The organism is Pseudomonas sp. CFII64, assembly GCF_000416235.1.
GTDB lineage: Bacteria > Pseudomonadota > Gammaproteobacteria > Pseudomonadales > Pseudomonadaceae > Aquipseudomonas.
Window position 1 is genome coordinate 459,948 of sequence record NZ_ATLO01000049.1, and the last position, 57,671, is coordinate 517,618.

The following is a 57,671-nucleotide window of genomic DNA, read 5'->3' on the forward strand; positions in this document are numbered from 1 at the left end:
TATCCGGGCGTGCTCAAAGACGAGCGGATGACGGCGTACATCTGTGATTACCTGCGCATCATGTCCTCGGGCAACATGGCTCCCCACGAGCTGGAAGGCCTGTTCGACATGGAACTGCAAAGCATCAAGGAAGAACTCGGGCATCCCTCCCACGCCATTACCGGCATCGCGGACGGCATGCCCGGTTTCGGTATCGTCGCGGCGGTACTCGGTATCGTGGTGACCATGGCCTCCCTGGGCGACGGCGACAAGGCTGCCATCGGTAACCACGTCGGCGCGGCACTGGTCGGTACGTTCTTCGGTATTCTCGCGGCCTACGGCTTTTTCGGCCCGCTGGCCACGTCCCTGGCCCACGATGCCAAGGAAGAGCTGAATGTCTATGAAGCCATCAAGGCATCGCTGGTGGCTTCGGCGTCCGGCATGCCGCCATCGCTGGCCGTAGAATTTGGCCGCAAGGTTTTGTATCCCGCGCATCGGCCCAGCTTCAGTGAGCTGGAGCAAGCGGTTCGCGGTCGCTAAGCCATGGAAAATAATCAGCCGATAATCATCAAGCGCGTCAAGCGCTATGAAGGCGGACACCACGGCGGGGCATGGAAAATCGCCTTCGCCGACTTTGCTACGGCGATGATGGCGTTCTTCCTGGTGCTGTGGCTGATGTCGTCGGCCACGCCCGAGCAGTTGCTGGCCATTGCCGGCTACTTCAAGGACCCGGTGGGGTTTTCCGACAGCGGCTCGCCCTACGTGATCGACCTCGGCGGTTCGCCGGAAATGTCCCCGGACCAGACCCTGAACCCCGAGATCAAGTCCACGCCGACCCCGGACAACGTACCTATCGAATCCGACTCGGCAGAAGCCAAGGCCGAAGCGGTCGAGCAGGAACGTCTGGAAATGCTTCTGCAAGAATTGCAGAACAAGGTCAACGAGAACCCGGAACTGCAGAAATTCAAGGATCAGATCCACTTCGAGATTACCCAGGACGGCCTGCGGATTCAGATCACCGATGCTGACAATCGGCCGATGTTCGATCTGGGCAGCGCGCGCCTCAAGCCGTATTTCGAAGACATCCTGCTGGCGATGGCCGACACCATCAAAGCGGTGCCGAACAAGATCAGCATCAGCGGTCACACCGACGCCAAGCCTTTCGTGGGTAACGGCGATTACGGCAACTGGGAGTTGTCGGCCAACCGGGCCAACGCGGCGCGTCGAGCGCTGATCGCGGGCACCTATCCGGAAAGCCAGGTCGCCCGTGTCGTGGGGTATGCATCGTCTGCGCTGTATGACCGCACGCAGCCGTTCAACCCGGTGAACCGCCGGATCGACATCGTGGTAATGACCAAAAAGGCACAGCAACGTATCGAAGGCACTCACGGCGTGGGCGATGGCAATACCCCTCCAAAACCGGCCACGCCCGCAACACCGCCCGGCGCGTCGAATACGAAGCCGCCTGATCCGCAGGCCTACGCCCAGCCTCATGAGCTTCGGCAAAAGCTGAATATCTTCGAGGATGGCACGCTGAAGATGGACGAGACGAAGAACTAGCAAACAAAAAGCCCGGATTCAAACGAATCCGGGCTTTTTTTTCTTCACGCCGTAGGAGGGGAATTGTCCCGAAGACGCTGGTGCAAGCGCTGAGGATATTCCGGCTCAGACCCGACGCCTTCCCGGACAAGTCCGGTCCTACCTGATTTTTTGCACGCCCCGTAGGAGGGGACTTGTCCCCGAATACGCCGGTGCAAGCGCTGAAGATATTCCTTGGCGCTCCCGACGTTTTCCCGAACAAGTCCGGTTCTACCGAGCAACACAGAATCAGGTAGGAGGGAATTTATCCCCGAATAGGCATTATGGTCGCAGGATAATTATCTGCTGCACCGACGCCATCGGGGACAAGTCCCCTCCTACAATGGTCGCGCCTACCCAATCAATAACTGTTTTCCGGCAAGCTGGCGATGATCGAGCGATAGCTGTTCATGCGTTGCTGCTGCACGCGGCCTTCTTCCAGGGCGATGATCAATGCACAGCCCGGCTCGCGGTCGTGTTTGCAATCGCGGAAACGGCAGTGGCCGATCAAATCCTGGAACTCGATAAAGCCTGCTTCGACATCGGCGCGGCTCACGTGGCCGAGGCCAAATTCACGAATCCCCGGGGAGTCGATCAGTTCGCCGCCACCCGGGAAGTGGAACAACCGCGCGGTGGTGGTGGTGTGCGTGCCCTGGCCGGACCACTCGGACAGCGGGCCGACGCGGGTGTCGACCTCCGGCAGCAGGCTGTTGACCAGCGAAGACTTGCCGACACCGGACTGGCCGACAAACACGCTGATGTGCCCATCGAGCTGGGCTTGCAGCTGTTGCATGCCGTCGCCCTGATGCGCTGACACTTCCAGCACCGGATAACCCAGCGTGCGATAAACCGCCAATAACGCATTCAGCGCGGGCGCGTTCTGCTCGTCGATCAGGTCGAATTTGTTCAGCAGCAACAGCGGACGAATCCCGGCGTGCTCGGCGGCGACCAGATAACGGTCGATCAGGTTGGCATGCGGTTCAGGCGCTGGCGCAAACACAATCACGATCAGATCGACGTTGGCGGCAACCGGCTTGAGTTGCCCACGGCTGTCCGGGCGGCACAGTTCGGTGGTGCGCGGCAGCTGGGCGACGATAACGCCGATGCCCTGATTGCCGGCGCGCCAGACGACGCGGTCACCGGTTACCAGTGCAGGCAGGTTGGCGCGCAAGTGGCAACGGAACACTTGTCCGCTCAGATCGCCTTCCTGCGCCTCGACCTCGACCTGAATACCAAAGTGCGCGATCACCAGGCCGGTCTGCTCGGGGCCAAGATCGCCGCCCTCAAGGGTTTCCAGCGTCAGTGACTCACGTTTGGCGACGCGGGCAGCGCGCTCGCCCTGGATCTTTTCGATGCGCCAGTTCTGACGACGATTGAGTTGGCGTTTGGCCATGGGTGTTCCGAGTAGATAAAGCAGCTGATTAGATAAAACGCGATGGAGTCTAGCATGCCGGGGTGAGCTAAACTGCGCGCCTACGCTGAGGAGCCGACATATGCAAAACAAGCAGAACCTGATCTGGATCGATCTGGAAATGACCGGTCTGGACCCAGACACTGACGTCATCATTGAAATGGCCACCATCATCACCGACAGCCAGCTCAATACCTTGGCTGAAGGCCCGGTCATTGCCATCCATCAGAGCGACGAGACGCTGGCCAGAATGGACGAGTGGAACACCCGTCAACACGGCGGCTCGGGCCTGACCCAGCGGGTTCGCGAAAGCACCATCAGCATGGCCGACGCCGAAGCCGAGACGCTTGAGTTCATCAAACTGTGGGTGCCGGAGCGCAGCTCGCCGATCTGCGGCAACAGTATTTGCCAGGATCGCCGCTTCCTTTATCGCCACATGTCAGCGCTGGAAAACTACTTCCACTACCGCAACCTTGACGTTTCGACCCTCAAGGAGCTGGCGGCGCGCTGGTCGCCTGAGCTGAAATTCAAGAAAGGCAGCACGCATCTGGCCCTGGACGACATTCGCGAATCCATTGCCGAGTTGCGCTTCTATCGCGAGCACTTCATCAAGGCGTAACGTTTCCGCCGCTCTGTGGGACCGGCTTCAGCCGGGAAGAGGGCTTCCAGTCGATGCCTCTTCCTGGCCCATGCTGCTTTGGTACACTGCGCGGCTTCGTCGCAGGGACCGCCGCCATGTTGCTGATGCTCTATTTGATTGCCATTACTGCTGAGGCCATGACCGGTGCTCTTTCGGCGGGTCGACGCGGCATGGACTGGTTCGGTGTGGTGCTGATCGCTTGCGTGACGGCCCTGGGCGGTGGTTCGGTGCGCGACGTGCTGCTCGGGCACTACCCGCTGACCTGGGTGAAAAACCCGGAATACCTGATCCTGACCAGCGTCGCGGCCTTGCTGACGATTTTCATCGCGCCGCTGATGCGTCATTTACGCTCGCTGTTTCTGGTGCTTGATGCGCTGGGCTTGGTGGCCTTCACCCTGATCGGTTGCATGACCGCACTGGAAACCGGCAACGGCATGCTGGTCGCCTCGGTGTGCGGGGTGATTACCGGCGTGTTCGGCGGCATCTTGCGCGACATCTTCTGCAACGACATCCCGCTGGTGTTCCGTCGCGAGCTATACGCCAGCGTGTCTTTCCTGGCCGCGTGGTGCTTCCTGCTGTGCCTGCACTTTCAGTTGCCGTCCGATCAGAGCGTGCTGATTACCCTGTTTGGCGGCTTGCTGCTGCGGCTGCTGGCGATTCGCTTCAACTGGAACATGCCGAAGTTTGTCTACAAGGATGAGCATTAATGAGTGGGACCGGCTTTAGCCGGGATGGGGTCCTTACACTCGCCCCATTTCTATCGCAAGGACCTCCGTCTTCCCGGCTAAAGCCGGTCCCACCAGGTGTGGTGCCTTCTGATCAGCGCTGCTCATGCTGCCTCAACGCCCACTCCACATGCTCGCGCACCAGTTCCGATGGATAGTCCCGGCGGGCTTCGAGTGCCTGCAATACCGGGATCGTCGACGGCGCGTTGCCCAGCCCGACCGCCAGATTGCGCAGCCAGCGTTCATAACCTGCGCGTCGCAACGGCGAGCCTTCGGTGTTGCTGAGAAATTTCTCTTCATCCCACATGAACAACTCGGCCAGCCCGGCATTATCCAGGTTGTGGCGGGGCTGAAAGTCACTCTGGTCTGTAGGCCGAGCGAAGCGATTCCACGGGCAGACGATCTGGCAGTCATCGCAGCCGAACACCCGATTGCCGATCAGCGGCCGCAGTTCTTCCGGGATCGCCGTCTTCAATTCAATGGTCAGGTAGGAAATGCAGCGTCGGGCGTCCAGCACGTACGGCCCGACGAAAGCCGCAGTGGGGCAAATATCCAGGCACGCCGTGCAGCGCCCGCAATGTTCGCTGGCGTGAGGCGGGTCAACCGGCAGCGGCAGGTCGACGAACAGTTCGCTGAGGAAGAAAAAGCTGCCGGCCTTGCGATTCAGCACCAAAGTATTCTTGCCGATCCAGCCCAGGCCCGCCTGCTCGGCGATGGCTTTCTCCAGGACCGGGGCGCTATCAACGAACGCGCGATAGCCAAACGGACCGATGTCTTTCTGAATGCGCTCGGCCAGTTGTTGCACGCGCTTGCGGATCAGCTTGTGATAATCGCGCCCCAACGCATAGCGCGACACGTAGGCCTTTTCCGGTTCTGCCAGGCGCTGGGTCATCTCGGTATCGCCGGGCAGATAATCCATACGTAGCGAAACCACGCGCAGCGTTCCGGGCACCAACTCGTCCGGGTGCGAACGTTTGCTGCCATGCGCTGCCATATAGTCCATCTCGCCGTGATAACCCTTGTTGAGCCAGCGCTGCAGATGTTGCTCGTGCTCGGCCAGGTCCAGCCCGGCAATGCCGACTTGCTGAAAACCCAGCTCGCGGCCCCACGCCTTGATCGATTGGGCAAGGGTGGTCAGATCGGCAGTATTGAGTGGATCTACAGTAATAGCAGGCATGCGCAGAGAGAAACCGGGCGGAGGTGCGTATAATTCTGCCAGACATCGGAGCCCAGAGACGCATGGTCGACACTAAACCGCAATTACCCGACGCGCTGTATGACGCCGCACAGGTCCGCGACCTCGATGCACGGCTGATTGCCGCCGGTACGCCTGGCATGGAATTGATGCAGCGCGCCGCCCACGCCACCTGGCGCGCGGTGCGTCGGCACTGGCCGGATGCGGGCACATTGACTGTGCTGGCCGGGCGCGGCAACAACGCCGGGGATGGTTATCTGGTTGCGTCATTGGCGCTCAAGGCTGGGTGGCAGGTTCAGGTGTTGGCGGTTGGCGATGCTGATGCGCTGGCTGGCGATGCGGCCGCAGCCCATGCTGAAGCCATTTCGAATGGTGTGAAGGTCGCACCATGGGCCGGGCAGCCGCTGACCGGCATCGTGCTGGATGCGCTGCTCGGCACCGGATTGAGCGGCGATGTGCGTCAGCCGTATCTCGAAGCCATTGAAGCGATCAATGCCTGCAACGCGCCGGTTGCCGCCGTGGACATTCCGTCCGGACTCAGCGCCGATAGCGGACGAATGCTCGGCGTTGCGGTGCGCGCCGACCTGACGGTGACCTTTATTGGCCTGAAACTGGGGCTTTTTACCGGCGATGCGGCGGATCTGGTCGGCGAGCTGGTTTTCGATGACTTGCAGGCTGATCCGGCTATCGTCTCGCAAACGGCCAACAGCGCCGTACGCCTGAACAGCTCAAACCTGCCGCATCTCGCGCCACGTCCGCGCACGGCTCATAAAGGCCAATACGGCCGGGTGCTGGTGATCGGTGGCGATCACGGGTTTGGCGGCGCGGCGCTGTTGTCGGCAGAAAGCGCCCTGCGCAGTGGCGCGGGCATGGTCACGCTGGCAACCCGTGCCGAGCATGTTCCCGCTGCCCTGGCGCGATTCATCGAGGTCATGAGTGCGGGCATCTGTTCCGCCAATCAATTGCGTGCCTTGATCGAGCCGGCCAGCGTGCTGGTGATCGGTCCTGGCCTGGGCAAGGCCAGTTGGGGGCGCAGTCTGCTGTCGGCGGCGGCCAGCGCGGATCTGCCGCAAGTCTGGGATGCCGACGCTCTTAATCAATTGGCCGAAGGTCTGGCGAGCCTGCCAAAAGACAGCGTGATCACCCCGCATCCCGGCGAAGCGGCGCGTTTACTCGGCATCAGCACTCGGGACGTTCAGGCGGATCGCCCGGCGGCAGCCCGGGCCCTGGCGAAAAAATTTGATGCTGTGTGTGTCCTCAAAGGCACCGGCAGCCTGATTGCAGATGTCGATGGCGCTCTGGCTTTGTGTGATCGTGGCCATCCGGCCATGGCCACTGGCGGGCTGGGCGACGTGCTGGCCGGCCTGATCGGCGCGCTGATGGCGCAAAAGATGAAACCGTTCGATGCGGCGTGCCTCGGCGTATGGCTGCACGCCAGTGCTGGCGAACAGGTCGGCAAGATCGGCCGTGGGCTGGCGGCCAGCGATGTCATTCCAGCCATTCGTCTGTTATTGGAGGAGCAACAACCGTGTCTGCACTAACGCTCAATGTCGCCGGCGAAGAGGCTATGACCGATCTCGGAACGCGCATTGCCAAGGTCACGCAAGGCGTCGGCCTGATCTTTCTCGAAGGTGATCTGGGCGCCGGCAAAACCACGCTTTCGCGAGGCATTATCCGGGGTTTGGGCCATGTGGGCGCGGTCAAGAGTCCGACCTTCACCTTGGTTGAACCCTACGAGATCGGCTCGATTCGCGCTTTCCATTTCGACCTCTACCGACTGGTCGATCCAGAGGAACTGGAGTACCTGGGGATCCGCGATTACTTCGAAGATGACGCCCTTTGTCTGATCGAGTGGCCCCAGCGTGGTGCAGGCTTTTTGCCAAAGCCTGACCTGACCATTACCATTGGCTCGCATGCGGAAGGTCGATCCCTGACTTTGAGCCCTGGTGGCTCGCGTGGCGAGACCTGGTGTGCCGCTTTGGCTTTGGAATTCAAATAGATATGGGGTTAGGTATGCGCATGCGCGCGCTGGTTACTGTAGTGGGTCTGCTATTGACGGCCTTGTCTGTCAATGCGCTGGCCGAATCACAAGTACGAAGTGTCCGCTTATGGCGTGCACCGGATAACACGCGACTGGTTTTCGATCTTTCCGGGCCCGTTCAACACAGCGTTTTTACCCTGACTTCCCCTGATCGTCTGGTAATCGACATCAATGGAGCGACCCTCGGTGGCCCGCTCAACGTACCCATGGCCAATACGCCGATCACCAGCATGCGCTCGGCGCAACGCACGCCCACCGATTTGCGGGTGGTCATCGACCTCAAGAAAGCGGTAACCCCGAAAAGCTTCACCCTGGCGCCCAACCAGCAATACGGCAACCGTCTGGTGGTCGACCTGTTTGACGAAGCGTCGGATGCCAACCCGACGCCGATCGTGGCCGAAACAGCCGCCAATACCGCTCCGGCAGTGCCGATCAGCCCGGCAAAACCGGCGATCAAGCTGACGCCGGTGCCGAACGGCAAGCGCGACATTGTCGTGGTGATCGATGCCGGTCACGGTGGCGAAGATCCCGGCGCTTCGGGTGGGGCCGGACAGAAAGAGAAAAACGTGGTGCTGTCCATCGCCAGGGAATTGCAACGCCAGATCAACGCCGAAAAAGGCTATCGAGCTGAGTTGACCCGGACCGGCGACTACTTCATTCCGCTGCGCAAGCGTACCGAGATCGCTCGGGCCAAGGGCGCAGACCTGTTCGTGTCGATTCACGCTGACGCCGCGCCTTCCTCGGCGGCATTCGGCGCGTCGGTGTTTGCCTTGTCCGAACGAGGTGCAACTTCCGAAACCGCGCGCTGGCTGGCCGACAGTGAAAACCGTTCCGACTTGATCGGCGGCGCTGGCGCAGTGAGCCTGGACGACAAGGACCGCATGCTGGCGGGCGTATTGCTCGACCTGTCGATGACCGCTTCGTTGTCATCGAGTCTCAACGTCGGACAGAAAGTGCTGACTAACATTGGCCGCGTCACCTCGCTGCACAAGTCGCGGGTCGAGCAAGCGGGCTTCATGGTGCTCAAGTCGCCGGACATCCCGTCGATTCTGGTGGAAACCGGCTTCATCTCGAACACCGCCGAAGCGGCCAAGCTTTCAGGCTCGCCGCATCAACAGGCGCTGGCGCGGTCGATCAGCTCCGGGGTCCGGCAGTTCTTCCAGCAGAATCCGCCACAAGGCACTTACATTGCCTGGTTGCGCGATAACGGCAAGCTGGCCCAGGGCCCGCGCAATCACGTGGTTCAGGCAGGTGAAACCATGGCCATGCTGGCCGCGCGCTACGACATGAGCACCGGCGTGCTGCGCAATGCCAATGGGTTGAGTTCCGATGAGTTGCGAATCGGCCAGAATCTGAAAATCCCCAATTCAGAGGTCGCCACGCAGCCATGACCGACTTACTCGTCGACAGCATTGAAGCGGACGTCAGCGCCGATACCGCCAGCGTTTCGCTCAGTGCTGCGCGCATCGAACTGCTCAGCCCGCGACTGGCCAACCAGATCGCTGCGGGCGAAGTGGTCGAACGACCGGCCTCAGTCATCAAGGAGTTGCTGGAAAACAGCCTCGACTCTGGCGCCAAACGCATTGATGTCGACGTCGAGCAGGCCGGGATCAAGCTGCTGCGGGTGCGCGACGATGGCAGCGGCATTTCTTCCGACGACTTGCCATTGGCCCTGGCCCGACACGCGACCAGCAAGATTCGTGATCTGGAGGACCTTGAGCGGGTCATGAGCCTGGGCTTTCGCGGCGAGGCGCTGGCGTCGATCAGCTCGGTCGCCCGCTTGACCCTGACCTCGCGCACCCGCGATGCCGATCAAGCCTGGCAGGTGGAAACCGAAGGCCGTGACATGGCTTCGCGGGTTCAACCGGCGGCGCATCCGGTGGGCACCTCGGTGGAAGTGCGCGATCTGTTTTTCAATACCCCGGCGCGGCGCAAGTTTCTCAAGGCCGAAAAAACCGAATTCGATCACTTGCAGGAAGTCATCAAGCGCATGGCGCTGGCCCGTTTCGACGTGGCTTTCCACCTGCGCCACAATGGCAAGACGATTCTCAGCCTGCACGAAGCCCACGATGACAACGCCCGGGCCAGACGTGTTGCAGCAATCTGCGGCCCAGGTTTTCTGGAGCAGGCGCTGCCTATCGAGATCGAGCGCAATGGTCTGCATTTGTGGGGTTGGGTCGGTTTGCCGACGTTCTCGCGCAGTCAGGCGGATCTGCAATATTTCTACGTGAATGGCCGTGCGGTGCGCGACAAACTGGTCGCCCACGCGGTGCGTCAGGCCTATCGCGATGTGCTGTTCAATGGCCGTCATCCGACTTTCGTGCTGTTTTTCGAGGTGGACCCGGCGGTCGTCGACGTCAACGTGCACCCGACCAAGCATGAAGTGCGCTTCCGCGACGGGCGCATGGTTCACGATTTCCTGTATGGCACCTTGCATCGCGCCTTGGGTGATGTGCGGCCGGAAGATCAACTGACCGGCTCCGCTCCAGTTACCGCCATCGAGCGGCCAACCGGTCCGGACGCTGGCGAATTCGGGCCGCAGGGCGAAATGCGCCTGGCCAATAACCTGCTGGAGCAGCCCCAGGGAGAGCCGTATGCGCGGCCAGCCGGTTCCGGGGCGGGCGCGGGTTATCAATATCAGTACACGCCACGCCCCGGCGCAACCTTGCCCGCCGCCGAAGCGCAAAGCGCCTACCGCGAGTTTTTCGCGCCGCTGCCGGGCGCTGCATCAGTCTCATTGCCGGAAACCCAAGGCGATATCCCGCCGTTGGGCTACGCGCTGGCGCAGCTCAAGGGCATTTATATCCTTGCCGAGAACGCGCTTGGTCTGGTGCTCGTGGACATGCATGCCGCCCATGAGCGAATCATGTACGAGCGCCTGAAAATCGCCATGGCCAGCGAAGGCTTGAGCGGCCAGCCATTGCTGGTGCCGGAATCCATCGCTGTCAGCCAGCGCGAAGCGGATTGTGCCGAAGAACATATCGAGACTTTCCAGCGCCTGGGCTTTGAATTGCAGCGCCTGGGCCCGGAAACCCTGGCGATCCGGCAAATCCCGGCGTTGCTCAAGCAGGCCGAAGCCAATCGGCTGGTCAGCGACGTGTTGGCGGATTTGATGGAATACGGCACCAGCGATCGGGTTCAGGCGCACATGAACGAGCTGCTGGGCACCATGGCCTGTCATGGCGCGATTCGCGCCAATCGGCGTCTGGCGATCCCGGAAATGAACGGCTTGCTGCGTGATATGGAAAACACCGAGCGCAGCGGTCAATGCAACCACGGTCGGCCGACCTGGACCCAAATGGGTCTGGACGATCTGGACAAACTCTTTTTGCGCGGTCGTTGAATGAGCGCTTTACCTCCCGCCATCTTTCTCATGGGCCCCACCGCCGCGGGCAAGACCGATCTGGCTATCGAACTCAGCAAAGTCTTGCCTTGTGAGCTGATCAGCGTCGATTCGGCGCTGGTCTATCGCGGCATGGACATCGGCACGGCCAAGCCATCAAAAGCACAATTGGCCGAGTTTCCCCATCGTCTGGTCGATATTCTGGACCCGGCGCAAAGCTATTCGGCAGCGGATTTTCGCACCGACGCATTGGCGGCCATGGCGGAAATCACCGCGCGGGGCAATATTCCGCTGCTGGTGGGTGGCACGATGTTGTATTTCAAGGCTCTGATGGACGGGCTGGCGGATATGCCGGCCGCCGATGCCGAAGTCCGTGCGCAACTTGAAGCCCGGGCGGCGGTCCATGGTTGGCAGGCATTGCATGATGATCTGGCGGCCGTAGACCCGGTGTCGGCGGCACGAATTCATCCCAATGATCCGCAGCGCTTGATACGCGCGCTGGAAGTTTATCGGGTCAGCGGTTTGAGCATGACCGCCCACCGCGAGCAACAAACTGCGCAAAGTACCGACGCAGCGGCTTCGGGACGTCGGCAATTGCCCTATACTGTCGCGAACCTGGCTATTGCTCCGGCAGATCGCAAGGTGTTGCATGACCGTATTGCGTTACGTTTTTCACAAATGCTGGACCAGGGATTTCTGGATGAGGTGCTGGCATTGCGTTCACGAGGCGACCTGCATTCGGGGTTGCCATCGATCAGAGCCGTTGGTTATCGCCAGGTCTGGGATCATCTGGATGGAAAGCTGACACGATCTGAAATGCAGGAGCGGGGGATTATTGCCACGCGTCAACTGGCCAAACGGCAGTTCACCTGGTTACGCAGTTGGGAAGATTTACACTGGTTGGACAGCCTGGCTTGCGACAATCTGCCACGTGCCTTGAAATACCTGGGCTCGGTCTCCATATTGAGCTGAGTCCTTGCAATAGCCGTCTATCCTTGGGGGGTGGCGGTAAAGCCCATTGAATTCGAATTATTATTGATCCTTAAAGGAGTGCGGCACATGTCAAAAGGGCATTCGCTACAAGACCCTTACCTGAACACTTTACGTAAAGAAAAGGTTGGGGTTTCGATCTATCTGGTAAACGGTATCAAGCTGCAAGGCACGATCGAGTCTTTCGACCAGTTCGTAATTTTGCTGAAAAACACTGTCAGCCAAATGGTTTACAAGCACGCCATCTCTACCGTTGTGCCGGTTCGTCCAATTCGTCTGCCTAGCGCCGCCGAATCCGAGTCGGGTGACGTTGAGCCAGGTAACGCCTGATAGGAGTCTGCATTGTTCTTTGAGCGCCACAGTGGTGGTGAGCGGGCAATCCTCGTTCACTTGGATGGTCAGGACCCTGAGGCGCGCGAAGATCCGCAGGAGTTTCAGGAGTTGGCCATATCGGCTGGCGCCGATACCGTCGCGTTCGTTAACGTGCCGCGTCATCGGCCATCGGCCAAATATCTGATTGGCAGCGGCAAGGTCGAAGAACTTCGCGACCAGGTCAAAGCCGAAAAAATAGATATCGTCATCTTCAATCACATCCTCACGCCCAGTCAGGAGCGCAACCTCGAGAAAGTCTTCGAGTGTCGCGTGCTTGATCGCACGGGGTTGATCCTGGATATCTTTGCGCAGCGCGCGCGCACTCATGAAGGCAAGTTGCAGGTCGAGCTGGCACAGCTCGAGCACATGAGTACGCGACTGGTTCGCGGCTGGACTCACCTTGAGCGACAGGGCGGCGGCATTGGCATGCGCGGTCCGGGTGAAACCCAGCTGGAAACCGACCGCCGTCTGCTGCGGGTGCGTCTGCGGCAAATCAAGAGTCGTCTGGAAAAGGTCCGCAGCCAGCGTGAGCAGGCTCGTCGCGGGCGCAAGCGCGCCGACATACCTTCGGTTTCACTGGTGGGCTATACCAACGCCGGCAAATCGACGCTGTTCAATGCGGTCACCGATTCCGACGTATTCGCCGCCGACCAACTGTTCGCCACGCTCGATCCGACCCTGCGCCGTCTGCAACTGGACGACCTGGGGCCCATTGTGCTGGCCGATACCGTGGGCTTCATTCGCCACTTGCCACACAAGCTGGTCGAAGCGTTTCGCGCCACCCTCGAAGAATCAAGCAACTCCGATCTGCTGCTGCACGTCATTGATTCCCATGAGCCTGAGCGCATGGCGCAGATTGAACAGGTGATGGCGGTGCTGGGAGAGATCGGGGCCGAGGGCTTGCCGATCCTTGAGGTGTATAACAAACTCGATCTGCTCGAAGGGGTTGAACCCCAGATACAGCGCGATGCCGATGGCAAACCGCAACGTGTCTGGTTGTCGGCCCGTGACGGTCGTGGGCTCGACCTGCTAAAACAGGCCGTAGCCGAACTGCTGGGTGACGATTTGTTTGTCGGCACCTTGCGCTTGCCTCAGCGTTTTGCTCGACTGCGCGCTCAATTCTTCGAATTGGGTGCAGTACAAAGCGAAGAGCATGACGATGAAGGCGGCAGCTTGTTAGCCGTACGTTTGCCGCGAGTTGAATTCAATCGCCTGGTGAGTCGCGAAGGACTGCAGCCGCTGGAATTCATCGAGCAACACACTTTGCAATAAAAGCGTGGGAAAGCCGTTGTACGGGTTTCCCGGGCATTCTGTAGCATTGGTCGGCGCGCCGTGGGCGCGTCTTTGCTTTATCAGATGGAGAGCGCTATGGCTTGGAATGAGCCGGGTGGCAACTCGAATAATCAGGATCCTTGGGGTGGTAAGCGCAAGAATGGCGACCGCAAGGGGCCACCGGATCTCGACGAGGCCTTCCGTAAGCTGCAGGAAAGCCTGAATGGGTTGTTCGGTGGTAAGAAACGTACTGGCGGTGACGGCGGTGGCGGTGGTTCACGCAAGGGTGGTGGCTTAGGCCTGCTCGGCATCGGCCTGGTCGTGCTCGTCGCGATCTGGCTCTACAGCGCAATCTACGTCGTGGATGAACAGGAACAGGCTGTCGTGCTGCGCTTCGGCCAGTACCACGAAACCGTTGGGTCGGGTTTGAACATTTACTTCCCGCCTTTCGATCGCAAGTACATGGAAAACGTGACTCGCGAACGTGCCTACACCAAGCAAGGCCAGATGCTGACCGAAGACGAGAACATCGTCGAAGTGCCGCTGACGGTGCAGTACAAGATCTCCAATCTGCGTGATTTCGTATTGAACGTCGACCAGCCTGAAGTCAGCCTGCAACACGCCACAGAAAGTGCCTTGCGTCATGTCGTGGGTTCCACGGCGATGGATCAGGTGCTCACTGAAGGCCGTGAGCTGATGGCCAGTGAAATCAAGGAACGCCTGCAGCGCTTCCTCGACACGTACCGCACCGGCATCACGGTCACCCAGGTGAACGTGCAAAGTGCTGCTGCGCCGCGTGAAGTTCAGGAAGCCTTTGATGACGTGATCCGCGCCCGTGAAGACGAGCAACGTGCACGTAACCAGGCTGAAACCTACGCCAACGGTGTAATCCCGGAAGCGCGTGGTCAGGCCCAGCGTATTCTTGAAGACGCCAACGGTTACCGCGACGAAGTGGTTTCGCGCGCCAAGGGTGAGGCTGATCGCTTCACCAAGCTGGTCGCCGAGTACCGCAAGGCACCGGAAGTTACCCGCGAGCGTCTGTATCTGGACACCATGCAGGAACTGTTCAGCAATACCAGCAAGGTTCTCGTAACCGGCGACAAGGGGCAGAACAATCTGCTTTACCTGCCGCTGGACAAGATGATCGAGAGTGGTCGTAACGGCACTGCCCCGACTACCGGTGCAGCCGCAGCAGCAACTGACGTCGGCACCCGTGCCGCCGAGTTGCAGCAGCGCGATGTGCGTACAAGGGAGAGTCGCTGATGAGCAATAAATCGCTGATCGCCCTGATTGTTTGTGTAGTGCTGGCGGTGGTTGCCTGGAACAGTCTTTACATCGTGTCCCAGACCGAACGGGCAGTCATGCTCCAGTTCGGGCGGGTGGTTGAGGCTGATGTCCAGCCGGGCCTGCATGTGAAGATTCCTTACGTTAACCAGGTGCGCAAGTTCGACGGTCGCCTGCTGACGCTGGATGCTCCAACGCAACGCTTCCTGACCCTGGAAAAGAAAGCGGTCATGGTTGATGCCTACGCCAAATGGCGGGTCAAGGACGCGGAGCGCTTCTACACGGCGACTTCCGGCCTGAAGCAGATCGCTGATGAGCGTCTGTCCCGTCGTCTGGAATCCGGTCTGCGTGACCAGTTCGGCAAGCGTACCCTGCACGAAGCTGTGTCGGGTGAGCGTGATGCACTGATGGCTGACATCACTGCATCGCTGAACGCGATGGCAACCAAGGAGCTGGGCATCGAAGTCATCGACGTCCGGGTCAAGGCCATCGACTTGCCCAAGGAAGTGAACCGCAGCGTGTTCGAGCGTATGAGCACCGAGCGTGAGCGGGAAGCCCGCGAGCATCGCGCCAAGGGTAACGAGCTGGCAGAAGGCATTCGTGCCGACGCCGATCGTCAACGTCGCGTGTTGCTGGCTGAAGCCTATCGTGAGTCTGAAGAGGCTCGTGGTGATGGTGACGCCCAGGCTTCCTCGATCTACTCCAAGGCTTACGGCCAGGATCAGGAGTTCTACGCGTTCTACCGTAGCCTGCGCGCCTACCGTGAAAGCTTCGCGAGCAAAAGTGACGTGATGGTTCTGGATCCAAATAGCGATTTCTTCCGCTATCTGCAAAAATCCAAGCCGTGATTCACACGTGACTCGAAAGCTCCGCCGGGCGGCAAAACCGTCTGGCGGGGTGATCACTCGGTAAAACCTGTGTATGATGCGGCAGCCGGGAAATTCCCGGCTTTTTTGCGTCTGCACGATTGATTGGTCGCAGCTTGCAGGTTCCAGAGGAGCCGGGATGCGACAAGATTTTTCGAGGACAGTGGTCCGCAAGGCCATTCTCGGGCGCTCGTCGTGCCCGCAAGAATGACTGCAGGACTTGACCACTGTCTGCTTTACTCAAGGCTCGCCCCACGGCTTGCCGCCCGGATCATAGGGGAATGGCGTAATGGCAACGGTTGACCGCTGGCTGCTACCAGATGGCATCGAAGAAGTACTGCCACCGGAAGCGGCGCGTATAGAAGTAGCGCGCCGCCAGGTGTTGGATCTGTTCCAGAGCTGGGGCTATGAATTCGTAGTCACCCCTCATATCGAATACCTCGAATCCCTGCTCACTGGCGCAGGCTCGGACCTGGATCTGCGCACCTTCAAGGTGATCGATCCGCAGTCGGGTCGGCAGATGGGTTTTCGTGCCGACATCACGCCGCAAGTGGCGCGCATCGATGCGCACACCCTGCGTCGTGAAGGTCCAAGCCGTTTGTGCTACGCCGGCAGCGTGCTGCATGCGCAACCGCGTGCCCTGTCATCGTCGCGCAGCCCGATCCAGTTGGGTGCGGAGCTGTATGGCGATGCGAGCCCGAGCAGCGACGTCGAAGTGATCAGCCTGATGCTGGCCATGTTGCAGCTGGCCGATGTGCCGGATGTGCATATGGACCTGGGCCATGTCGGTATCTATCGTGGTCTGGCGCGTGCCGCCGGTTTGTCCGGCGAAGTCGAGCAGCAGTTGTTCGACGCGCTGCAGCGCAAGGCCATCGACGAAGTGATTGTCCTGACCGAAAACCTGCCAAGCGATCTGGCGACCATGCTGCGTGCGCTGGTCGACTTGTGCGGTGGTCGTGAAGTGTTGGCAGCGGCACGTGATCGGCTGGCCAATGCGCCTGCGCCGGTGCTCGCCGCCCTTGATGATCTGTTGACGATTGCCGAGCGCCTCGCTGCCCGCTTCCCTGAGCTACCGTTGTATTTCGATCTGGGCGAATTGCGTGGCTATCACTACCACACCGGTGTGGTGTTCGCGGTGTTCGTTCCGGGCGTCGGTCAATCGATCGCCCAGGGCGGTCGCTACGATGATATCGGTGCCGATTTCGGCCGGGCTCGTCCCGCGACCGGCTTCTCCACGGATCTGAAAACCCTGGTGACACTGGGTCGCGCAGAAATCCAGTTGCCGACCGGCGGTATCTGGATGCCGGACAGCACTGATGCAGCGCTCTGGCAGCAAGTCTGCCAGCTGCGCAGCGAAGGTCAGCGTGTGGTTCAGGGTTTGCCTGGGCAGCAGGTAAGTGCAGCGCGTGAGGCCGATTGTGATCGGCAATTGATTCAGCATGGCGAGCATTGGCAGGTAGTGCCGCTGGCCTCTTGAGTTTCCCTGCCGGCCGCCGCCGGCACCAAGTTTGCGTGAATGAGGACAAGTGTTATGGGTAAGAATGTCGTAGTCCTGGGCACCCAATGGGGTGATGAGGGCAAAGGCAAGATCGTTGATCTGCTGACCGAACATGCTACCGCCGTAGTGCGTTACCAAGGTGGCCACAACGCCGGTCACACCCTGGTGATCGATGGCGAAAAAACCGTATTGCACCTGATTCCGTCCGGTGTCTTGCGCGAAGGCGTGCAGTGCCTGATCGGTAACGGTGTGGTGGTTGCGCCTGATGCTCTCATGCGCGAAATCATCAAGCTGGAAGAGAAAGGCATTCCGGTGCGTGAGCGCCTGCGCATCAGCCCGTCCTGCCCGCTGATTCTGTCGTATCACGTGGCGCTGGATCAGGCCCGTGAAAAAGCCCGTGGCGAGCTGAAGATCGGTACGACCGGTCGCGGTATCGGCCCGGCCTACGAAGACAAGGTTGCACGTCGCGGTCTGCGCATCGGTGACCTGTTCCATCGTGAGCGCTTCGCAGCCAAGCTGGGCGAGCTGCTCGACTATCACAACTTCGTGCTGGTCAATTACTACAAAGAGCCGGCAATCGACTTCCAGAAGACTCTTGATGAGTGCATGGAATACGCCGAGCTGCTCAAGCCATTGATGCTGGACGTGACTGCTGCGCTGCACGACATGCGTCGCGCTGGCAAAGACATCATGTTCGAAGGCGCTCAGGGCTCGTTGCTGGATATCGACCACGGTACTTACCCGTACGTCACCAGCTCCAACACCACGGCTGGCGGCATCGCCACCGGTTCGGGTTTTGGCCCGATGTACCTGGATTACATCCTCGGTATCACCAAGGCCTACACCACGCGCGTCGGTTCGGGTCCGTTCCCGACTGAGCTGTTCGACGACATCGGTGCGTTCCTGGCCAAGCGTGGTCATGAATTTGGCGCAACCACCGGCCGTGCTCGCCGTTGCGGCTGGTTCGATGCGGTCATCCTGCGTCGCGCCATCGAAATCAACAGCATCTCCGGTATCTGCCTGACCAAGCTCGACGTGCTCGACGGTCTCGAAACCATCAATATCTGCATCGGTTACGAGAACGAAAACGGAGCAGTGATCGATGCTCCGACCGACTCCGACAGCTACATCGGCCTCAAGCCCGTGTACGAGCAAGTGCCGGGCTGGTCGGAATCGACGCTGGGTGCCAAGACCCTTGAAGAGCTGCCTGCCAACGCGCGCGCTTACATCAAGCGTCTGGAAGAGCTGGTTGGCGCGCCAATCGACATTATTTCGACGGGCCCCGATCGCAACGAAACCATCGTTCTGCGTCACCCGTTCGCCTGATAAGTCGTTGAAACATAACAAAGGGCCGCTTATGCGGCCCTTTGTCATTTTGGCTGTGACACAAGTCACAAAGACGGCACGCTGATTGCTGTAGAAAACCCTCAGAAGCGGTGCCATCATTTTAATGGCGCCGGTGGTGGAGGGATTCCCCCGTGTCAGCTGTCCTCTCGTTATTGCGCAGTCGCTTGCTCCGGCCTGTATTCATTGCCCTTGGTATCGCCCTTTTGGTGCAGGTGCTGGTTGCCGTTGCTCTTACCCGGAGCACGGTCACCGCCCTTGAGGCTGATCTGGATAAGCGCCTGGGTGTAGATTCGCAACACTTGTCCGCCGAACTGGAGCAGGCAAGTCGTGAAGTAACTTCCAGCCTGGATACATTGGCCACCAATACCCGCCAGCGCCTGAGCGTCGGCCTTGCCGCACGTCTGAAAGATGAGCAGGCGCAATTACGCGGCACGCTGGAAAAGGATCTTCAGGATTCGGCAACGGATATGGCTGAGCTGTTAGCGGCGGTTGCTCCTCGGGCAATGTGGGATAACGATACGCCCACGCTGTCGGAATTTGCCCGTCGTGCCCAGCGCAACCCCAACGTTCTGTTTGTCGTGTATGACGATGCGACGGGCGAGCACCTCACGCGCTATCTGAATCGCGAAAACCCGCTGATCAAAGCCTTGCTGGCCAAAGGCGAAGGCGAGCGGGCCATGGATAAAGTGCTGAGCGCGGCGAAGAACGATGCGTCGGTGTACTACGTCGAAGCCTCCATCAGCCCCAATGGCGTGGAAATCGGCAAGGTGCGCATGGGCGTGTCCACCGCTACGGTTGAAGAGAATCTCGTCGCGCTGGACAAGCGTTTCGCAACTTTGATTACCAGCGGCGAGCAGTTGGTGTCTGACAGCCTGGGTAGCGCCGCCAAGGAAAGCTCGGCGGCGCTGCGCACTCGTCTGGGTTCGGCGCAAGTCGCGGCCTCGGCCATGAGTGCCAATACCACTTCGGCGGTTCAAGAGGCGGCGGAGACCCTGCGCTGGCGGATCGGCATGGGCCTGGCGTTGGTCGGCCTTGGCGTATTGCTGCTGCTGGCCGTGGTGCTCGGTCGTCGGGTCGTCAGCAAACTGCTGCTGCTGATTGCGGCGCTGGATGATCTGGCGGCGGGCGAGGGCGATCTCACCAAGCGCGTCAAACTCGACAGCAACGACGAAATCGGCGACATGGCGGCGGCGGTCAACCGCTTCGTTGCCAAATTGCAGCCGATTGTGCGCGAGGCGGGCGATGTGGCGCAGCGCACGGGCGTGGAAATCAACGCCATGAGCCTGCGCAATGCTGGCGCTGATGCGGCGGCTGAGTTGCAGCGCGACGAAGTGGCGGCAAGTTTGAAGGCCCTCGCGCAAATGGCCGACGAAGCGCAATCGGAAAGTCATGCGATGCAGGCCGCGCTGAAGCAGGTGGTGGATATTCGCCAGGCCACCGACGAAAACACCCGCACGTCCAATCAGGTCGGCGGTTTGATTGAAGCGCTGGCGGGGCAAGTGGACACCGGCGCGAAAGTCATTGAGCGCCTGGCCCAGCAGAGTCAACAGATCGAAGTGGTGCTGACGGTGATCCACGGTATCGCCGAACAAACCAATCTACTGGCATTGAACGCAGCCATCGAAGCGGCTCGTGCGGGTGAGACCGGGCGAGGTTTTGCGGTGGTTGCCGATGAAGTGCGGGCATTGGCCAGCAAGACGCAAAGCTCGACCGGTGACATTCAAGAGCACATCGTTGCCTTGCAACGCGGAGCCAAGGAAGCGGTCGCGGCGATTGGTGTGGCGGGGCGTCAGGCCAAGGAAGGGCTCGCCGTCTTGCGTGACAGCGCGAAGTCGCAACAGATCGTGCAGGAGTCGGTGGAGCAGGTGCATGCGGCGATAGGTCTGGCCACTCAGGCAGCGGCGCATCAGGCCGAAGGCGCACAAGCGGTGCACGGGCGTGTGGAAGTGATTCACGCCCAGGCCCAGCGCGCGGCTCAGGTCGTGGTGGAAACCACGGCGAGCGGCAAGGTGCTCGACAAGCTGGCAGCGCAGTTGAAGGCGAGCCTGGGGCAGTTCCGGGCTTAAGTGCCATGACTCCCGTAGGACCGGCTTTAGCCGGGAGGACGCTCTCCCGGCTAAAGCCGGTCCTACGGAGAAGCGAACCCCAGAAAGCACAAAACCGAGCACTGGGCTCGGTTTTGTTTGAATTGGTGCCCAGAAGAAGACTCGAACTTCCACGACCTTGCGGTCACCAGCACCTGAAGCTGGCGTGTCTACCAATTTCACCATCTGGGCAGTATGTGGAGAAGCGAACCCCAGAAAGCACAAAACCGAGCACTGGGCTCGGTTTTGTTTGAATTGGTGCCCAGAAGAAGACTCGAACTTCCACGACCTTGCGGTCACCAGCACCTGAAGCTGGCGTGTCTACCAATTTCACCATCTGGGCAGTATCAACAACAATGTTCGCCGTTGATGGGGCGCACTATACGGAGGGTGTTTTAATCTGTAAACCCCTGTTTTGGTTTTAATAAATGCTTTTCGCGCTTCTGGAAACAAAACAGGGAGCCAGAACGTTAAAATGCAAAAACCCGCTTTCGCGGGTTTTTGTGAGGCTCAGACGATTGCTGTAATCTCTGACTCTGAATTGGTGCCCAGAAGAAGACTCGAACTTCCACGACCTTGCGGTCACCAGCACCTGAAGCTGGCGTGTCTACCAATTTCACCATCTGGGCAGTACCGAATACGTCACCGTATCGATGGCGCGCACTATACGGAGCAGGGTTTTAACTGTAAAGCCCCTGTTGTCGAAAATCCCTTAAAAAATCTGCAGGTGGCGTTTTTTACCCTCTGACAGTAGCTTTCTAGCGCTGTCTGAGTCTGAAATTTCCCGTTTCAATACGCGTATGCCAAACTAACCGCATATAGACAAGGTGAAAACTCTCTAATGGCCGATTGGCAGTCCCTCGATCCCGAGGCCGCTCGTGAAGCGGAAAAATATGAAAACCCTATTCCCAGCCGTGAGCTGATTCTCAAGCATCTCTCCGACCGCGGTTCGCCCGCGAGTCGCGAGCAGCTGGTAGAAGAATTCGGTCTCACCACTGAAGATCAGTTCGAAGCCCTGCGCCGCCGCTTGCGCGCCATGGAGCGCGATGCGCAATTGATCTACACCCGCCGTGGCACGTATGCGCCAGTGGACAAGCTGGATCTGATCCTGGGTCGCATCAGTGGTCACCGTGATGGCTTTGGCTTCCTGATCCCTGATGATGGCACTGATGACCTGTTCATGAGCCCGGCGCAAATGCGCCTGGTATTCGATGGCGACCGTGCCCTTGCGCGGGTATCGGGTCTGGATCGTCGCGGCCGCCGCGAAGGTGTGATCGTCGAAGTCATTTCCCGTGCTCATGAAACCGTGGTGGGTCGCTATTTCGAAGAAAGCGGCATCGGCTTCGTGATTCCGGACAACCCGAAGATCCAGCAGGAAGTGCTGGTCACGCCGGGGCGCAACAACAACGCCCAGATCGGTCAGTTCGTCGAAGTGAAGATCACTCACTGGCCGACGCCGCGCTTCCAGCCGCAAGGTGACATTGTTGAAGTGGTGGGCAATTACATGGCGCCCGGCATGGAAATCGATGTCGCGCTGCGCACCTACGATATTCCCCATGTCTGGCCTGAAGCTGTCCTCAAGGAAGCGGCCAAGCTCAAGCCGGAAGTCGAAGAAAAAGACAAAGAGAATCGCGTCGACCTGCGCCATCTGCCGTTCGTCACCATTGACGGCGAAGATGCGCGCGACTTCGACGATGCGGTCTTCTGCGAAGCCAAACCGGGCAAGCTGCGCTTGTTCTCCGGTGGCTGGAAGCTGTACGTGGCCATCGCCGATGTGTCGAGCTACGTGAAGATCGGTTCGGCGCTGGATGCAGAATCGCAAGTGCGCGGCAACTCGGTGTATTTCCCCGAGCGCGTCGTGCCGATGCTGCCTGAGCAATTGTCTAACGGCCTGTGCTCGCTGAATCCGCATGTTGATCGTCTGGCCATGGTCTGCGAAATGACCATCTCCAAGACGGGCGAGATGACTGACTACGTGTTCTACGAAGCGGTCATTCACTCCCACGCGCGCCTGACCTACAACAAAGTCAGTTCGATGCTGGAGCAGCCGAAAACCACCGAAGCGCGTCAGCTGCGTGGCGAATACCCTGATGTGTTGCCGCACCTCAAGCAGCTGTATGCGCTGTACAAGGTATTGCTGGCGGCGCGCCATGTCCGGGGTGCGATTGATTTCGAAACCCAGGAAACCCGGATCATCTTCGGCACCGAGCGCAAGATCGCCGAGATTCGTCCGACGACCCGCAACGATGCTCACAAACTGATTGAAGAGTGCATGCTGGCCGCCAACGTGGCCACCGCCGAGTTCCTCAAGAAGCACGAGATTCCTGCGCTGTATCGCGTCCACGATGGTCCGCCGCCGGAGCGTCTGGAAAAACTTCGCGCCTTCCTGGGTGAATTGGGTCTGTCGCTGCACAAAGGCAAGGACGGCCCTTCGCCGAAGGATTATCAGGCGTTGCTGGAAACCGTTCGCGGGCGTCCGGACTATCACCTGATCCAGACCGTCATGCTGCGTTCCCTGAGCCAGGCGGTTTACAGCTCGGACAACCACGGGCACTTCGGTCTGAATTACGAGGCGTACACGCACTTCACCTCGCCGATCCGTCGTTATCCCGATTTGCTCACGCACCGCGCAATCCGCAGCGTGATCCGCTCCAAGCAAGACACGCCACACGTGCGTCGTGCCGGTGCGATGACTATTCCGAAGGCGCGTATCTATCCGTACGACGAAGCCGCGCTGGAACAGTTGGGCGAACAATGCTCGATGAGCGAGCGTCGTGCCGACGAAGCGACCCGCGACGTCGTGAACTGGCTCAAGTGCGAGTTCATGAAGGATCGCGTCGGTGAATCGTTCCCAGGCGTGATCACTGCGGTGACAGGCTTCGGTCTGTTTGTCGAACTGACCGATATCTACGTTGAAGGTCTGGTGCACGTTACGGCGCTGCCGGGCGATTACTATCACTTCGACCCTGTGCATCACCGCCTGGCGGGCGAGCGCACCGGTCGTAGCTTCCGTCTGGGCGATACCGTTGAAGTGCGGGTCATGCGCGTCGATCTTGACGAGCGCAAGATCGACTTCGAAATGGCCGAGAAAACGATTGCTGCGCCGATTGGCCGCAAGCGTCGCGGTGGTCATGAAACCACGCCAGCGCCTGTTGAAAAGCAGTCCGCCGCTCCGTCCAAAGCGCCGAGCAAGCGTCCTGCCAAGGCAAAAGCCAAGGCTGAGCCCGAAGCTTATCGCCCGAGCGATGCTGCCGCGAAAAACGCCGAAGTGCGCAAAAGTCGTGAATTGAAGCAAGCCTTGTTGGCGGAAGCGAAAGGCGGTAGCAAGGCACCGTCGGGAAAGTCGAGTAACTCGGGCTCTGCCTCGAGTGGCTCTGCTCCAGGTGGTTCCGGCAAGCCCGCAAAATCCGGTAAACACCGTAAAGGCCCGCCAAAAGCGGGTTCTGCTCCCGCTGCGAAAAGCGGCGGAGTGCGTAAACCTAAGGCCAAGTCATGAGTCAGCTGGAAAAAATCTACGGCGTGCATGCCGTAGAAGCGTTGTTGCGTCATCACCCCAAGCGAGTCAAGCAAGTCTGGCTGGCAGAAGGTCGCAACGATCCTCGTGTTCAGGTTCTGCTGGAGCTGGCGAATCAGAATCGGGTGTCGGTCGGTCAGGCCGAGCGGCGCGAAATGGACGTCTGGGTCGAAGGCGTGCATCAGGGCGTTGTCGCTGAAGTCAGTCCGAGCCAGGTCTGGGGCGAAGCGATGCTCGACGAGCTGCTGGACCGCACCGAAGGCGCACCGCTGATTCTGGTACTGGATGGCGTGACTGATCCGCACAACCTTGGCGCTTGCCTGCGTACTGCCGATGCGGCCGGTGCGCTGGCGGTTCTGGTGCCAAAGGACAAGTCGGCAACCTTGACGCCGGTCGTGCGAAAAGTCGCCTGCGGCGCGGCGGAAGTGATTCCTCTGGTCGCCGTCACCAACCTGGCCCGCACCCTGGAAAAACTCCAGCAGCGCGGGCTCTGGGTTGTCGGTACGGCGGGGGAGGCTGAGCAGGAGTTGTATCAGCAGGATCTCACCGGTCCGACCATCCTGATCATGGGTGCCGAAGGCAAAGGCATGCGCCGCCTGACCCGCGAACACTGCGATTATCTGGTACGTCTGCCGATGGCGGGCAGCGTCAGCAGCCTGAACGTTTCGGTGGCGACCGGCGTTTGCCTGTTCGAAGCGATGCGTCAGCGCAGCGTCAAAAAAGCAGCCGCTTCGCAGAAGTGACGAGCGTCAAGCTGCAAGCTAAACACGATCAGCTTGTAGCTTAAAGCTTGCAGCTTACAGCCGGCTTCCCTACAATTGCGCCCCTTGCTGTCACGGCAGGCGCTCATGTGCCTGACCCTGGGCGAGACTAACAGTGTCATTCACTCCTTGTCTGACCGCTTTTGAGGCGGCAGGCTACAACCCGTAAGGAGCATTCATGCGTCATTACGAAATCATCTTTTTGGTCCACCCGGATCAAAGCGAGCAAGTCGGCGGCATGGTTGAGCGTTATACCAAGCTGATCGAAGAAGACGGCGGCAAAATCCACCGTCTGGAAGATTGGGGCCGTCGTCAACTGGCCTATGCAATCAACAATGTTCACAAGGCTCACTACGTGATGCTGAACGTTGAATGCACCGGTAAGGCCTTGGCTGAACTGGAAGACAACTTCCGTTACAACGATGCCGTGATCCGTAACCTGGTCATCCGTCGCGACGAAGCCGTAACTGGTCAGTCCGAGATGCTCAAGGCCGAAGAAAACCGCAGCGAGCGCCGTGAGCGTCGTGACCGTCCTGAGCACTCCGACAGCGCCGATGGCGATGACGGTGACAACAGCGACGCCAGCGATAACGCTGACGAGTAATCCACGGACCTTTTGAGGAGCCAATTACATGGCACGTTTCTTCCGTCGTCGTAAATTCTGCCGCTTCACCGCTGAAGACGTGAAGGAGATCGATTACAAAGATCTCAACACGCTGAAAGCATACGTATCCGAGACCGGCAAAATCGTTCCAAGCCGTATCACTGGTACAAAAGCACGTTATCAGCGTCAGCTGGCCACCGCTATCAAGCGTGCCCGCTTCCTGGCCCTGCTGGCCTACACCGACAGCCACGGCCGCTGAGACCGGGCAGTCGACATAAGTAGTAAGGGATAGACGCATGCGCGCCATGGCTGAATTCATCATGCGCGGCCGCGTGCAGGCCACTCTCGTAGTGGTCGGTTGTGCGGCATTGCCGTTGTTGTTCTGGTTGAGTGCTGCTGCAGGTTGCCTTGTGCTCCTGCGGCGCGGGTTCAGAGACGCGTTTGGCGTCCTGGGCTGGGCTCTGCTGCCGGCCTTGGTCTGGTGGTATCTCGGTGAACCTCGCACCTTCATGGTGTTGGCAGGTTCGCTGGGGTTGGCGATGGTTCTTCGCGCCAGCGAGTCCTGGGTTCGCACGCTGCTGGCCAGCGTGGCACTGGGTCTGTTGTATGCAGTGATTCTGGGCGCGGTTTTCCGCGAACCCATCGAGGCGATGTCGCAGGAGTTGCAGAAACACCTGCCGGCGATGCTCTCGGGTCTCTACGATCAGATGTCCGTAGAAGAGCGAGCGCGCCTGGGATCATTGATTGCACCGGTCCTGAACGGCCTGATAGCGGCCTTGTTGCAAATCGTCAGTGTGCTGAGCCTGATTCTTGGGCGCTACTGGCAAGCGTTGTTGTACAACCCTGGAGGTTTCGGGCGCGAGTTTCGCGCTGTGAGACTCCCGCTGGTATCAGCGTTGATGCTGCTGGTGTGCATGCTTGTAGGACCGAATTTCGGTTCGCAGGCGGCGATGTTGACACCGTTGTGCAGCGTACCGCTGGTATTCGCCGGGCTGGCCCTGATGCACGGGTTGGTGGCTGAAAAGCGACTGGCCAAATTCTGGCTGGTGGGGATGTACATAACGCTGCTGGTGTTCATGCAGCTGATCTATCCGTTGCTGGTGTTGTTAGCCATTGTCGACAGCCTGATTGATTTTCGCGGACGCCTGGCGTCGAAAGACGCCGGTAATGGCCCTGCGAACGGTGAAGGTTAAAAGTTAAGAGGATTTTCACATGCAACTGATCCTTCTGGAAAAAGTCGCCAACCTGGGCAACCTGGGCGACAAAGTGAATGTTAAGGCCGGTTACGGTCGTAACTATCTGCTGCCATACGGTAAAGCTACCGCCGCGACCGCTGCCAACATTGCAGCGTTCGAAGAGCGTCGTGCCGAGCTGGAAAAACTGGCTGCAGACAAAAAAGCTTCTGCCGAAACTCGCGCTGCCCAACTGGCTGAGCTGGAAGTGACTATCACTGCCACCGCCGGTGACGAAGGCAAGCTGTTCGGTTCGATCGGCACCCACGACATCGCTGATGCACTGACCGCCTCTGGCGTTGAAGTTGCAAAAAGCGAAGTTCGTCTGCCGAACGGCACTATCCGCAACGTTGGCGAATTCGACGTAGCCGTGCACCTGCACAGCGACGTAGAAGCAACCGTACGCGTTGTTGTGGTAGCTGCTTAAGCAGTACGTGATCATCTGGCGACTTGCTCGCTAGAGGATTAACATCGGGCACGACCTGTTTTCAGGTCGTGCCCTTTGTCTTTCTGTACCCTGGTTTTTTCACAACCCCTGATTCTGAGTGGTCATGAACGATATCTCCGCACCTGAGCAATACGATCTGCAAACCGCCGCCCTGAAGGTGCCGCCGCATTCCATCGAAGCCGAACAGGCTGTGCTCGGTGGCTTGATGCTGGACAACAACGCCTGGGAACGCGTGCTCGATCAAGTATCGGATGGCGATTTCTACCGACATGACCACCGTTTGATCTTCCGGGCCATCGCGCGCCTGGCCGATCAGAACATGCCCATCGACGTGGTTACCCTCGCCGAACAGCTGGACAAGGAAGGTCAGACTTCCCAGGTCGGCGGGCTGGGTTACCTCAGTGAACTGGCGAAAAATATCCCGTCGGTCGCCAACATCAAGGCGTATGCCCAGATCGTTCGCGAGCGGGCGACCTTGCGCCAGCTGATCAGCATCAGCACTGAAATCGCCGACAGCGCCTTCAACCCTGAAGGCCGTAATGCCGCCGAGATCCTCGACGAAGCCGAGCGGCAGATCTTCCAGATCGCCGAAGCACGGCCGAAGACGGGCGGTCCGGTCAGCGTTACCGACCTGTTGACCAAGGCCATCGACCGCATCGATACCCTGTTTAACACCGATAACGCCATCACTGGCCTGTCCACCGGTTACACCGACCTGGACGGCATGACCAGTGGCCTGCAGCCGTCCGACCTGGTGATCGTCGCCGGTCGACCGTCGATGGGTAAGACCACCTTCGCCATGAACCTGGTGGAAAACGCGGTGCTGCGCAGCGACAAGGCGGTGCTGGTTTACTCGCTGGAGATGCCAGGTGAATCGCTGATCATGCGTATGCTTTCGTCGCTCGGCCGCATTGACCAGACCAAGGTCCGCGCCGGTCGTCTGGAAGACGATGATTGGCCGCGCCTGACGTCGGCGGTCAACCTGCTCAATGATCGCAAATTGTTCATCGACGATACGGCAGGCATCAGCCCTTCGGAAATGCGCGCGCGGACTCGCCGACTGGTGCGTGAGCACGGCGACATTGCGTTGATCATGATCGACTACCTGCAATTGATGCAGATCCCGGGTTCCGGCGGCGATAACCGCACCAACGAGATTTCCGAGATTTCCCGCTCGTTGAAAGCCCTGGCCAAGGAATTCAACTGCCCGGTGGTTGCGCTCTCGCAGCTCAACCGTTCCCTGGAGCAACGCCCGAACAAACGCCCGATCAACTCCGACTTGCGCGAATCCGGAGCGATCGAGCAGGATGCGGACGTCATCATGTTCGTGTACCGGGACGAGGTCTATCACCCGGAAACCGAGCACAAAGGCATTGCCGAAATCATCATCGGCAAGCAGCGTAACGGTCCGATCGGCACCACGCGCCTCGCGTTCATCGGCAAATACACACGCTTCGAAAACCTCGCGCCGGGCAGCTATAACTTCGACGACGAGTAGTGGGAGCATTCGGAGGTAACGACGGCCGCGAAAGCGTTGTATCAGACACATCGCAATCGCAGGCCTCGTAACCTCGTCAAGCTCCCACGGGGGCAATTTGCCGCGTGCACCCAAATCCGACCACCACCGTCGGACTTGATCAAAATTTGTGCTATATTCCGCGACCGCGATTTTTACCAACGCGAATCGCCTTCCTGCACACCAAAACCGGTCATCGACATGCAAGCAGCCAAGCCGTTATTTGACTATCCCAAGTACTGGGCCGAATGTTTCGGGCCTGCGCCTTTCCTGCCGATGAGCCGGGAAGAAATGGATCAACTTGGCTGGGATTCCTGCGACATCATCATCGTCACCGGTGATGCGTACGTGGATCACCCGTCTTTTGGCATGGCGATCATTGGCCGGCTGCTGGAGTCGCAAGGCTTCCGCGTCGGGATCATCGCCCAGCCGAACTGGCAGTCCAAAGACGACTTCATGAAGCTCGGCGAGCCGAATCTGTTCTTCGGCGTCGCTGCGGGCAACATGGACTCGATGATCAACCGTTACACTGCGGACAAGAAAATCCGTTCCGACGACGCTTATACGCCGGGCGGCATGGCCGGCAAGCGTCCGGACCGCGCGAGCCTGGTCTACAGCCAGCGCTGCAAGGAAGCCTACAAGCATGTGCCGATCGTGCTCGGCGGCATCGAGGCTTCGCTGCGCCGCATCGCGCATTACGATTACTGGCAGGACAAGGTTCGCAACTCGATCCTGATCGACGCCTGCGCCGACATCCTGCTTTACGGCAACGCCGAGCGGGCCATTGTCGAAGTCGCCCAGCGCTTGTCCTACGGGCACAAGATCGAAGACATCACCGATGTGCGCGGCACCGCGTTCATTCGTCGTGACACACCCAAAGACTGGTACGAAGTGGACTCCACGCGTATTGATCGTCCGGGCAAGGTCGACAAGATCATCAACCCGTACGTCAACACCCAGGACACCCAGGCCTGCGCCATCGAGCAGGAAAAGGGTCCGGTTGAAGATCCGAACGAAGCCAAGGTCGTACAGATCCTGGCCAGCCCGCGCATGACCCGCGACAAGACCGTCATTCGTTTGCCGTCCATGGAAAAAGTCCGGGCCGACTCGGTGCTCTATGCCCACGCCAACCGGGTGTTGCACCTTGAAACCAATCCGGGCAACGCTCGCGCACTGGTGCAAAAGCATGGCGAAGTCGACGTGTGGTTCAACCCGCCACCGATTCCGATGACCACTGAAGAAATGGATTACGTGTTCGGCATGCCTTACGCACGTGTCCCGCATCCTGTTTACGGCAAGGAAAAGATTCCGGCCTACGACATGATTCGCTTCTCGGTGAACATCATGCGCGGCTGCTTCGGCGGCTGTACCTTCTGCTCGATCACCGAGCACGAAGGCCGCATCATTCAGAACCGTTCCGAAGAGTCGATCATTCGCGAAATCGAAGAAATTCGCGACAAGGTTCCAGGTTTTACCGGCGTTATTTCCGATCTGGGTGGACCGACCGCGAACATGTATCGCATCGCCTGCAAGAGTCCGGAAATCGAATCCGCGTGCCGCAAGCCGTCCTGCGTGTTCCCTGGCATCTGCCCGAACCTGAACACCGATCACTCGGCGCTGATCCAGCTGTACCGCAGCGCCCGTGCGTTGCCGGGTGTGAAGAAAATCCTGATCGCTTCCGGCCTGCGCTACGACCTCGCGGTCGAGTCGCCGGAATACGTCAAGGAACTGGTGACCCACCACGTCGGTGGCTACCTGAAGATCGCCCCGGAACACACCGAGGAAGGTCCGCTCAACCAGATGATGAAGCCGGGCATTGGCAGCTATGACAAGTTCAAGCGCATGTTCGAGAAGTACACCAAGGAAGCGGGCAAGGAGCAGTACCTGATTCCTTACTTCATCGCGGCCCACCCGGGCACCACCGATGAAGACATGATGAACCTCGCCTTGTGGCTCAAGGGCAACGGTTTCCGCGCCGATCAGGTGCAGGCGTTCTATCCGTCGCCAATGGCGACCGCGACCGCCATGTATCACTCGGGCAAGAACCCGCTGCGCAAAGTGACCTACAAGAGCGACGCAGTGACCATCGTCAAGAGCGAGGATCAGCGTCGCTTGCACAAGGCGTTCCTGCGCTATCACGACCCGAAAGGCTGGCCGACACTGCGCGAAGCATTGATCCGCATGGGCCGTGCCGACCTGATCGGTTCGGGTAAGGATCAGCTGATTCCAGCCCATCAGCCGGCCACTGACGGCTATCAGAGCGCACGTCGCAAGAACTCGACGCCAGCGGGTAGCCATAAAGTCGCCAGCGCTAAAGCGCCGAAAACCACGCTGATCCAGACCCAGCACACCGGCCTGCCGCCGCGCGCCAGTGACGGCAGCAAGCCGTGGGACAAGCGCGAAGAAGCCAAGGCCGCGGCGATGGTCCGTAACAAGCAGGCAGCCAAGGATCGCGTTGACGCGGCCAAGGGCAAAGGCCCGAAACCGCCGAAGCGCAAGCCAGCCGTTCCGCGCTGATACTGTTTGCCTGAAACGCATAACGCCAACCTCCGGGTTGGCGTTGTGCATTTCAGCGTTCTGATTTTTATGTCCTGACGACGATGGGTCAGTAACCACGGACAAAGAAACAGGACATTTCATACACGACGTCTGCACTCTTCCAGCATCCAGCAAGGCGATGAATCCCTACGCTCGTTTTCTTCATTGAAAGCGCGAGTGCTGCCAGCAGCCCAAGTCAGGGAGAGTCGCCGTGGTCATCATCAACAGCCATAACAATCCAGTGAGAACTCAGCCGGTTGCCACCAGTGCGGGGATTAATCCTCAGGCCCCGGCATCCGCGAATGCTGAAAAACAACCGGCCAGTCAAACCCCTTCCGACAGCTCTGTTTCACTGCTGGCCCGCCAGCTCGGTGCGTCGGCGACGCAGGCGCAGATAAGGGATGCAGCGCTCGACCCACAATCCCTTGGCCAGAAAGCGTCGCAGGTTTTAACCGAGCTATCGGGTCGCGTCGGCGGCCCAGACAGTGGCGCGTTTGAGGGGATGCCTCGGGATCAACTGGCGCTGATTACCTATGCCGAGCACGGGGAGTTCACTGTTGAAGAGCGCGTGTCAGCCTGGCAGGAAACCGCCAGACAGGAACAGCTCTGGCGCCAGAGTGCGGCGACGCGGGCGTTGGACGAGTACAGCTCGACGGGCAAAATGACCGGACTCCTCGGCGAGGCGCTTGCTCACTTCAAGTCGCTCCCGGTTATCGAGCAGGCTCAGTATCCGACCGGTTATGCGGATGATCTCTTGAGCAAAATCGACCTTGATTCAAGCGATGCGCCAATCACGCAACTTCGCGCGGCCAGCCCGATGGAGATTGTCCGAGGACTGCTTCCTGAAACGGGGTTTTCCAGGTTGTCCAACACGCATGAGCCAGCGGCCGATGCCCGTGGCCGCCAGATAATGCTGGATCGCTTGTACGGCGGGCGTGAGTCGCCAGTCATGGACGGCGCGGAAGGTATGTTGTTCAAGAATGTCGGTCGTAGCAGCCTGGAGTACCTCACGAAACAGGATAGGCAACTGCTTTCTGATATATATGCCTATGTTCGGGATAAAAACGTTGATATGACTTACGTTGATACCCTCGCTGGGGATCTTGGCGACTACAGGCAGTGTGATAATGGCCGTATTGTGGGGACGTTCAATAGTGGCCATCAATATAACAGTCAAGGTTGGCAATTGAGCGTCGATTTTACTGAAAAGGACTCTGCCACCGCATCCCGAATGCTGCAAGGCTCAGCAATAGCCAGTACTCGACTCGACCAAGGGTTCATGAGATACATGCTGGATCCGGGGCACGCACTGGGTAGTTGGGTAGATTTCGATTTTCTGGAGCATGTCGTGACAAGGTTTTCCGCTGAGGCCCATACGGCTACTTCTCTGGACAATCAGTTTTCTACTTATGTATGGAAAAATAATAATTACGTAATGACAACGTCGAGTACGGTAAGAATTCAACGACCCGACCCGGATTTCATCACTGAAAATGGAGTGAGGCGCCTCACCGAAAAGGGGCGAGCCCTTGGTTATACGTTGGAAGAATTTACCGGAGCGGCGGTTCGCCCACACCTTGAACTAGTGCGAGCCAAAAGCGGAGTGGAGATACTACGACAATGGTTCGGCAATGAGCGCAATCCCGGATTATCGGGCCGGCTTGTCAGCCTGTGGGAGCGGCTTGGAAAAATGTAGGGCGGGCATTCATTCTTTGTCGGTAAGGGCTCAAGAGTTTTTATCAGGCATACATATGTATGTCGTACCGCTCAAACGCTTGATTAAGCTGCGGGTCATCAACCACAAAAATAAGGAATGACCCATGAAAAAAACACTAGCAATCACTATTGCTCTTCTATCCGCTAATAGCTTTGCTGCCGATAACATCATTACTAAGTCCGCAGCGCCGACTCGAATTGTAGTTGCCAAAGCAGGTACTGGTTTGGGGCAGTTTCCATTAATGAGTTTTGACTTTCCAGGCTCACATCGTTTTGCTCCGAAGAAGCTCAAGGGCGTCAGTTGGAGGACGACCTATTATCCTGACAATCTGAATGAAACAGTTCAGCTTTGCTACACCAAACCTGCTGGGTCTGGTTATGATGATTGTCGTAAGATTTCACCGAACTCTTCGGGTGATATGGACGATTTCAATCAATATAGTTTTGACAGAGATGCGAGATTCACGTTTCGACATATGGTCAAAGGCGGAAAAAACCAGGGTGCTCCCGCAGGTAAAGACTCAATTGTCATTCACTACAGTTATTAACAGGCGGCGTAAGCTGTATGAGATTTTCGCTCCCACCGGATCCGTACAGACTGTGTGAAAACTACTGCGCTCGGCAATACTGCGTTAAAAACAGGCGAAAAATGCTCATTTAGAACACCTAGACTCCGCTTTTCCGCCTGTTTTTGCCTTGTCTTGCCTTCGCTCGTGACGTTTTCACACAGTCTGCGTAGGACCGGATTTATCCGGGAGTGCGCCTGGACAGACGTCAGATCTGCGGCGCCTGGCAAATTTCTCGCGAATGAATTCGCGCCTACGGGTCGCTTCCGGTCTGCCACACTTGAAAAATTCACTCCGCCCGCTCTTTTTCTGTGCAACGCTTGCACCGCAGGGCAGGGGGAGCGCTTTAATGGTGCTTTGGTCTGCCGTTGTCTCGCGCAACCGCCGTATTTGCCCGGATGGCATAAGTCTTGCGCGGTTGCATTACCGTCCAGGCTCGCAGGAGGCACGCCGTGTCGATTCATATTGCCTTGCACCACGTCACGCATTACCGCTACGACCGAGCGGTGGAACTGGGGCCGCAGATTGTTCGCCTGCGTCCGGCCGCTCACAGTCGCACCCGGGTTTTGTCCTATTCCCTGAAAGTCTTGCCTGAAAACCACTTCATCAACTGGCAGCAAGACCCTCAAGGCAACTATCTGGCGCGTCTGGTGTTCCCGGAGAAGACCCGCGAGTTGCGGGTCGAGGTTGATCTGGTCGCCGAAATGGCGGTGTTCAATCCGTTCGACTTTTTCCTGGAGCCTTACGCCGAGAAGATCCCGTTCTTCTACGCCAGCGACGAGCAGCGCGAACTCGCGCCCTATCTGGAAACGCTGCCGCTGACGCCGAGGTTTGCCGCGTATCTGGCGAGTATCGACCGCACGCCGTTGCCCGCCATCGACTTTCTGGTGGGCCTGAACCAGCGCCTGAGCCAGGACATCGATTACCTGATTCGCATGGAACCCGGCGTGCAAACTCCGGAGTTCACCCTTGAAAACGCGTCCGGCTCCTGCCGCGACTCGGCGTGGTTGCTGGTGCAATTGCTGCGTCATCTGGGCATGGCGGCGCGTTTTGTCTCGGGTTACCTGATCCAGCTCAAGGCCGACGTCGAAGCCCTCGACGGGCCGTCCGGCACCGATGTGGATTTCACCGACCTGCACGCCTGGTGCGAGGTGTATTTGCCCGGCGCCGGTTGGGTCGGGCTCGATGCCACGTCCGGGCTGTTTGCCGGTGAAGGCCATATTCCGTTGGCCTGCAGCCCGGAGCCTTCGTCCGCTGCGCCGATCAGCGGCCTGGTCGAACCGTGCGAAACCGAATTCATGCACGAAATGTCCGTGGAGCGCATCTGGGAAGCGCCGCGCGTCACCAAGCCCTATAGCGAAGAGCAATGGCTGGCGATTCAAGCCCTCGGGCGGCAGATCGACAGCGATCTGGTCCGCGATGACGTGCGCCTGACCATGGGCGGCGAGCCGACGTTCGTGTCCATCGATGACCGCGACGGTGATGAATGGAACACCGCAGCGTTGGGTCCGAAAAAGCGTGAACTGTCCGCCGAGCTGTTCCAGCGCATGCGCAAACATTACGCGCCGCTGGGCATCGTGCATTTTGGTCAGGGCAAATGGTATCCGGGCGAGCAATTGCCGCGCTGGTCGCTGAACTGCTTCTGGCGCAAGGACGGTCAGCCGGTCTGGCACAACAACGCCTTGATCGCCGATGAAAATCAGGATTACGGCGCGACCGGCGAGCTGGCTGGCCGGTTTCTCGCCAGCGTCGCCGAACGCCTGAAGCTGCCGGCACGCTTCGTGTTCCCGGCCTACGAAGACAATTTCTATTACCTGTGGCGTGAAGGCGCGCTGCCGGTCAACGTCAGTGCCGAGGATTCGCGGCTCGGCGATGAGCTGGAGCGTGCGCGCCTGCGCAAAGTCTTCGCTCAGGGCCTGGACAAAATCATTGGCCAGGTGCTGCCGTTGGCGCGCAATGCTGCCGGGGATCGCTGGCAGAGCGGTCGCTGGTACCTGCGCGACAACCATTGTCGGCTGGTGCCGGGTGATTCCGCGCTGGGTTATCGGTTGCCGCTGGCGTCCCAACCTTGGGTCAAGGCGGCGGAATATCCGTTTATCCATCCCACTGACCACAACCAGGATTTTCTTGAGTTGCCGGGCAGCGCGCAGATTCAGTCGCAACTGAGCGGCTTGATCGAGCAGCCGGACGCTAACGCCGAACGCATGCCGAAGATTGACGAGTCTGCCGATTGGCTGACCCGCACCGCGCTGTGCGCCGAAGCGCGGGACGGACGGCTGTACGTGTTCATGCCGCCGCTTGAGGCGCTTGAGGATTATCTGGAGCTGGTCGCTGCGGTCGAAGCGAGCGCCGAGGAACTGCGTTGCCCGGTTTTACTTGAAGGCTACGAGCCGCCGAGCGATCCGCGTCTGGCCAATTTCCGGATTACACCAGATCCGGGCGTCATCGAAGTCAACGTGCAGCCGTCCGCCACTTGGGATGAGCTGGTCGAGCGCACCGAGTTTCTCTACGAGCAAGCGCGTCTGACGCGCCTGACCACCGAGAAATTCATGATCGACGGACGTCACACCGGCACCGGTGGCGGCAACCACTTCGTCATGGGCGGCGCCACACCAGCCGACTCGCCATTCCTGCGGCGCCCGGATGTGCTGCGCAGCCTGCTCAGCTACTGGCATAACCACCCTTCGCTGTCTTACCTGTTTTCCGGGTTGTTCATTGGCCCGACGTCTCAGGCGCCACGGGTCGACGAAGCGCGCAACGATTCGCTGTACGAGATGGAAATCGCATTCGCGCAGATGCCGAAACCGGGCGAAGAAGTCGCGCCGTGGCTGGTGGATCGCCTGCTGCGTAACCTGCTGATCGACGTTACTGGCAACACGCACCGCGCCGAATTCTGCGTCGACAAACTGTATTCCCCCGATGGCGCAACCGGCCGCCTGGGATTGCTGGAACTGCGCGCCTTCGAAATGCCGCCCCATGCGCGCATGAGCCTGGCTCAGCAATTGCTGTTGCGCGCCCTGGTTGCGCGGTTCTGGCGTGAGCCTTATGCACCGGCCAAGCTGGCGCGCTGGGGCACGCAGCTGCATGACCGCTTCATGCTGCCGCACTTTATCGAGCAGGATTTTGCCGACGTCATTGTCGAGCTCAACAGTGCGGGTTATCCGCTGCGCGCTGAATGGTTCGCCGCGCATCTGGAGTTCCGTTTCCCGAAAGTCGGTGATTACGCGGTGAGCGGCATCGAGCTGGAGCTGCGTCAGGCGCTGGAGCCTTGGCATGTGCTGGGTGAAGAAGGTGCGGCGGGTGGCGCGGTGCGTTATGTGGATTCGTCCCTTGAGCGCTTGCAGGTGAAAATCAATGGCCTGCCACCACAGCGTTACCTGCTGACCTGCAATGGCATTCCGGTGCCGTTGCAGCCAACCGGTCGCGTCGGTGAGTTCGTCGCCGGCGTGCGTTATCGCGCCTGGCAACCGGCCAATTGCCTGCAACCGACCATTCCAGTCCACGCGCCGCTGGTTTTTGACCTGGTTGATACATGGATGCAGCGCTCACTGGGCGGCTGCGAGTATCATGTCGCGCATCCTGGTGGTCGCAACTACGAAACTTTGCCGGTCAACGCCAACGAAGCGGAAAGCCGGCGCCTGGCGCGATTCTTCAGGATCGGCCACACCCCCGGCAAACTGGAAGTGCCGCTGCTGACCATCAATGACGAGTTGCCCATGACGCTGGATATGCGTCTGCACTAAAAAGTGTTAATGCCCGCGCGGTAACCTGCCGATGACTTGGTCGTCGGCATGTTGCGTGCCTGCACTAATCTGAATTCTTTAGTCTCTGCCGAGCCTTCCATGCCTGATTTGCTTGACCGCTACCCGCTTTCTGCGGGTACTTATCATGAAATGCTTGAGCCCGACGGGGCTGTTCGCCCGCATTGGCAGCGTTTATATGAGCATCTGCAACGCAGCACTCCGGCGCAACTGGTTCAGCGTCAGGCGCTGCTGGCTCGGCAAATCCAGGAAAACGGCGTCACCTACAACGTCTACGCCGATCCCAAGGGCGCTGACCGGCCGTGGGAGCTGGACCTGCTGCCGCATCTGATCCCCGCTGATGAATGGCAACACGTCGCCGCCGGCATCGCCCAGCGAGCGCGACTGCTTAATGCGGTGCTGGCTGATCTTTACGGCCCGCAAACCCTGATCGCCAACGGCCTGCTGCCTGCCGAGCTGGTGTTCGGCCATAACAATTTTCTCTGGCCCTGCCAGGGCGTACAGCCGCCGGAAGGCATCTTTCTGCATATGTACGCCGTGGACCTGGCGCGTACGCCGGATGGCCGCTGGTGGGTGACCGCCGACCGGACCCAGGCGCCGTCGGGTGCCGGTTATGCGCTGGAAAACCGCCAGATCGTTTCCAGGGCGTTCCCGGAAACCTACCGCGACTTGCAGGTTCAGCACCTGTCGGGATTCTTCCGCGCCTTGCAGGACACCCTTGCCCGGCAGGCGCCGTCCAGCAGCGAAGCGCCGCTGGTCGTGGTGCTGACGCCTGGCCGTTTCAACGAAAGCTATTTCGAGCATTTGTATCTGGCGCGCCAGCTGGGTTATCCGCTGGTCGAAGGCGGCGACCTCACGGTGCGCGATGCCACGGTTTATCTGAAAACCCTGAGTGGTTTGCGGCGGGTCCACGCGATCATGCGCCGCCTGGACGATGACTTCTGCGATCCACTGGAGTTGCGCACCGATTCGGCGCTGGGCGTGCCCGGCTTGCTCGAAGCGGTTCGTCAGGGCCGGGTCTTGGTGGCCAACGCGCTGGGCAGCGGCGTGCTGGAATCGCCAGGGCTGTTGGGTTTTCTGCCGAAGATCTGTCAGCACCTGTTTGGCGAAGAACTGATTTTGCCTTCAGTGGCGACCTGGTGGTGCGGCGAACCGCCGGTGCTGGCTCAGGCGCTGGAAAAAATGCCCGAGCTGTTGATCAAACCGGCGTTTCCTTCACAAAGCTTCGCGCCGGTATTCGGTCGCGATCTGACCGAAGAACAGCGCGCGGCGTTGGCGCTGCGTATGCAGGCGCGTCCTTACGCTTACGTGGCTCAGGAATTGGCCCAGTTGTCCCACGCGCCGATCTGGCAGCCGGACGGCGAACACCTGCAACCGCGCGCTATCGGCATGCGCGTCTACGCCGTGGCCAGCGCCGAGGGTTATCGCGTGTTGCCGGGTGGCCTGACCCGTGTCGCGGCCGAGGCCGACGCCGATGTGGTGTCGATGCAACGGGGTGGCGCGAGCAAGGACACGTGGGTGCTGGGCGACCGCTCCAACGGCGGCGAGCCCTGGAAGAGCCAGCGCACCCTTGGCGTGCATGACCTGATTCGTCGCGATCCTTATCTGCCGTCGCGGGTGGTGGAAAACCTGTTCTGGTTCGGTCGCTATTGCGAGCGTTGTGACGACAGCGCGCGATTGCTGCGCATTATTCTCGCGCGCTACGTCGACGGCGACGATCCGGTGGCCCTTGAGGCTGCTGTGGCGCTGGGCGAAAGCCTTGGCCTGCTGCCCGACGAAGAAGAGGGCGGCGAGCTGCACGAACGCTTGCTGGCTGCCTTGCTGGGCGACGACTGGCCATTCAGCCTGCGTTCCAACCTGCAACGCTTGCAGTGGGCCGCTTCGCAAGTGCGTGGCAAGCTTTCCCGGGAAAACTGGCAGGCGCTGGTGGAGCTGCAACGCGAAGCCATGAGCCTGGAAAGCGAGGAGCCGGATTTAGGCGAGCTGCTGGATTTCCTCAACCGTCTGGTGATGTCCCTGGCGGCGTTGTCCGGCTTTGCGCTGGATGACATGACCCGTGACGAAGGCTGGCGCTTCCTGATGATGGGCCGGCGTATCGAACGCTTGAAGTTTCTCAGCAACAGCCTGGCGGCGTTCCTGCGCGGTGTCGCGGTCTCCGATCAGGCCGGGCTGGAGTGGTTGCTGGAGCTGGGCAACAGCAGCATCACGTACCGCTCGCGCTATCTGGCCGTGCCGCAGTTGATTCCGGTGCTTGACCTGCTGCTGCTCGACGACCAGAACCCCCACGCCGTGTTGTTCCAGCTCAAGCTGGTCTCGCGCTCATTGAATCGCTTGAACGAAGACTTCGGCGCGCCACGGGATGCGAGCCTTGGCACCTTGGTGCGGCGTCTGTCGAGTTTCGATCTGGGCACGCTGGAGAATCCATTGTTCGGCGAAAGCAGCGTGCAAGCGGTACTCGAAGGGCTGGCCGATCTGCTGTTAAGCATCGGCGAGGCCAGCGGGCAAGTGTCGGATCGACTGGCCCTGCGCCATTTCGCCCATGTCGATGATGTCAGCCAGCGCACGGTGTCCGTCTGATGAGCGCCCATTACCAGATCCTCCACGATACGCATTACAAGTACGACAGCCCGGTTTCCCTGGCTCAGCAGCTTGCGCATCTGTGGCCGCGCCGCAGCCCGTGGCAGCGCTGCACTGAACAGCAATTGCTGATCAGCCCGATTCCTACGGTGCGTCGCGACGAACTCGATGTGTTCGGCAATCCGCTGACCCGCCTGGCGTTCGAGCGGCCCCACGATGAGTTGCAAGTCAACGCACGTTTGCGCGTGGAAGTGCTGCAACGGCCGCATCTGGATTTCCATCAGTCGCCCGCCTGGGACCTGACCCGCAACGGCATGACCTACAACGCCAAGCCGATGTCGGCGGACATTCTCGAAGCCTGTCGTTATCGCTTCGAATCGCCTTACGTGCACCTCAAGCAGTCGTTCGCGGATTTCTCCGCCGTGTGTTTCCCGCTGGGCGCGCCGTTGATGCTGTGCGTACAGGCCTTGATGGAGAAAATCTTCCGCGAATTCACTTTCGACGACGAAGCCACTCAAGTTGCGACGCCGCTGGTGGAAGTGCTGGAAAGCCGTCGCGGCGTCTGTCAGGACTTCGCCCACTTGATGCTCGCGTGCCTGCGTTCACGAGGATTGTCGGCGCGCTACGTGAGTGGTTACTTGCTGACCCAGCCGCCGCCGGGCCAGCCACGCTTGATCGGCGCGGATGCGTCCCACGCGTGGGTGTCAGTGTTTTGTCCGGTGCTGGGCTGGGTCGACTTCGATCCGACCAACAACGTGCAGCCGGCGTTGGAGCACATCAGTCTGGCGTGGGGGAGAGATTTTTCCGATGTGTCGCCGTTGCGCGGGGTCATTCTGGGCGGCGGCGTCCATGACCCGGAAGTGCGGGTGACGGTAATGCCAATCAGCGGTTGAGGTCAGGCGGGGAAGTGGGGCGCCTGGGTCTGCCGCGTTGGCGGCAGACTAAGGCCTGGCGTGTTCGAATGAACATGCCGGTGGTGATCAGTTGGCAGGCTTGTCGTCAGCAGTGTTTTCAGCAACGGTCTGCTCGGACTCCGGCGCTTCGTCGGCAGGCTCCTGGCCTTCAACGGTTTCGCCTTCAGCGCCAGTTTCGGCCAGAGCAGCGTTCTTCTTCTGCAGCTTTTCCTCTTTCTTCTGCTCTTTTGCCAGATCTCTCTGACGTTTGGCGAAGGAATAGTTAGGTTTAGCCATGGGCGATCCTCTGTTTAGGCGGGAAATGCCGCCATTCTGCCTGAGAACGGCAGCCGGCACACGGCGTTGTGCATCCGGCGGTCCAAAGTGCGCCGCCAGCGGGGCCACAAATCGTGTTTTTTGCTGTTCAAAGCAGCTCGGCAGGGGAGTGCGCAATGCAGCCGCCACTGGCGCCACACGCATAAGCGGCGAAGACACTATAAAACAGACTCGAAAGTAGCATGGCGATTTGCTCCTGCAAAAGTAACGATGGGCCATGCTCGCTCGTTTTTAAGAGCCTGACTGTTAGATTGTCTCCATCAGGCCGATAGGTGGCGTCTGGACATGAGTCTCGCCTGACGCAGATCATTGGAACTTGGTGTTATATAAGGCAATCTTTACAGAAATAAACAGAACACCCTGCCTTGGAGATTCACCATGATTCGCAAGCTTGTTGCTGCCTCGCTGTTGACCCTGGTTAGTGGCCATCTATTGGCGGCCGAATGCAGCGTTACCGTCGACTCTACCGACCAGATGTCCTTCAACACCAAAGCCATCGAAATCGACAAAAGCTGCAAGACCTTCACCGTCAACCTCGAACACTCCGGCAGCTTGCCGAAAGCCGTCATGGGTCATAACTGGGTGTTGAGCAAAGACGCTGACGCACAGCCAATCGCCACCGACGGCCTGAGCGCTGGCATCGACAAGAACTATCTGAAGGAAGGCGACGCTCGCGTGATCGCGCATACCAAAGTGATTGGCGCTGGCGAGAAAGACTCGGTGACCTTCGACGTCTCCAAGCTGGACGCGGCTGAAAAGTACCAGTTTTTCTGCTCGTTCCCAGGCCACATCAGCATGATGAAAGGTTCTGTGACGCTTAAGTAACCGCGTTCGGAACGAAAAAACCCGGCAATTGCCGGGTTTTTTGCGATCTGTAGGAACGGCTTCAGCCGGGAGGGCGAATTCATTCCAGTCTAGAGTTGTTTCGACTCAGTCATCTTGAAGATGCCCTGGGCATTGCTGCTGTCGAAATTCAGGTCGATGCGGCCCGTATCCGGGTCGGTCTTGCGCTGAATGAATTCCACGAATGATCCCGGCACCTGGTGCTCCTGCAAGCGGCCATCGGCATCGATCAGGCCGCGTTTGACCGTGCACGCGCGGTAAGCGGTCTGCATCACGCGCCCGGACGTCGAGACTTCGATAGTGGCTTTCATCGGGCGATCGATGCGGTGTTGTTCAGCAACCACCGCCTCCAGGTCCACCACGCGATCGGTCAAGTGATTGAAGCTGTTGCCCTCGGTGGCAATCCAGGCCATTTCCGCGCTTTCGCTGAGCAATTGCTGGTAGTCGGAGTGCTGTACGACGCCGTGTTGGCGGTCGAACGCCTGATACAGCGCCGGTAACAGTTCGCCAGCTTCCTGCAGACTGCAATGGCGGGTCAGGCGCAGGCGCTGGAGGATGCTCAGGTGTTGGGCTTGCAGCGGGTCGCGACTGGAGCTGATCACGCGGGTCACGGCGCTCTGGAAGGTTTCGCTGAAGCGGCCGGGGTGCAGTTCGGAGACGAAGAATTGCGCGATGTCTTCCGGCAGGTCTTGCTGGCGATAGGCCCAGCCGGTCATGTTGAGTTTGGTCAGCGGATAAGTGCGCACATCGGTGAAGCCCAGCGGCTCCAGCAAGCGCGCGAAGGCTTGGCGGCCGCGAGGCAATTCGCCGTTTTCCGGCCAGTCCACGGTACGAATGGCGCCGTGATCGAACACCACTTTGCGGCCTTGCTCGACTTGCTCGTCCACATATTGGCGACCGGCCGGCACCGCTTCCACCAGCTTGTGCAGCAGGCACAGATTCAGCGCTTCGGCCAGCCAGGCGCGATGCAGCGCCGCTTCATGCCAGGCAAAGGCGTGCAGACCTTGGGGGACTTCAACGTGGCGTTCAAGCCAATCGGCGGCGGGTTGGCCAACAGTGCGAGCGACGAGCGAGAAGAGACCTTCGAACGAGGACATGGGGGCGGCTCTGACGGTGAAAGTTAGGCCGCTATCTAAGCCCCAATGCCCGAACCCGACAAGCGAAAAAAAACGCCGGGGTCATTCCGTTTTCTATTGCTGGAGAAGCGCTGTACGCGCGATCTGGTAGGAGGGGACTCGTCCCCGAAGGCGTTCTGGCCGATTGCCTTCGGGGACAAGTCCCCTCCTACGGATTACCGCGGGCACTTCACGGCGCGTACGGCAGCTCCCGCTTGTGCTGGGTTTTGCGGTACGTATCACAAATGATCTTGAACGCTTCTTCGCGCACCGGCTCGCCGTGCAGGAAGGCGTCGATCTCGGCGTAGGTCACGCCGTGGGACGCTTCATCCGGTTTGCCGGGTACCAGGTCTTCGAGGTCGGCAGTCGGAATTTTCTCGACCAGGGATTCCGGCGCACCAAAGTGACGGGCAATCGCCCGCACCTGATTTTTGACCAGGCCGCTGAGCGGTGCCAGATCACACGCGCCGTCGCCAAACTTGGTGAAGAAACCCATCACCGCTTCGGCCGCATGATCGGTGCCGATCACCAGGCCCTGATGCGCGCCGGCGATGGTGTATTGAGCGACCATGCGCATGCGCGCCTTGGTATTACCCACCACGAAGTCCACGGCGCTGGCATGCTGGCCTTCGAACGCTTTGACTTCGGTCGCCAACGCCTTGACCGCCGGGCCGATATTCACGGTGTGCCGCTCATCCGGCTTGATGAAATCCACGGAAGCCTGGGCTTCGTGCTCGTCGTGCTGCACCAGATAAGGCAGGCGCACCGCGATGAACCGATAGCTGTCGTCGCCGGTACTGCTGCGCAGCTCTTCGACTGCGCGCTGGGCGAGCAAACCGGCGGTGAGGGAATCGACCCCGCCGCTGATGCCCAACACCAGGGTCTTGAGTCGCGCGTTTTGCAGGCAATCCTGAATGAACACGATGCGCCGGGCGACTTCCGCCTGCAGTGCGCTTTCGTCGGCGAATGGAGGTTGGACCTTCAATTGTTCGGCAATCTGGAGTTGTACGCCTTGCATGATTCACTCCTTGGTAAGTTGAAGACGGCGATTCGTGTGCGACTGATTTAAGCGGGCACTTTGAACACGTGTCGCAGGTAGGCGACGAAATTCGGATCCTTGCACTGCGTCTTGCCGGGCTCATCGGAAATCTTTGCCACTGGCTGACCCGCGCAGGCGGTCATTTTCAGCACGATGCTCATGGGCTCGACGCCGGGGATGTCGGCAGTCAGGTTGGTGCCAATCCCGAAGCTGACATTGATGCGACCACGTAAAGCGCGAAATATTTCCAGCGCCTTGGGTAAAGTCAGTCCGTCCGAGAACACCAGTGTCTTGGTCATCGGATCAATGCCGATCTTCTGGTAATGCGAGATGCATTTTTCGGCCCACTTCACCGGGTCGCCCGAATCATGGCGCAAGCCATCGAACAGCTTGGCGAAATACAGATCGAAATCCTGCAGGAAAGCGTCGGTGGTGATGCAGTCGGTCAGGGCGATGCCCAGCAAGCCTCGGTATTCATGAACCCAGCAATCGAGGGCGGCAATCTGGCTGTCGATCAGCCGTGGCCCCAGTTGTTGATGGGCCATGATCCATTCATGGGCCATGGTGCCCAACGGCTTGAGGTCCAGCTTGCGGGCCAGCTCCACGTTGCTGGTGCCAACGAACTGGCCAGGAAAATCGCGCTTGAGCACGCTGACCACTTCTTCCTGGACACGATAGGAAAAGCGTCGACGCGTGCCGAAGTCGGCCACTTTCAGTGCGGCCAACTCATCGGGCTGCGCGTTGGCGGTCAGCCAGTCGAATTTGCGGTGCAGTTGATCCGTGGCCTGACTGAGCAGAATCTGCGGATGGCGATGACGATTGCGCACTTCGCTGACAATCGCCAGCACTGGCACTTCGAACAGAATCACGTGCAGCCACGGCCCTTGCAGGCGAATACACAGCTGATCGTCTTCGATGCTGCATTTGATATAGCGGGTATTGAAGCGGAACAGACCGAGAAACCTCAGGAAATCCGGCTTCATGAAGTTGATGCGCTCCAGAAAACCCAATTCTTCGGCGCCCAGGGACAACTCACAGAGACGCTCGACCTGATGCTGGATCTCGCCGAGATAAGGCCGCAGGTCCTCGCCGTTGCGGCAGCGAAACTCCCACTCGACGTCGACGTTGGGGTAGTTATGCAGGACCGCCTGCATCATGGAAAGCTTGTACAGATCGGTGTCGAGCAAGTTTTGCACGATGCGATTGGAGAATGCGCTCTCGCTCATTGGGTCGCTCCAGCAGGACCGGCCGCCACACGCGGCCAAAACGAATCTGAATCAGTGTTGTTTGACGATGGCGGACATAATGCCAGCCGAGGCTGACGAGGGGCAGTTTTCTTTGGTTCGCAGGCACCTGCACGTGTAGGAGGGGACTTGTCCCCGAAGCGGTCTTTCGGGCGGCATCAGTGTCCGGATATTCCCGCACACCAACCCACCGCTTTCGGGGACAAGTCCCCTCCTGCCGGTCGCGTTCATTCACCTCGACTGCTCCACCATCCATTCAACAAAATCCCGGATTTTCGGCACTTCGGCGGCGTGTTCGGGGTAGGCCATGTAATAGGCATCGGTGCTCGGCAGGGCGTGTTGCCAAGGGATGACCAGTTTGCCGTCGGCCAGTTCTTCTTCCACCAGAAAGCGCGGCAGCAGTGCCACGCCGCAGCCGACTTGTGCCGCGCGGATGCACATATAGAAGGTTTCGAAGCGCGGCCCGTGATAGCTGTGTTCGGTGTGATAACCCTGGCTTTCGAACCAGTCGTGCCAGCCTTGCGGGCGCGAAGCGCTTTGCAGCAGCACCAGGTCGGTGAGTTGCGTCGGGTCGCTGAACGGCTGATCCGGCAGGCAGTCCGGCGCGCAGACCGGGATCAGTTCTTCGCCGAACAACTTGATGCTTTCCGCGCCGGGGCGCGCGCCCTGGCCGAAATAGAACGCCAGGTCGCAGCGGCTCTGCGCCAGATCATCGGTTTCCTGCTCGTTGACCAGGTCCAGATGGATGTGCGGGTGCCGCAGCCGCCAGCCTTTGAGGCGTGGCACCAGCCAGCGGGCGCCGAACGTCGAGGGCGTCGACACGCGCAATACTTCGGTTTCGCCGCCATAAGAGCGCAGGAACAGCGTGGACATCTCCACCTGACTGAGGATCTTGCGCACTTCCCCCAGATACAGCGCGCCGGCCGGAGTCAGTTGCAAGCGGCGGCGGACCCGGCGAAACAGCAAGTGTTGCACCAGTTCTTCCAGCTGCGCCACTTGCTTGCTGACCGCACTTTGCGTGAGGTTCATCTCTTCGGCGGCGCGGGTGAAGCTCAAGTGGCGCGTGACAGCTTCGAAGCATTGCAGGGCAGTAATCGACGGTAAGTGGCGTTTGTTCAGCATGTTCGGGCCTTTTTGCCTGTTCCGGTGCTCAGCATGAATAAACGGAATGATATCTCGCCTAATGGTCGTTTGTTGAGGCGCGTTTACCCAGCTATTACTAGAGGCTGAGGATTTACCCGTATTTTCAGCATTCCCGAAATCAGGAGAGAACATGCTTACCGACTTGCTAACCCGTCTCGGTGTCGACCCCGCGCTTTATCAGAAGGGCGACAAGCCTGTTCACACCCCCATCGACGGCAGCCGCATCGGCGCTGTGAATTGGGAAGGTGCCGCGGAAGTCGAACAACAAATCAGCCGTGCCGACGTGGCTTTCGAGGCCTGGCGCAAAGTACCGGCACCGCGCCGTGGCGAACTGATCCGTTTGTTCGGCGAAGCGTTGCGCAAGCACAAGGCTGATCTGGGCGAGCTGGTTTCCTGGGAAGCCGGCAAGATCACTCAGGAAGGCTTGGGTGAAGTTCAGGAAATGATCGATATCTGCGATTTCGCGGTCGGTCTGTCCCGCCAGTTGTACGGTTTGACCATCGCCTCCGAGCGTCCAGGCCACCACATGCGTGAAACCTGGCACCCGCTGGGCGTCGTCGGCGTGATCAGCGCGTTCAATTTCCCGGTTGCGGTCTGGGCCTGGAACACCACGCTGGCGCTGGTCTGCGGTAATTCGGTGCTGTGGAAACCTTCGGAAAAAACTCCGTTGACCGGTCTGGCCTGCCAGGCGCTGTTCGACAAAGTGGCCAGCGAATTCGCCGATGCTCCGAAATATCTGGCTCAGGTGATCATCGGCGGCCGCGCGGCTGGCGAAGCGCTGGTCGATGATCCGCGCGTGGCCCTGATCAGCGCCACCGGCAGCACCCGCATGGGCCGTGAAGTCGCGCCGAAAGTCGCCGCACGTTTTGCCCGCAGCATTCTTGAACTGGGCGGCAACAACGCGATGATCCTCAGCCCGAGCGCTGACCTGGATCTGGCCGTGCGCGCCATTCTGTTCAGCGCTGTCGGTACTGCCGGCCAGCGCTGCACCAGCCTGCGGCGGCTGATTGCTCACGAATCGGTCAAGGCCGAGATCGTTGCGCGTCTGAAAACCGCTTACGAGAAAATCCGCATCGGTCACCCGCTGGAAGGCAATCTGATCGGCCCGCTGATCGACAAGCAGAGCTTCGAAAACATGCAGGACGCGCTGGAACAGGCGTTGAGCGAAGGCGGCAAGGTCTTCGGCGGCAAGCGTCAGCTGGAAGATAAATTCCCCAATGCTTATTACGTTTCCCCGTCCATCGTGGAAATGCCTGAGCAGAGCGATGTGGTCTGCACCGAAACCTTCGCGCCGATCCTGTATGTCGTTGGCTACGAAGATTTCAACGAGGCGCTGCGCCTGAACAACGCGGTACCGCAAGGCCTGTCGTCGTGCATTTTCACCACTGACGTGCGTGAAGCCGAGCAGTTCATGTCCGCGCTGGGCAGCGACTGCGGTATCGCCAACGTCAACATCGGGCCGAGCGGCGCAGAAATCGGCGGCGCATTCGGCGGCGAGAAAGAAACCGGTGGCGGCCGTGAATCCGGCTCCGATTCGTGGCGCGCCTACATGCGTCGCCAGACCGCGACCGTGAACTACTCGCTGGAGTTGCCGTTGGCGCAGGGGATTACCTTCGATTGATGTGATGCGGTATGCCTGACGTACCGCGTCGACTGATTCGCGGGCAAGCCTCGCTCCAACAGCTATATCCGTTGGAGCGAGGCTGCCCGCGTAGGCGTCGGATGAGGCGACGTATTTTCCGAGATCTGAATCATGGTTTTCCGGGGTTTTGCGATGCCGCTACGCGAAGAATGTCTGTGGGAAACGCTGACGCCCCAACGCCCTGAAGCCCAGGCGTTGCGGGGGGAGTTGACGGTCGATGTGTGCGTCATTGGCGCAGGCATCACCGGTTTGTCGGCAGCGGTTCACTTGCTCGAACAAGGTAAACGGGTGGCCGTGCTGGAAGCCCATCGCACTGGCCATGGTGGTTCGGGGCGCAACGTAGGGTTGGTAAACGCCGGGCTGTGGATTCCTCCGGATGATATCGAAGCCGGTTTCGGCAAGGCGATTGGCAGCCAGTTGAACCAGATGCTCGGCGCAGCGCCCGCGCTGGTGTTCAGCCTGATCGACAAATACGGCATTGATTGCCAGCTGCGTCGTGAAGGCACGCTGCACATGGCGCATAACGCCAAGGGTGTGGCCGATCTGCGCAGTCGCGAGCAGCAATGGCAGCGGCGCGGCGCTCCGGTCGAACTGTTGACCGGCAAGGCCTGCGAAGAAGCCACCGGCACCACGAAAATCACTGCTGCGTTGCTGGATCGGCGCGCCGGTACGTTCAATCCGATGGCGTACACCAGCGGGCTGGCGTCGGCGGTGGGTCGTTTGGGTGGGCAGTTGTTCGATCATTCGCCCGTTACCCGTCTCGAACGCCAGGGCGCTAAATGGTGCGTTGTCACCGAGCATGGCGCGGTGCTGGCCGAGAAGGTGGTGATCGCCTCCAACGCCTACACCGAAGGCCAATGGACCGAACTGCGGCGCAGTTTTTTCCCCGGTTATTACTATCAGGTGGCGTCAACGCCGATGAGCGACGAGGCGGCGCAGCAAGTGCTGCCGTTTGGTCAGGGTTCGTGGGACACGCGCCAGGTGCTGAGCAGCATTCGTCGCGATGCCGACGGTCGCCTGTTGCTGGGCAGCCTGGGCAATGGCAATCAAAAGCCGGGCTGGTTCCTGAAGGCGTGGGCGGATCGTGTGCAGCAGCACTATTACCCGTACCTGAAAAATGTGGAATGGGAATGCACCTGGACCGGTTGCATCTCGTTTACGCCCGATCATCTGTTACGCATGTTCGAACCTGCCCCAGGTCTGGTCGCAGTAACAGGTTACAACGGGCGCGGAAACACCACGGGCACAGTGGTGGGCAAGGCTTTTGCCGATTACCTGTGCACAGACGACACAAACGTGCTGCCAATCCCGTTTACGCCCATGGCGCCGTTGGCTGGCGTCGGGCTGCGCAGCGCTTTATATGAAGCGGGATTCTCCCTTTATCACGCCGGCCAGTGCCTGCGCATCGTGATCTGACCAAAAACCGCTGCTTTATCAGGCGCTTTGCTCCTCATCCACTAACCTCAAATGGTGCGTCTCGTAGCGCGAGCGCACCTACGGTGTGCACTTCGGTGACGCAAGCTGTTACAGCAAGGTTGTACGTGGCTTATTGGACGGGTTGCTAGTTTTGTTTGCTTGGGTTGCTCTTTTTTTGTGGAGGGGTTGCACCTGCTGCGTTCTAGACGGTTGCACGCCCTGCAAGGAAGGCTCTAAACGAACCACTTTCAACAAATCCATGAGTTTTTGCAGAATAAAAAATGAATGGCACGCCACTTGCTCAGAGCAATCTCTGTAGTCGCAGTGCTAATCAAAAAAAACTTCAGGAGCACCACTCATGTCGCAGACGTTTTACAGGAAAGGCTTTCTGGCAATCGCAGTTGCTACTGCATTGGGCGTGTCTTCGTTTGCTCAGGCTGATATCAAGATCGGCGTTGCTGGCCCGATGACCGGCGCCAACGCGTCGTTTGGCGAGCAATACATGAAAGGCGCTCAAGCGGCTGCTGACGCCATTAACGCTGCGGGCGGGGTCAACGGCGAGAAAATCGCGTTGACGGCGTATGACGATGCTTGCGAACCGAAACAAGCCGTTGCCGTCGCCAACAAGGCGGCCTCGGACAAAGTAGCTGGCGTTGTCGGTCACTTCTGCTCATCTTCGACCATTCCAGCTTCGGAAGTGTATGACGAAGCGGGCATCATCGCGATTACCCCTGGCTCCACCAACCCGACTGTCACCGAGCGCGGCCTGAATGCCATGTTCCGCATGTGTGGTCGTGATGACCAGCAAGGCATCGTCGCCGGCGATTACATTGTCGATGTTCTGAAAGGCAAGAAAATCGCGGTCATCAACGACAAGGACACCTACGGTAAAGGCCTGGCCGACGCTACCGCCAAGCAGCTGACCAAACGTGGCGTCAAGCCGGTGCTGGAAGAAGGCCTGACCCGCGGCGAGAAAGACTTCAGCGCCCTGGTGACCAAAATCCGTTCCGTTGGCGCTGACGTCGTTTACTTCGGCGGCCTGCACCCTGAAGCCGGTCCTCTGGTTCGTCAGATGCGTGAACAAGGCCTCAAAGACGTCAAGTTCATGTCCGATGACGGTATCGTGACCGACGAACTGGTGACCACCGCTGGGGGTGCACAGTACGTTGACGGCGTTTACATGACCTTCGGCGCCGACCCGCGCATGCTGCCTGACAGCAAGGCCGTTGTTGATCAGTTCCGCAAAACCGGTTACGAGCCTGAAGGTTACACGCTGTACGCCTACGCTTCGGTTCAGGCTTTGGCGGCTGGCTTCAATGGCGCCAAATCCAACAAAGGCGAAGATGCCAGCAAATGGCTCAAAGCCAATCCTGTGAAAACCGTCATGGGCGAGAAAACCTGGGATGCCAAAGGCGACCTGAAGGTTTCCGACTACGTGGTTTACCAGTGGGACAAAAACGGTAAATACCATCAGCTCGAAAAGCAGAAGTGAGATAGCCGTACTGGCGTTTCAGGACGCCGGTTCGTCTATGTAATGGGGCGTGGGGTTGGCGCCCCCTTGAGTTCTTCTGTTGCCTCATGATGTCGGCCCGGTGCACCTCACGAGGGGGTATTCGGGCCGAATTCAAATGGCCTTTCAAGATTCGTGAGCGTGCGTGATGGATGGTATTTTCCTGCAGCAAATGATCAACGGCCTGACCCTCGGGTCGGTTTACGGTCTGATCGCCATCGGTTATACGATGGTTTACGGCATCATCGGCATGATCAACTTCGCCCACGGCGACGTTTACATGATCTCCGCTTACCTGGCCGCCATCGGCCTGGCAGTCTTGTCTTTCTTCGGGGTTGAGTCCTTCCCGTTCCTTATTCTGGGTACGCTGATCTTCACCATTGTGGTGACGGGCGTGTACGGCTTTGTCATTGAGCGGGTGGCGTACAAACCACTGCGCAACTCGACCCGGCTGGCACCGCTGATCAGTGCGATTGGTATTTCCCTGATCCTGCAGAACTATGCGCAAATCGCCCAGGGGCCGCGCCAGCAAGGCGTGCCGACGCTGCTTGAAGGCGCGTGGCGTTTTGAGATTGGCAGCGGCTTCGTGCAGATCACCTACACCAAGATCTTCATCCTGATTGCCGCATTCGTTGGCATGGGCGTGCTGACCTACATCATCAAGTACACCAAGCTGGGCCGGATGTGCCGCGCGACCCAACAGGATCGCAAGATGGCATCGATCCTGGGCATCAACACCGACCGGGTGATTTCCTACGTGTTCATCATCGGTGCGGCCATGGCGGCACTGGCTGGCGTGCTGATCACCATGAACTACGGCACGTTTGACTTCTATGCCGGCTTTATCATCGGCATCAAGGCGTTTACCGCTGCGGTGTTGGGCGGTATTGGCTCACTGCCAGGGGCGATGCTCGGCGGGTTGATCCTGGGGGTTGCCGAGTCGCAGTTCTCCGGTCTGATCAATTCCGACTACAAAGACGTGTTCAGTTTCGGCCTGCTGGTGGTGATTCTGATTTTCCGTCCTCAAGGCCTGTTGGGTCGCCCTCTCGTGGCGAAGGTATAACTATGTCTGCTCCTACAAAACCCATCGATATCAAACAAAGCCTGATCGACGCAGTCATTGCCGGACTGCTGGCTCTCATCGTTTTCGGCCCGATTGTGGGCGTGGTGCTCGACGGTTACGGCTTCAATCTGCAACCGACGCGCGTGGCTGTCCTGGTCGGCGTAGTAATGGTCGGTCGTCTGCTGCTGAGCCTGTTCATGCAGACCCCGAAAGGCGTGATCATTGCGCAGAGCTTCGAAAGCTCCAGCTCCGGCGTGCATGTGTTGGCACCGGACTACAAGTCGCGTCTGCGCTACATCATTCCGGCGATGGTGGTCATTGCCATCGTGTTCCCGGTATTTGCGGACAAATACGTGCTGACCGTGGTCATTCTCGGCTTGATCTATGTGTTGCTGGGCCTTGGCCTGAACATCGTGGTCGGCCTGGCGGGCCTGCTCGACCTGGGCTACGTGGCGTTCTATGCGATTGGCGCTTATGGGCTGGCCTTGGGTTACCAATACCTGGGCCTGGGTTTCTGGTCGGCATTGCCTTTGGCGGCGATTGCGGCGGCGTTGGCCGGATGTATCCTCGGCTTTCCGGTGTTGCGCATGCACGGTGACTATCTGGCCATCGTGACCCTGGGTTTCGGCGAGATCATTCGTCTGGTGTTGAACAACTGGCTGTCGTTCACCGGCGGACCCAATGGCGTGCCGGTGCCTTCGCCGACTTTCTTCGGTCTGGAGTTCGGTCGCCGTGCCAAAGAAGGCGGGGTGCCGATTCATGAATTCTTCGGCTTCGATTACAACCCGGACCTGAAATTCATCTTTATCTATGCGGTGCTGTTCCTGGTCGTGCTAGCGGTGCTGTATATCAAACATCGCCTGACGCGCATGCCGGTCGGTCGCGCCTGGGAAGCCCTGCGCGAAGATGAGATCGCCTGCCGCGCCATGGGTCTGAATCACGTATTGGTCAAGCTTTCGGCATTCACCATCGGTGCATCCACTGCGGGTCTGGCCGGGGTGTTTTTTGCCAGCTATCAGGGCTTCATCAACCCGACTTCGTTTACGTTCTTCGAGTCGGCCTTGATCCTCGCCATCGTGGTACTCGGCGGCATGGGCTCGACGGTTGGCGTGGTCATCGCCGCCTTTGTCTTGACGGTCGCTCCCGAGTTGCTGCGCAGCTTTGCCGAATACCGCGTTCTGCTGTTCGGGATCCTCATGGTGTTAATGATGATCTGGCGCCCACGTGGCCTGATCCGCATCAGCCGGACCGGCGTGCGCCCGCGCAAGGGTGTGCTGGTTGATCCCAATGCCACTGCGAAACAGGGAGTTACGCCATGAGCAGCGAAATCATTCTCTCTGTCGAACACCTGATGATGCACTTCGGCGGTATCAAGGCGCTCAGCGACGTCAGCATCAAGGTCCGCAAGAACTCGATCTTCGCCCTGATCGGCCCCAACGGCGCGGGCAAGACCACGGTATTCAACTGCCTGACCGGGTTCTACAAAGCCACCGGTGGGCGCATCGAGCTGCATACGCGCGGAACATCGACCAACGTCATCAAGCTGCTGGGCGAACCCTTCCAGGTCACGGACTTTGTCTCGCCGAAAAGCTTCCTCAGCCGCGTGTATTACAAAATGTTCGGCGGCACCCACCTGGTGAATCGCGCCGGGCTGGCGCGAACCTTCCAGAACATTCGCCTGTTCAAGGAAATGTCGGTGCTGGAAAACCTGTTGGTCGCCCAGCACATGTGGGTCAACCGCAGCATGCTGGCCGGCATCCTCAACACCAAGGGCTATCGCCAGGCCGAAGAAGACGCGATCAACACCGCGTTCTACTGGCTGGAAGTCGTCGATCTGGTGGACTGCGCCAACCGTCTTGCCGGTGAATTGTCCTACGGCCAGCAACGCCGTCTGGAAATCGCCCGGGCCATGTGCACGCGGCCGCAGGTGATCTGCCTGGACGAACCGGCAGCGGGCCTCAATCCGCAGGAAACCGAAGCCTTGAGCGGCATGATCCGCTTGCTGCGCGACGAACACGACATGACCATCGTGCTGATCGAGCACGACATGGGCATGGTCATGGGTATTTCCGACGATATTGTGGTGCTCGACCACGGCAACGTGATTGCCGCCGGTGGGCCGGAACAGATCCGCAACGATCCGAAAGTGATCGCCGCGTACCTGGGCGCTGATGAAGAGGAGTTGGTATGAGTAAGCCGATCCTCGAATTGAAAGAGATCGATGTGTATTACGGGCCGATCCAGGCCCTGAAAAAAGTCTCGCTGCACATCAATGAAGGCGAAACCGTGAGCCTGATCGGCTCCAACGGCGCGGGCAAGTCCACGCTGTTGATGTCGATCTTCGGCCAGCCCCGCGCGGCCAGCGGGCAGATCATCTATCAGGGCACCGACATCACCCACAAGTCGTCGCACTACATCGCGTCCAACGGCATTGCGCAGTCGCCGGAAGGCCGGCGGGTATTCCCCGACATGTCGGTGGAAGAAAACCTGATGATGGGCACCATCCCGATTGGCGACAAACACTCGGCTGAAGACATGCAGCGCATGTTCGAGTTGTTTCCGCGTCTCAAGGAGCGCCGCAACCAGCGCGCCATGACCATGTCCGGCGGCGAGCAGCAAATGCTCGCCATCGCCCGCGCCCTGATGAGCCGGCCCAAACTGCTGCTGCTCGACGAGCCGAGCCTGGGTCTGGCACCGATCATCGTCAAACAGATCTTCTCGACTCTGCGCGAGCTGGCGGCCACCGGCATGACCATCTTCCTCGTCGAGCAGAACGCCAACCACGCGTTGAAGCTGTCTGATCGGGCCTACGTGATGGTCAACGGCGAAATCCGCCTGACCGGCACCGGCAAGGAGTTGCTGGTCAACGAAGAGGTCAGGAACGCTTATCTGGGCGGGCATTGATGGCCTGATACCGGGGAGAACAAAGAAAGAGGCTTCGGCCTCTTTTTTGTTTAGGGGCTGACGCTGCGATTCGTAGGATTCAGGAGGCTTTTTGTGCTTGCCGCCAATTGTGGAAAACATTTTTGACGCGCCACTAAACCGCGACATAAAGCCGCTGCAAATAGTTGTTTTGTCACGCTTTTGACTTGTTCAGGTTTACTGTGGAGGTGCCTGTGAATAACGTGGGAGTAGCTGGCTGAAGCCCTTTGTTTATAAGGGCTGCAGCGATGTGATCAATTTTTGATCAGCAGTTTTTTCGTTTCCGTTGACGGGGTTTGTCAACGTTTTAAAGACTGGTTTTTCATACAGCTTCTATATCGGTCCAGCCTGTGGATAAGTCTGTGGGCAAGCGTTGGAAATAGTCGGCAAAGTGCCGGTTGGTCTGGCTCGCAGCAGCCACAGCGAATTTCCCCGGTTGATCTTGTTTCACAGCCTTTACAGATGCCGGGCGTGACGTCAAGGGGAAAACCCCCGCCTTTCTTTCTGCAGGCCGCGCCATGCCTCGCTTGGACTGTTTTGCACTTACTCCCAAAGACTGTGGGTCTGGCTGTGGATAACGTGGGTAAAACTGCGTGCAGGCCATGCGCGGACTGGCCCGGCTCTGGCTGGTTGTTTTTTGTACAACTGGATGAATGTTTTATCCACAGACTTGCCCGTAACCGGTCTGGGCGGGCATTCTGCTGGCCTTGTTCAATTTAACGCTTCCAAGGGGCAGCCTTGCCTCGTGCCACTTCAGGAGAACGAAATGACTTCCACTGTGTTCATTACCGGTGCTACTTCCGGATTTGGCGAAGCCTGTGCGCGCCGTTTTGCCGAAGCCGGATGGTCGCTGATCCTGACCGGTCGCCGTGAAGAGCGCCTTAACGCCCTGAGCGCTGAATTGTCGAAACAGACCAAGGTGCACACGCTGGTGCTGGACGTGCGTGATCGTGCCGCCATGGAGGCCGCTATCGAAGGCCTGCCGGCCGAGTTCGCCAAGATCACTGGTCTGATCAACAACGCCGGTCTGGCGCTGGGCATCGATCCTGCGCCGAAATGCGATCTGGACGATTGGGACACCATGATCGACACCAACATCAAGGGTCTGGTCTACAGCACGCGCTTGCTGCTGCCGCGCCTGATCGCTCATGGTCGCGGGGCAAGCATCGTCAACCTGGGTTCGGTTGCGGGCAACTATCCGTATCCGGGCGGCAACGTCTACGGCGGCACCAAGGCATTTGTCGGTCAATTCTCGCTGAACCTGCGCAATGACCTGATCGGCACCGGCGTGCGGGTCACCAATCTGGAGCCGGGCCTGTGCGAGAGCGAGTTCTCGCTGGTGCGTTTCGGGGGCGACCAGACCAAGTACGACGCCACTTATGCCGGCGCCGAGCCGATTCAACCGCAGGACATTGCCGACACGATCTTCTGGATCATGAACACCCCGGCGCACGTGAACATCAACAGCCTTGAGCTGATGCCGGTAAGCCAGACCTGGGCCGGGTTTGCGATTGATCGCAATCGCGGCTGACTCCTGACGCCAAGGTCACCGTAGGACTGGTTTTAGCCGGGAGAGCACCGAAATTACCGTAGGACCGGCTTTAGCCGGGAGAGCATTCTCGCGGCTGACGCCGCTCCTACGGTCTATTGGCCGATTCAATCAGCCCCGAAAATACTCCGCCAACCCGATATAACAGGTCGCCAAGTGATACGGCGTAGTCGACGGCATGTCGCTGCGGCTGACCTTACCCGCGTTGTCCAGGCACTCATTCCAGCCGCTGGCGTGCAGAAAGCGCGTTTGCAGCGCACGCAACTCACGGCCTAACGCCGCTTCACTGTCAGGCCGCAACGCCAGCGCTCGCAGGTATTCCGCTTGCGCCCAGATGCGCTGGGTGCCGTCGCGAACCGTGCCGTCCACTTCCAGCATCGCCACTACTGCGCCCGTCTGCGAATCCACGCCTTGCGCTTCGGCATGGGCGAACGCCTGGGTCAGCGATGTGTGCAGCGGACTGCCCCGCAGGCGTGACGAAGAATCCAGCAGGAAGAACCATTCGAACTGATGACCGGGCTCGTACCAGTTATCCACAGCGCCCAGCGGTTTTTCCAGCATCACCCCGTGGGCGTTATCCACAAAGCGCTCTTGCATGCCGCGCACCAGATCATCCAGCGCGCCGATGGTGGCGGCGTCTTCACGCACCGCGAGGGTTGCGAGGAAGGCTTCCGCCAGGTGCATGAGCGGATTTTGCAGCGGGCCGGTGTTCAGCGAGGACCAGTCTTCGCCCAGCATCGCTTCGTACAGCCCGGTGCCATCGGCAAAACGCTCGGCCACGACGGTCAGCGCCGCATTGAACACGGATTCCACCAGTGGCTCGCGGACCTTGGCCCAATAATGCGCGCAGGCAAAAATGATGAAGGCGTGGGTGTAGAGATCCTTGCGACGGTCCAGCGGCGCGCCCTGCGGGTCAATGCTGTAGAACCAGCCGCCATGTTCGGCGTCGTGGAAGTGACTTTGCAGCGAGCGAAACAACGCCCCGGCGCGGCTCGCAGCTTCAGGCACCGACGGATGATCGATCAGGCTGGAAAACACGAACAACTGTCGCGCACACGCCATGGCCCGGTAGCGCTGTGGCGGCAACGGGCGATGCTC

Annotated in this window: 46 protein-coding genes and 3 tRNA genes (2 of these 49 cut by a window edge); 38 read left to right on the forward strand and 11 right to left on the reverse strand. The window is 59.4% G+C overall.

The window, feature by feature from the left end; translation table 11 throughout:
• Together motA and motB are read left to right on the forward strand one after the other, a co-directional pair.
• Nucleotides 1–519 carry the 3' portion of a flagellar motor stator protein MotA gene (gene motA, locus CFII64_RS24935; protein WP_020293643.1) on the forward strand. Its footprint begins 333 nt before the window's first position, so 519 of the gene's 852 nt are visible here — the last part of the coding sequence; the start codon falls outside the window, past its left edge; it ends in the stop codon at nt 517–519.
• A 3-nt stretch (nt 520–522) separates the two neighbouring features.
• A complete protein-coding gene (gene motB, locus CFII64_RS24940; protein WP_020293644.1) occupies nt 523–1,539 on the forward strand; it encodes a flagellar motor protein MotB in 1,017 nt (338 codons plus the stop codon).
• A 379-nt stretch (nt 1,540–1,918) separates the two neighbouring features.
• Here motB and rsgA read toward each other — a convergent pair whose 3' ends face one another.
• Entirely contained in the window at nt 1,919–2,950 is a 1,032-nt protein-coding gene (gene rsgA / locus CFII64_RS24945) for a small ribosomal subunit biogenesis GTPase RsgA (RefSeq protein ID WP_020293645.1), read from the reverse strand.
• A 100-nt stretch (nt 2,951–3,050) separates the two neighbouring features.
• Here rsgA and orn point away from each other — a divergent pair, with 100 nt between their 5' ends.
• Entirely contained in the window at nt 3,051–3,587 is a 537-nt protein-coding gene (gene orn / locus CFII64_RS24950; protein ID WP_020293646.1) for an oligoribonuclease, read from the forward strand.
• Between the two features lie 116 nt (nt 3,588–3,703).
• Nucleotides 3,704–4,315: a trimeric intracellular cation channel family protein gene (locus tag CFII64_RS24955; RefSeq protein ID WP_020293647.1), complete on the forward strand. Its 612-nt coding sequence runs from the start codon at nt 3,704–3,706 to the stop codon at nt 4,313–4,315.
• A gap of 112 nt (nt 4,316–4,427) precedes the next feature.
• Here the strand turns inward: CFII64_RS24955 and queG are convergent, their stop codons facing one another.
• Nucleotides 4,428–5,510: a tRNA epoxyqueuosine(34) reductase QueG gene (queG, locus tag CFII64_RS24960; RefSeq protein ID WP_020293648.1), complete on the reverse strand. Its 1,083-nt coding sequence runs from the start codon at nt 5,508–5,510 to the stop codon at nt 4,428–4,430.
• A gap of 62 nt (nt 5,511–5,572) precedes the next feature.
• Here queG and CFII64_RS24965 point away from each other — a divergent pair, with 62 nt between their 5' ends.
• From CFII64_RS24965 to CFII64_RS25020, 12 genes are all read left to right on the forward strand, one after another.
• A complete protein-coding gene (locus tag CFII64_RS24965; RefSeq protein WP_020293649.1) occupies nt 5,573–7,069 on the forward strand; it encodes a bifunctional ADP-dependent NAD(P)H-hydrate dehydratase/NAD(P)H-hydrate epimerase in 1,497 nt (498 codons plus the stop codon).
• Complete coding sequence (gene tsaE / locus CFII64_RS24970) at nt 7,057–7,527, forward strand: tRNA (adenosine(37)-N6)-threonylcarbamoyltransferase complex ATPase subunit type 1 TsaE (RefSeq protein ID WP_020293650.1); 471 nt, start codon at nt 7,057–7,059, stop codon at nt 7,525–7,527. Before CFII64_RS24965 ends, tsaE begins: the two co-directional genes overlap by 13 nt.
• A 14-nt stretch (nt 7,528–7,541) precedes the next feature.
• Nucleotides 7,542–8,960: an N-acetylmuramoyl-L-alanine amidase gene (locus tag CFII64_RS24975; RefSeq protein ID WP_020293651.1), complete on the forward strand. Its 1,419-nt coding sequence runs from the start codon at nt 7,542–7,544 to the stop codon at nt 8,958–8,960.
• Nucleotides 8,957–10,912 carry a DNA mismatch repair endonuclease MutL gene (gene mutL / locus CFII64_RS24980; protein WP_020293652.1) on the forward strand — a complete coding sequence of 652 codons (1,956 nt, stop codon included), beginning with the start codon at nt 8,957–8,959 and terminating at the stop codon, nt 10,910–10,912. The genes CFII64_RS24975 and mutL overlap by 4 nt, the downstream gene beginning before the upstream one ends.
• Complete coding sequence (miaA, locus tag CFII64_RS24985) at nt 10,913–11,884, forward strand: tRNA (adenosine(37)-N6)-dimethylallyltransferase MiaA (RefSeq protein ID WP_020293653.1); 972 nt, start codon at nt 10,913–10,915, stop codon at nt 11,882–11,884.
• Nucleotides 11,885–11,971: 87 nt separating this feature from the next.
• The gene (gene hfq / locus CFII64_RS24990; protein ID WP_020293654.1) at nt 11,972–12,232 is read left to right on the forward strand and encodes an RNA chaperone Hfq; all 261 of its coding nucleotides are present in this window, start codon (nt 11,972–11,974) and stop codon (nt 12,230–12,232) included.
• A gap of 12 nt (nt 12,233–12,244) precedes the next feature.
• Nucleotides 12,245–13,546 (forward strand): ribosome rescue GTPase HflX, encoded by a 1,302-nt coding sequence (gene hflX, locus CFII64_RS24995; protein ID WP_020293655.1) that lies wholly within the window; start codon nt 12,245–12,247, stop codon nt 13,544–13,546.
• Between the two features lie 96 nt (nt 13,547–13,642).
• The gene (gene hflK, locus CFII64_RS25000) at nt 13,643–14,809 is read left to right on the forward strand and encodes an FtsH protease activity modulator HflK (protein ID WP_020293656.1); all 1,167 of its coding nucleotides are present in this window, start codon (nt 13,643–13,645) and stop codon (nt 14,807–14,809) included.
• Nucleotides 14,809–15,678 carry a protease modulator HflC gene (gene hflC, locus CFII64_RS25005; RefSeq protein ID WP_020293657.1) on the forward strand — a complete coding sequence of 290 codons (870 nt, stop codon included), beginning with the start codon at nt 14,809–14,811 and terminating at the stop codon, nt 15,676–15,678. Before hflK ends, hflC begins: the two co-directional genes overlap by 1 nt.
• Nucleotides 15,679–15,985: 307 nt before the next feature.
• Nucleotides 15,986–17,173 carry an ATP phosphoribosyltransferase regulatory subunit gene (locus tag CFII64_RS25010; RefSeq protein ID WP_020293658.1) on the forward strand — a complete coding sequence of 396 codons (1,188 nt, stop codon included), beginning with the start codon at nt 15,986–15,988 and terminating at the stop codon, nt 17,171–17,173.
• A gap of 54 nt (nt 17,174–17,227) precedes the next feature.
• On the forward strand, nt 17,228–18,520 hold the full coding sequence (locus CFII64_RS25015) for an adenylosuccinate synthase (protein WP_020293659.1): 1,293 nt from the start codon (nt 17,228–17,230) through the stop codon (nt 18,518–18,520).
• A gap of 152 nt (nt 18,521–18,672) precedes the next feature.
• Complete coding sequence (locus CFII64_RS25020; RefSeq protein ID WP_020293660.1) at nt 18,673–20,607, forward strand: methyl-accepting chemotaxis protein; 1,935 nt, start codon at nt 18,673–18,675, stop codon at nt 20,605–20,607.
• A gap of 123 nt (nt 20,608–20,730) precedes the next feature.
• On the opposite strand, the gene CFII64_RS25025 is transcribed toward CFII64_RS25020, so the two are convergent.
• From CFII64_RS25025 to CFII64_RS25035, 3 genes are all read right to left on the reverse strand, one after another.
• Nucleotides 20,731–20,817: transfer RNA gene (locus CFII64_RS25025), tRNA-Leu, on the reverse strand.
• Nucleotides 20,818–20,881: 64 nt separating this feature from the next.
• A tRNA-Leu gene (locus CFII64_RS25030) sits at nt 20,882–20,968 on the reverse strand.
• Between the two features lie 199 nt (nt 20,969–21,167).
• Nucleotides 21,168–21,254: transfer RNA gene (locus CFII64_RS25035), tRNA-Leu, on the reverse strand.
• A gap of 212 nt (nt 21,255–21,466) precedes the next feature.
• On the opposite strand from CFII64_RS25035, the gene rnr reads away from it, so the two are divergent.
• The 13 genes from rnr (at nt 21,467) to CFII64_RS25100 (ending at nt 40,751) form a co-directional block, all read left to right on the forward strand.
• Nucleotides 21,467–24,121 (forward strand): ribonuclease R, encoded by a 2,655-nt coding sequence (gene rnr, locus CFII64_RS25040; protein WP_020293661.1) that lies wholly within the window; start codon nt 21,467–21,469, stop codon nt 24,119–24,121.
• Complete coding sequence (rlmB, locus tag CFII64_RS25045) at nt 24,118–24,882, forward strand: 23S rRNA (guanosine(2251)-2'-O)-methyltransferase RlmB (RefSeq protein ID WP_020293662.1); 765 nt, start codon at nt 24,118–24,120, stop codon at nt 24,880–24,882. Before rnr ends, rlmB begins: the two co-directional genes overlap by 4 nt.
• Nucleotides 24,883–25,078: 196 nt before the next feature.
• Nucleotides 25,079–25,504 carry a 30S ribosomal protein S6 gene (gene rpsF / locus CFII64_RS25050; protein ID WP_020293663.1) on the forward strand — a complete coding sequence of 142 codons (426 nt, stop codon included), beginning with the start codon at nt 25,079–25,081 and terminating at the stop codon, nt 25,502–25,504.
• A gap of 28 nt (nt 25,505–25,532) precedes the next feature.
• Nucleotides 25,533–25,763, forward strand: a complete 231-nt coding sequence (rpsR, locus tag CFII64_RS25055; protein WP_002551829.1) for a 30S ribosomal protein S18 — start codon at nt 25,533–25,535, stop codon at nt 25,761–25,763.
• 37 nt (nt 25,764–25,800) lie between these two features.
• On the forward strand, nt 25,801–26,697 hold the full coding sequence (locus CFII64_RS25060) for a hypothetical protein (protein WP_020293664.1): 897 nt from the start codon (nt 25,801–25,803) through the stop codon (nt 26,695–26,697).
• 19 nt (nt 26,698–26,716) lie between these two features.
• A complete protein-coding gene (gene rplI / locus CFII64_RS25065; protein WP_020293665.1) occupies nt 26,717–27,163 on the forward strand; it encodes a 50S ribosomal protein L9 in 447 nt (148 codons plus the stop codon).
• A gap of 124 nt (nt 27,164–27,287) precedes the next feature.
• Nucleotides 27,288–28,682, forward strand: coding sequence for a replicative DNA helicase (gene dnaB, locus CFII64_RS25070; RefSeq protein ID WP_020293666.1), 1,395 nt, complete (start codon nt 27,288–27,290; stop codon nt 28,680–28,682).
• A 219-nt stretch (nt 28,683–28,901) separates the two neighbouring features.
• Nucleotides 28,902–31,217: a YgiQ family radical SAM protein gene (locus CFII64_RS25075; RefSeq protein WP_020293667.1), complete on the forward strand. Its 2,316-nt coding sequence runs from the start codon at nt 28,902–28,904 to the stop codon at nt 31,215–31,217.
• 232 nt (nt 31,218–31,449) lie between these two features.
• A complete protein-coding gene (locus CFII64_RS29075) occupies nt 31,450–32,934 on the forward strand; it encodes a hypothetical protein (RefSeq protein ID WP_020293668.1) in 1,485 nt (494 codons plus the stop codon).
• A 124-nt stretch (nt 32,935–33,058) separates the two neighbouring features.
• Nucleotides 33,059–33,502 (forward strand): hypothetical protein, encoded by a 444-nt coding sequence (locus CFII64_RS25085; RefSeq protein WP_044901653.1) that lies wholly within the window; start codon nt 33,059–33,061, stop codon nt 33,500–33,502.
• Nucleotides 33,503–33,972: 470 nt separating this feature from the next.
• Complete coding sequence (locus tag CFII64_RS25090) at nt 33,973–37,263, forward strand: DUF2126 domain-containing protein (RefSeq protein WP_020293669.1); 3,291 nt, start codon at nt 33,973–33,975, stop codon at nt 37,261–37,263.
• A gap of 99 nt (nt 37,264–37,362) precedes the next feature.
• A complete protein-coding gene (locus CFII64_RS25095; protein ID WP_020293670.1) occupies nt 37,363–39,858 on the forward strand; it encodes a circularly permuted type 2 ATP-grasp protein in 2,496 nt (831 codons plus the stop codon).
• Nucleotides 39,858–40,751 (forward strand): transglutaminase family protein, encoded by an 894-nt coding sequence (locus tag CFII64_RS25100; RefSeq protein ID WP_020293671.1) that lies wholly within the window; start codon nt 39,858–39,860, stop codon nt 40,749–40,751. Before CFII64_RS25095 ends, CFII64_RS25100 begins: the two co-directional genes overlap by 1 nt.
• Before the next feature lie 87 nt (nt 40,752–40,838).
• Here CFII64_RS25100 and CFII64_RS25105 read toward each other — a convergent pair whose 3' ends face one another.
• On the reverse strand, nt 40,839–41,048 hold the full coding sequence (locus CFII64_RS25105) for a hypothetical protein (protein ID WP_020293672.1): 210 nt from the start codon (nt 41,046–41,048) through the stop codon (nt 40,839–40,841).
• 417 nt (nt 41,049–41,465) lie between these two features.
• Between CFII64_RS25105 and azu the strand changes: the two genes are divergently transcribed.
• The gene (azu, locus tag CFII64_RS25110) at nt 41,466–41,912 is read left to right on the forward strand and encodes an azurin (protein WP_020293673.1); all 447 of its coding nucleotides are present in this window, start codon (nt 41,466–41,468) and stop codon (nt 41,910–41,912) included.
• 89 nt (nt 41,913–42,001) lie between these two features.
• Here azu and CFII64_RS25115 read toward each other — a convergent pair whose 3' ends face one another.
• The 4 genes from CFII64_RS25115 to CFII64_RS25130 form a co-directional block, all read right to left on the reverse strand.
• Entirely contained in the window at nt 42,002–43,027 is a 1,026-nt protein-coding gene (locus tag CFII64_RS25115; protein ID WP_020293674.1) for a DUF1338 domain-containing protein, read from the reverse strand.
• A gap of 208 nt (nt 43,028–43,235) precedes the next feature.
• Nucleotides 43,236–44,063 (reverse strand): ammonia-dependent NAD(+) synthetase, encoded by an 828-nt coding sequence (gene nadE / locus CFII64_RS25120; protein ID WP_020293676.1) that lies wholly within the window; start codon nt 44,061–44,063, stop codon nt 43,236–43,238.
• Between the two features lie 47 nt (nt 44,064–44,110).
• Nucleotides 44,111–45,310 carry a nicotinate phosphoribosyltransferase gene (pncB, locus tag CFII64_RS25125; RefSeq protein WP_020293677.1) on the reverse strand — a complete coding sequence of 400 codons (1,200 nt, stop codon included), beginning with the start codon at nt 45,308–45,310 and terminating at the stop codon, nt 44,111–44,113.
• A gap of 249 nt (nt 45,311–45,559) precedes the next feature.
• A complete protein-coding gene (locus CFII64_RS25130) occupies nt 45,560–46,450 on the reverse strand; it encodes a LysR family transcriptional regulator (RefSeq protein ID WP_020293678.1) in 891 nt (296 codons plus the stop codon).
• A 151-nt stretch (nt 46,451–46,601) separates the two neighbouring features.
• Between CFII64_RS25130 and CFII64_RS25135 the strand changes: the two genes are divergently transcribed.
• The 8 genes from CFII64_RS25135 to CFII64_RS25170 all read left to right on the forward strand — a co-directional run bounded on the left by CFII64_RS25135 (nt 46,602) and on the right by CFII64_RS25170 (nt 56,555).
• A complete protein-coding gene (locus CFII64_RS25135) occupies nt 46,602–48,092 on the forward strand; it encodes an aldehyde dehydrogenase family protein (RefSeq protein WP_020293679.1) in 1,491 nt (496 codons plus the stop codon).
• Between the two features lie 153 nt (nt 48,093–48,245).
• Nucleotides 48,246–49,529 carry an FAD-binding oxidoreductase gene (locus CFII64_RS25140; protein ID WP_044901680.1) on the forward strand — a complete coding sequence of 428 codons (1,284 nt, stop codon included), beginning with the start codon at nt 48,246–48,248 and terminating at the stop codon, nt 49,527–49,529.
• Between the two features lie 358 nt (nt 49,530–49,887).
• Nucleotides 49,888–51,021 (forward strand): branched-chain amino acid ABC transporter substrate-binding protein, encoded by a 1,134-nt coding sequence (locus CFII64_RS25145; protein WP_020293681.1) that lies wholly within the window; start codon nt 49,888–49,890, stop codon nt 51,019–51,021.
• Nucleotides 51,022–51,187: 166 nt separating this feature from the next.
• Nucleotides 51,188–52,102: a branched-chain amino acid ABC transporter permease gene (locus tag CFII64_RS25150; protein ID WP_020293682.1), complete on the forward strand. Its 915-nt coding sequence runs from the start codon at nt 51,188–51,190 to the stop codon at nt 52,100–52,102.
• 2 nt (nt 52,103–52,104) lie between these two features.
• Complete coding sequence (livM, locus tag CFII64_RS25155; protein WP_020293683.1) at nt 52,105–53,421, forward strand: high-affinity branched-chain amino acid ABC transporter permease LivM; 1,317 nt, start codon at nt 52,105–52,107, stop codon at nt 53,419–53,421.
• The gene (locus tag CFII64_RS25160; RefSeq protein WP_020293684.1) at nt 53,418–54,293 is read left to right on the forward strand and encodes an ABC transporter ATP-binding protein; all 876 of its coding nucleotides are present in this window, start codon (nt 53,418–53,420) and stop codon (nt 54,291–54,293) included. Before livM ends, CFII64_RS25160 begins: the two co-directional genes overlap by 4 nt.
• Nucleotides 54,290–55,006 (forward strand): ABC transporter ATP-binding protein, encoded by a 717-nt coding sequence (locus CFII64_RS25165; RefSeq protein ID WP_020293685.1) that lies wholly within the window; start codon nt 54,290–54,292, stop codon nt 55,004–55,006. Before CFII64_RS25160 ends, CFII64_RS25165 begins: the two co-directional genes overlap by 4 nt.
• 784 nt (nt 55,007–55,790) lie before the next feature.
• Nucleotides 55,791–56,555: an SDR family oxidoreductase gene (locus CFII64_RS25170; RefSeq protein WP_020293686.1), complete on the forward strand. Its 765-nt coding sequence runs from the start codon at nt 55,791–55,793 to the stop codon at nt 56,553–56,555.
• Between the two features lie 129 nt (nt 56,556–56,684).
• Here the strand turns inward: CFII64_RS25170 and CFII64_RS25175 are convergent, their stop codons facing one another.
• Nucleotides 56,685–57,671, reverse strand: the 3' portion of a protein-coding gene (locus CFII64_RS25175; RefSeq protein ID WP_020293687.1) for an AGE family epimerase/isomerase. The gene runs 150 nt beyond the window's last position; the window shows 987 of its 1,137 coding nt (coding positions 151–1,137); its start codon lies beyond the right edge, outside the window; its stop codon occupies nt 56,685–56,687.

Excerpts from the sequence above, each read along its gene's own strand:
- motB (WP_020293644.1), top strand. The coding sequence starts at position 523 with ATGGAAAATAATCAGCCGATAATCATCAAGCGCGTCAAGCGCTATGAA.
- rsgA (WP_020293645.1), bottom strand. The coding sequence starts at position 2,950 with ATGGCCAAACGCCAACTCAATCGTCGTCAGAACTGGCGCATCGAAAAG.
- orn (WP_020293646.1), top strand. The coding sequence starts at position 3,051 with ATGCAAAACAAGCAGAACCTGATCTGGATCGATCTGGAAATGACCGGT.
- CFII64_RS24955 (WP_020293647.1), top strand. The coding sequence starts at position 3,704 with ATGTTGCTGATGCTCTATTTGATTGCCATTACTGCTGAGGCCATGACC.
- queG (WP_020293648.1), bottom strand. The coding sequence starts at position 5,510 with ATGCCTGCTATTACTGTAGATCCACTCAATACTGCCGATCTGACCACC.
- CFII64_RS24965 (WP_020293649.1), top strand. The coding sequence starts at position 5,573 with ATGGTCGACACTAAACCGCAATTACCCGACGCGCTGTATGACGCCGCA.
- CFII64_RS24975 (WP_020293651.1), top strand. The coding sequence starts at position 7,542 with ATGCGCATGCGCGCGCTGGTTACTGTAGTGGGTCTGCTATTGACGGCC.
- mutL (WP_020293652.1), top strand. The coding sequence starts at position 8,957 with ATGACCGACTTACTCGTCGACAGCATTGAAGCGGACGTCAGCGCCGAT.
- miaA (WP_020293653.1), top strand. The coding sequence starts at position 10,913 with ATGAGCGCTTTACCTCCCGCCATCTTTCTCATGGGCCCCACCGCCGCG.
- hfq (WP_020293654.1), top strand. The coding sequence starts at position 11,972 with ATGTCAAAAGGGCATTCGCTACAAGACCCTTACCTGAACACTTTACGT.
- hflK (WP_020293656.1), top strand. The coding sequence starts at position 13,643 with ATGGCTTGGAATGAGCCGGGTGGCAACTCGAATAATCAGGATCCTTGG.
- hflC (WP_020293657.1), top strand. The coding sequence starts at position 14,809 with ATGAGCAATAAATCGCTGATCGCCCTGATTGTTTGTGTAGTGCTGGCG.
- CFII64_RS25010 (WP_020293658.1), top strand. The coding sequence starts at position 15,986 with ATGGCAACGGTTGACCGCTGGCTGCTACCAGATGGCATCGAAGAAGTA.
- CFII64_RS25015 (WP_020293659.1), top strand. The coding sequence starts at position 17,228 with ATGGGTAAGAATGTCGTAGTCCTGGGCACCCAATGGGGTGATGAGGGC.
- rnr (WP_020293661.1), top strand. The coding sequence starts at position 21,467 with ATGGCCGATTGGCAGTCCCTCGATCCCGAGGCCGCTCGTGAAGCGGAA.
- rlmB (WP_020293662.1), top strand. The coding sequence starts at position 24,118 with ATGAGTCAGCTGGAAAAAATCTACGGCGTGCATGCCGTAGAAGCGTTG.
- rpsF (WP_020293663.1), top strand. The coding sequence starts at position 25,079 with ATGCGTCATTACGAAATCATCTTTTTGGTCCACCCGGATCAAAGCGAG.
- rpsR (WP_002551829.1), top strand. The coding sequence starts at position 25,533 with ATGGCACGTTTCTTCCGTCGTCGTAAATTCTGCCGCTTCACCGCTGAA.
- CFII64_RS25060 (WP_020293664.1), top strand. The coding sequence starts at position 25,801 with ATGCGCGCCATGGCTGAATTCATCATGCGCGGCCGCGTGCAGGCCACT.
- rplI (WP_020293665.1), top strand. The coding sequence starts at position 26,717 with ATGCAACTGATCCTTCTGGAAAAAGTCGCCAACCTGGGCAACCTGGGC.
- dnaB (WP_020293666.1), top strand. The coding sequence starts at position 27,288 with ATGAACGATATCTCCGCACCTGAGCAATACGATCTGCAAACCGCCGCC.
- CFII64_RS25075 (WP_020293667.1), top strand. The coding sequence starts at position 28,902 with ATGCAAGCAGCCAAGCCGTTATTTGACTATCCCAAGTACTGGGCCGAA.
- CFII64_RS25085 (WP_044901653.1), top strand. The coding sequence starts at position 33,059 with ATGAAAAAAACACTAGCAATCACTATTGCTCTTCTATCCGCTAATAGC.
- CFII64_RS25095 (WP_020293670.1), top strand. The coding sequence starts at position 37,363 with ATGCCTGATTTGCTTGACCGCTACCCGCTTTCTGCGGGTACTTATCAT.
- CFII64_RS25100 (WP_020293671.1), top strand. The coding sequence starts at position 39,858 with ATGAGCGCCCATTACCAGATCCTCCACGATACGCATTACAAGTACGAC.
- CFII64_RS25105 (WP_020293672.1), bottom strand. The coding sequence starts at position 41,048 with ATGGCTAAACCTAACTATTCCTTCGCCAAACGTCAGAGAGATCTGGCA.
- azu (WP_020293673.1), top strand. The coding sequence starts at position 41,466 with ATGATTCGCAAGCTTGTTGCTGCCTCGCTGTTGACCCTGGTTAGTGGC.
- CFII64_RS25115 (WP_020293674.1), bottom strand. The coding sequence starts at position 43,027 with ATGTCCTCGTTCGAAGGTCTCTTCTCGCTCGTCGCTCGCACTGTTGGC.
- nadE (WP_020293676.1), bottom strand. The coding sequence starts at position 44,063 with ATGCAAGGCGTACAACTCCAGATTGCCGAACAATTGAAGGTCCAACCT.
- pncB (WP_020293677.1), bottom strand. The coding sequence starts at position 45,310 with ATGAGCGAGAGCGCATTCTCCAATCGCATCGTGCAAAACTTGCTCGAC.
- CFII64_RS25130 (WP_020293678.1), bottom strand. The coding sequence starts at position 46,450 with ATGCTGAACAAACGCCACTTACCGTCGATTACTGCCCTGCAATGCTTC.
- CFII64_RS25135 (WP_020293679.1), top strand. The coding sequence starts at position 46,602 with ATGCTTACCGACTTGCTAACCCGTCTCGGTGTCGACCCCGCGCTTTAT.
- CFII64_RS25140 (WP_044901680.1), top strand. The coding sequence starts at position 48,246 with ATGCCGCTACGCGAAGAATGTCTGTGGGAAACGCTGACGCCCCAACGC.
- CFII64_RS25145 (WP_020293681.1), top strand. The coding sequence starts at position 49,888 with ATGTCGCAGACGTTTTACAGGAAAGGCTTTCTGGCAATCGCAGTTGCT.
- CFII64_RS25150 (WP_020293682.1), top strand. The coding sequence starts at position 51,188 with ATGGATGGTATTTTCCTGCAGCAAATGATCAACGGCCTGACCCTCGGG.
- livM (WP_020293683.1), top strand. The coding sequence starts at position 52,105 with ATGTCTGCTCCTACAAAACCCATCGATATCAAACAAAGCCTGATCGAC.
- CFII64_RS25160 (WP_020293684.1), top strand. The coding sequence starts at position 53,418 with ATGAGCAGCGAAATCATTCTCTCTGTCGAACACCTGATGATGCACTTC.
- CFII64_RS25165 (WP_020293685.1), top strand. The coding sequence starts at position 54,290 with ATGAGTAAGCCGATCCTCGAATTGAAAGAGATCGATGTGTATTACGGG.
- CFII64_RS25170 (WP_020293686.1), top strand. The coding sequence starts at position 55,791 with ATGACTTCCACTGTGTTCATTACCGGTGCTACTTCCGGATTTGGCGAA.